Below are 57671 nucleotides of genomic sequence, written 5' to 3' on the forward strand. Positions count from 1 at the left end.
ACAATGTAGGTGCGGCGTTTTTCAAACTCTACACACATAGCCGCTACCGGCTCCTGAGGGCCGTTCAGTGCTTCAACCGATGCTTTCTGGGCAATGGAGGTGGCGTTACTGGTGGACTGGGACTGCATCTTGGTCATGGCCCCCATCAGCTCTTTAGGGCCGCAGGCATAGCCGATCCGCCAACCGGTCATGGCATAGGTCTTGGACACACCGTTAACGACGATAGTACGGGATTTAAGTGCCGGTACCACTTGGGCAATATTGTAGAAGCTCAGGCCATCATAGATCAGGCGCTCATAGATATCATCTGCAACAACCAGCACATGGTCATGCTTCAGCAGTACCTCACCCAGCGCAGCCAATTCCTCTTTGCTGTAGGTGGAGCCAGTGGGGTTACAGGGTGAGTTCAGGATCAGGTAACGGGTCTTGGGGGTGATCGTTTTGTCAAGTTGTTCCGGGGTAATCTTGAAGCCGGTGGACTCATCAGTCATGATGAACACCGGGGTACCGCCAGCCAGTACGATCTGGTCAGGGTAGGATACCCAGTAGGGGCCGGGGATGATGACTTCATCACCTTCCTGAATCAGTGCCTGGGAGATGTTGTAGAGGGTGTGTTTGGCGCCGCAGGCTACGGAAATCTCATCACGGGTGTATTCCAGGTTATGGTCACGCTTCATCTTGGCAATGATGGCATCCTTCAGATCATCAGCGCCACCAACCGGCATGTAACGGGTAAAACCGGCATCAATCGCCTTTTTGCCAGCTTCACGAATATGTGCCGGGGTATCGAAGTCAGGCTCGCCGGCACCGAAGCCGACTACATCAACACCTTGGGCTTTTAGTGCCTTTGCCTTGGCATCGATGGCAAGGGTAGGGGATGGTTGAATTTTGTTGACGCGATCTGCGAGTTTCATGCTGCCTCCTTGGTTGTATGTAACTGATGTGTGAAGCACAAGCTATCGTTTTAATCCATATTTTTGTTGCATTGCGATTTTAACTTCAGGTGGTACAAAGCTGTCAACAGGTCCTCCCAAAGAACAGACCTCTCTGACAATTGAGGAGGAAAGGTAGCCATACTGAACCGAGGTCATCATAAACAGGGTTTCAACGTCGTGACCGATGGTGCTGTTCATCTGGGCTATCTGGAATTCATACTCAAAATCAGAAATGGCCCGCAGTCCACGGATGACCACATGGGCTTCTTTTGAAGCTACATAATCTATCAGAAGGCCAGTGAAGGTGTCAACGGAGACCCGAGGTTCATCCTTTAAGACGGTCTTAATTAGTTCAACCCGCTCATCTATGTTGAATAGGGCATTTTTTTGAGAGTTGCGGGCAACCGCCACAATCACATGTTTGAAGATTTTGAGGCCACGCTGGATAATGTCAAGATGTCCATAGGTAATCGGATCAAATGAACCGGGGTAGATGGCTATGCGGCTATGGGGCATGGTTTTGCTCCATGGTGTAGAGTTCAAGGGCGGTATCGCCGTAGATTCGTCGGTCAGTTTGGATACAGGGGCCGATCCGTTCAGGTAACGGCATGCGAGCCGCAGTTTCGGCAACCAGCAGGCCGTCTGCAGCAAGCAGTGTTGCTCCTACCAATTCAATTACTTTTTGATGTAAGCCCGCCTGATAAGGAGGGTCCAGTAACACCAGATCAAATTGTGTCTTATGTCGAGCAAGACGTTCAAGGGCCTGCAGGCAGTCAAAAGGGTGTACCTCAGCGCGATTGTTAAATCGGGTATGCAGCAGATTCTGTTGTAGCGATACAAGGGCATGTCGGTTCTTTTCTATAAAAACAACATGTTCTGCACCCCTGGAAAGTGCTTCAATACCCAAGGCGCCGCTACCGGCAAATAGATCAAGCACACGAGCTCCATCCAGCCAGTGGGCACTATCCAGCAGGCTGAAAAGAGCCTCCTTGACACGGTCAGTGGTGGGGCGTGTTGTTGTCCCGCGAGGCGCTGATAGTCGCATCCCCCTAGCTTCTCCGGCAATAACCCGCACATGCAACCTTTCCTGAATAGTCGTGCCTGTTTATGCAGCAAAAACAGGTTAAATTCCACTTTTTTAATCAATGGCACCCTACGCGACGGAGTAGTGGCTGTCAAGGAGCGAAACTAACCTTTTCAATACCTGTATCAGTCTGCTATAGTACATCAATTAAATAAAATTTACTCGGTTTCAGGAGTTATAAAAATATGTCCGTATCCCCGCTTGCTACTGCACAAACTATCATGAAGACCTTTAAGGTCCTTCCTACTGTTCCGGCCGCAGCCTCACGCGCTATACAGCTCCTGAATGAGTCAGATGTTGATATGGGAGAGGTGGCGGATATCCTCTTGTCTGATCAGGTAATGGCTGCGCGTGTCATCCGAATTGTTAATTCACCCCTCTATAAGTTGTTGCAGGAGATTGATTCAGTGCGTCAGGCCCTTATTTACCTGGGGCCGCAACGGGTGTTTGAGATTATTCTGACTTCCTGCTTTCTCGAGCTTACTGACTCTCAAAGTCGCAGCCCGCTTAACATGCAGCACTGTTGGGAACATGCCTTTGGCGTTGGTCTGGTCGCAAAAAAACTGGCGTCTTTCAGTGATACTATTCCCCTGGATCAGGCCTATATTGCCGGTATTCTACATGATATTGGTGAGGTGATACTCAGTCAACAGCGCAGGGATGAGTTTACCCGTGTACTAGTTCTGGCGCGTGAGCGGGAGCTTGATCTTCATCAGGCTGAAATGGAGGTGTTTGGCACCAGCCATGCCGAGGTAGGTGGGTTACTGGCAGAGCAATGGCGCTTTCCTGAGGTATATATTGATGTAATTAAGCATCATCACGGGCATCAGCCTGAAACCATGTCCCCCTTGACTCACCTGATTCATATTTCTGACCAAATATGTCTAAATGTTGGTTTTTGTTGTAAATATGAGAGTGCAGAACAGCGTGAAGGCGAGGTGTATGGTGTGGACATGCTTGAACTAGAACGGCAACTAGCCGGGCTAGGCGTAAAACGTCTATCAGATTTCCGTTCTTCACTGGCAGAACTGGTTCAGCAGGTGAAGCAGACGGTTGATTCAATTTATGGCTAACTCTCGCGTGAGAGGCTAGAGTCAGGTCTATTGGGGGGACAGGATGCTGTTAATTTCTTGATCCAACTCATCAAGGTGATCAACAAACGGAGTCGTCCAGTCTTCACTATGTAATGAAAGTGCGGAAACAACATCATCTGAAAGTGGTTGCTCATTTTTTGCAAGTTGGTCTGACAGGTAGATTATTTGTACCAGATTTTTGTAGCTTTGCGCTCTGTCTGGGCGGTGGTGGCACTTTATAACTTCTTGAATTTCTTCTGTGAAATTCCATTTTTTAGCAACTAGCGCCCCCAGGGTTTCATGATGCTCATGCATGAGCAGGTCTCGTTTCTCCCTATCAAGATCATATTTGGAAAGCATTTCCAGCATAACAATCCAGCCAATATCATGCAAGAGTCCGCAAACAAATGCTTGATCGTGGTTTCCTCCCATATCCCGTGTAAGCTGTTTTGCAATCATCCCCACCATCATGGAGTGGTGTAGAATCTGTTCAATCTGCTCGGCATGGCGGGGTGCAAAACCGCTGAGCGCATTGACCGTAACAATACTCATCAATGACTTGAGCCCCATATACACCACAGCATCCCGCAGGGTATCAACTTTACCTCGTCTGCCATAAAAAGAAGAGTTACAGACTCTTAGGATTTTTGAAACCAGCAATGGGTCTGTCAGGCATTCAATAATCTGGTCAATCGTCAGACCCGGGTTATTGATCTTGTCCATGAGTAACTGCATTTCGGTCGGTAAGGGTGGGATATCAATAGCTCCTTTACGGATCAACTCGTAGACTTCATTCAGGACCGGGTCAAGGTTGGACTGCTCGGTAAGGCGGGCTTCATCAATCTGGACGGTAGAATCCAGCAGGACCTGCGTTGGTTTTATATTTACCGGGCCACAGAGGACTGCTGCTGGAAGAAAATCATTGAAACGGAAGTGTCCTGCTCGCCAGGCCAGTGAGGTAGTTAACGATTTTTCTGCCAAGGTGGTGATAAGTCCCCCCAGGCGTTCAAGTGGAATACCTTCTTCACTTGATAAAAGACCTACAAATGATATTCCAAGCTGTTCTGCCTGTTTAAGGGCATCTAATATCCGCTCCATTGGAAGTCCGAACTGGTCACGGATCGCTTCATAGAGACGTTCTCCCTCTCGATCACACCAGACAAAGATCAGTCGTCCATTTTGAAAGAAAAAGCGACGTATGCAATCTTCGTGTGATGCTATTAAGGTACCTGATTTTTTAGAAGTTTCAATCCATTGAATAAGATCGGCAAGCGGCATCAGGCTTAAAGACCCCTCAATTGAGCGGGTAAGTCTTTCGTCATTCTGATCGCTAAAGATTGTTTGCATTCAATGGCCTCGTTTGTTGTGTAGAGATATGAGGTCTGCATAAAAAGTATAGCTGGCCTCTAAACTTATGCAAGGAGCTAAATGACTTTTGCAGATATTCAGCTTCGGCATTAAACACACCGTTTGGGGATTCACTTGCGGGCAAAAAAAGTTGCCTTTTGACAACCTATCCACTATGTTGACAATCCCAAATTCTACATACTGCCGGTTTCGGAAGAGTTCCCATGTCAAAGACCCAGAGCCTTGAACAGTTACGTGGCGAAATAGATCAGATTGATAGTAATCTGGTTAAGCTATTGAATCAGCGTGCCAAAGTGGCTTCAGATGTAGGTAGGCTGAAAGCAGGCCAGGATCGTGATTTTCATGTGCCCAGCCGTGAACGGGAGGTTCATGAGCGGGTTGCCCGTTTGAATCAGGGGCCCTTGCCTGAGGAAGCCTTTCGCAGCATCTTTCGTGAGATCATGTCTGCCTGTCTGGCACTGGAATCTCCAGTCAAGGTGGCTTTTCTTGGGCCGATGGCAACCTTTACCCATATGGCGGCCATGCAGCAGTTCGGTTTATCAGCCCAGTTGGTTCCTCAGAAATCAATTCCGACGGTTTTTGAAGAGGTTGAAAAGGGCAGGGCGCTGTATGGCGTGGTGCCGGTTGAAAATTCCACCGAGGGGATGGTATCCCATACCCTTGATATGTTTGTTGAAAGTGACCTCAAGATCACCGCTGAAGTTCTGCTTGAGGTCTCCCATGATCTGCTCTCCCGCACCGGCCGTATGGAGGATGTCCGTAAGGTCTATTCCCACCCGCAGGCATTGGCACAGTGCCGCCACTGGCTTGAGGAGAACCTTCCAAACGTGCCACTGGTGGACGTAGCCTCAACTGCCCTTGCAGCCCAGATTGTGTCTGAAGATTTAAGCGCTGCCGCCATTGCTGGTTGTTCCGCTGCTGAACATTACGGCCTGAAGGTGGTTCGTTCCCGCATAGAAGATCAGGTTAACAACTTTACCCGTTTTATTGTGGTATCGCGCAAGCTGGCAGAGCCTTCCGGTAATGACAAGACCTCAATCTTATTTTCGGTCAAGGATGAACCGGGTATCCTCTACCGGATGCTTGAACCGTTTGCTCGGCGCGGGGTCAACCTTTCCAAGATTGAGTCCCGTCCGGTCAAGACCAAGGCCTGGGAATATATCTTCTTTCTGGATATGTCGGGCCATGTATCGGAGGCACCGGTTGGTGAGGCCATTGAAGAGTTACGGAGTTTCTGTCAGTTTTTAAAGATTCTCGGCTCCTATCCAAAGGCACGTTGATGATCAAGACGCTTGCTGTCATTGGAGTAGGGCTGATCGGTGGTTCCTTTAGCAGGGCTTTGAAGGCTGCAGGGGCTGTACAGCGGGTGATCGGTTTCGATCTTGATTCTGAAAACCTGACTGAAGCGCTGCAACTGGGGGTTGTTGACGAGATTGCAGCTGATTATGCTTCGGCTGTCAGTTCTGCTGATTTGGTGTTTCTGGCGGTACCGGTCCGGGCAATGACTGCAGCTGTAGCCGCCTGTGCCCCGTATCTGCCTGCTGGTTGTGTGGTAACTGATGGTGGCAGTGTTAAGGAAGAGCTGGTAGCAGCCTGCGAACCGTTGATGCCTGAAGGTTGTCACTTTGTTGGTGGACATCCGATTGCCGGTACAGAGCATTCCGGTGCAAAGGCCTCCTTCGCCACCCTGTTTCAGGGACGGCGCTGTATTTTGACCCCTACCAGTCGTACCGATCAACAGGCCCTTGAACTGGTGCAACGTCTTTGGGAAGCAGCAGGCAGTCGGGTAGAGTGCATGGAACCGTTGACCCATGATCGGGTCTTTGCTGCGGTGTCCCATCTGCCCCACATGGTTGCCTATGCGCTGGTGCATGCGGTTGATCGATCAGCTGAAGAAGAGGAGAATATCCTGGCCTTTTCTGCTGGCGGATTTCGTGATTTTACCCGGATAGCCTCCTCTGATCCTTCCATGTGGCGCGACATCGCATTGATGAACCGGCTCCCTCTTTTGGCAGTTCTTGATCGCTACCAGCAGGAATTTGCTGCCTTAAAGGAAAAAGTTGCAGTTGGTGATGGTGCCTGGCTTGAGAACTATTTCACCACATCCAAACGTCTGAGAGATGAAATAATCTGATTATTAGCGGGGGATGGTGCCCCTTGAGGTGACTATGCACGAACATGCACAACCGTTAACCGTTGCACCTGTCCAGAAACTGCAGGGAGAACTTGCTGTACCTGGTGATAAGTCGATCTCCCACCGTTCAATCATGTTGGGTTCTCTGGCCCAGGGGATAACCCGCATCAGTAATTTTTTGCGGGGTGAGGATAACTTCTCAACCATGAAGGCCTTTCGTAGCATGGGTGTGCCGATTGAAGATGATGGACAGACTGTCACCGTGCATGGAGTTGGCCTGCATGGGTTGAAAGAACCGGGTGATCTGCTGGACTGCGGTAATTCCGGCACAACCATCCGTTTGATGACCGGTCTGCTGTCTGGTCAGAGCTTCTTCTCAGTACTTACCGGTGATCAGTATCTGCGCAAGCGTCCCATGAAGCGGGTGGTTGAACCGTTAGCCAGGATGGGAGCACAGATTGCCGGGCGTGGAGGCGGTACCCTCGCTCCTTTGGCCATTACCGGCGCCAGCTTGTCCGGCATTGATTACAAGTCACCGATTGCCAGCGCCCAGGTGAAATCAGCCCTGATGCTGGCTGGCCTGTATGCTGCTGGAGAGACAAAAGTAACAGAGCCATCACTTTCCCGTGATCATTCCGAGCGGATGTTCCGTTTCTTCGGTGCTGATCTTGACGCCTTTAGTAATGGTGTTGCCGTGCGTGGCGGCAGGGAGTTGAAGGGGCAGGAGATTGTGGTGCCGGGTGATATCTCCTCTGCTGCCTTCTTTCTTGTGGCTGCCCTGATTGTGCCTGGCTCGGAACTGCTGATCCGCAATGTTGGGGTCAATCCAACCCGTACCGGCGTGATTGATATTCTGAAGGCAATGGGCGGAGACATCACCTTGCAGGATCAACGTGAGGTTTCAGGTGAACCGGTGGCTGATCTGCTGGTCCGTTCATCGCGTCTGAAAGGGATTGAGATCGGTGGTGATTTGGTGCCCCGTGCCATTGATGAATTTCCTGCCATCTGTGTGGCAGCAGCAGTGGCAGAAGGTACTACTACCATCAAAGATGCCAAAGAGTTGCGGGTGAAAGAGACAGACCGGATTGCAGCCATGGCCAGCAATCTGCGTACTGTCGGGGCAGGGCAGATTGATGAGACGGACGATGGCATGATCATCCAGGGTGTTGAGTCGTTGTCAGGTGGTACGGTGACCAGTTGTGGTGATCACCGGATCGCCATGTCACTTTCGGTGGCAGCACTGGTCTGCAAGAACGAAGTGCAGATTGATGATGTTTCCTGTGTTGCCACTTCCTTTCCTGGGTTTTACGAACTGTTAGCTAAGGTGGCAGTACGATGACCCGTGAACGTGGCGTTGTCATTGCAGTGGATGGGCCTTCCGGTGCCGGTAAAAGTACGATCAGCAGGGCACTGTCAAAACGGCTTGGATATCTTGAGATCGATACCGGCGCCATGTACCGGGCAATGGCCTGGCTGGCCCGTGAGGCGGGCCTTGATTTTGACAACCATCAGGCCGTTAAAGCGTTCAGTGACCATGCCGAGGTTGAACTGCAGCTTCACAATGGTTCTACGCGAGTGCTGGCCAATGGCCAGGATGTAACCAGCGAGATCCGTACCCCTGAAATTTCCATGCTTACCTCAAGGATTTCAACCCTTGCGCCGGTGCGTGAGGCGATGATGAGCCTGCAGCGGAAAATGGGGGCCAGAGGTGGTGTTGTGCTGGATGGTCGCGACATTGGCACCGTGGTATTCCCTGATGCGGAAATTAAATTTTTTCTGTCAGCATCTGCTGAAGAGCGGGGGCGTCGCCGGTTTCTTGAACTGCAAGCTAAAGGTGTTCAGACCACCCTGCAGGAGACGATTGATAACGTTGCCCAGCGTGATCAGCAGGATTCAGAGCGGGAGCTTGCTCCCCTGCGTCAAGCCGATGATGCGATCCCGATTGATTCTACCGGGCTGTCCATTGAGCAGGTAATTGCCCTGATGGAACAGGTCTATCGTGAACGAACAGCAGGAAAGGATAAAGAGCAATGAAGGTGATGCTGGCAAAACGGGCCGGATTTTGTTTTGGTGTCAAGCGTGCCACCCAGATGGCCTTTGAGGCTGCAGGTAAAGATCAAAAAACCTTTACCTTGGGGCCGATTATCCATTCTCCGCAGGTTGTCAATAAACTGGAGGAGATGGGAGTCGGGGTGGTTAAGGATCTCTCTGGCGTCAGTAACGGCACTGTTATCATCCGATCCCATGGTGTTTTAGCCAGTGAAATGGATGAGGCCCACCAGAAACAGCTGGAGGTGGTGGATGCCACCTGCCCCTTTGTGAAAAAGGCCCAGGAACATGTGCAGTACCTGTCTGAGGCAGGCTATGATGTGCTGGTGGTGGGGGATGCAGACCATCCAGAAGTGCAGGGGATCGTCTCCTACGGGAAAGAAAAAGTCTATGTGGTTGCCTCGGGAGATCAGGTCAAACAACTCCCCAAAATGGGTAAAATGGGGGTTGTTGCTCAGACTACCCAGTCCTTTGACAACCTGAAGAGTGTCGTTACTGCATGTTTGCGCCGTGGTGGAGAGGTGCGGGTCTACAACACCATCTGTGATGCAACTGCCGTGCGTCAGCAGGAGGCCACAGAACTGGCCCAGCAGGTTGATTGCATGATTGTGATTGGTGGCTTTAACAGCGCAAATACCCGACGTCTTGCAGAGATCTGCACCGAAATTCAGCCCAGAACCTACCATATTGAAACTGCTGCTGAGATAGATTGTTCGTGGTTTCAGGGGGTTGAAACTGTAGGCGTCACTGCTGGCGCATCAACCCCGAAATGGATCATTGACGAAGTGATGGATCGACTTGATCAGGTAAACAATTCACATTGAATTAAATACAAAAGTGTGTAAAAGTAGCCAACTCGCGTCTGCTATCGGTCGGCGGTAGTCGGCGGCGAAAATTAACCAGGGGGTATTGGTCACATGACTGAAGTTAAACGACTCAACGTAGATATGGATGATATGGACGTTGAGCACCAAAGTAACGAATTTGCAGAACTGTTCAGCGCCAGCTTGAAAGAGCAGGAGCGGCCTGAGCGGGATAAAATACTTGAGGGGACAGTTGTTCGTGTTGATCCTGACACGGTACTGGTTGACGTGGGCCGTAAGTCTGAAGGTTTTGTTCCCATCAGTGAGTTCAGGGATGCTGAAGGCAATGTGTCTGTCAGTGTTGGCGATAAAGTTAAAGTTGTATCCAGCCGTGATGGTGGTAACAAGTTTTCCAAAAAGCGTGCAGACCAGATGGCAGCCTGGGAAACGATCCATGAGGCTGGTGGCGAAGGTGCTGTTCTTGAAGGTACCATCATTGCCAAAACCAATGGAGGTTTCACCGTTGCCATTGGCGGCATCAATGCATTCCTGCCTGCTTCGCAGGTTGATACCCGTCCTTCCGGCAATGGCGATGCCTACATCGGCGTAGCTGGTCAGTTCAAGGTCATCAGTCTGAACCAGAAGCGTGGCAATATTGTTCTGTCCCGTCGTGCGCTGCTTGAGGAAGAGCGTGCTGAATCCCGCAAAGCAACCCTTGAGCAGCTGACCGAAGGTCAGATCATGCAGGGTGTGGTTAAAAACCTGACGGAATACGGTGCCTTTGTTGACCTGGGCGGTGTTGACGGTCTGCTGCATGTAACTGATATCTCTTGGGGCCGTGTAGGCAAGCCTGCTGATGTACTGAAGCCGGGCCAGGAAGTAAATGTCAAAATCCTTAAGTTTGACCGTGAAAAAGGCAAGGTTTCTGTTGGTATCAAGCAGACCCTGCCTGATCCATGGCAGGACATTGCTAACCGCTTCCCGGAAGGCACTCGTGTTTCCGGCAAAGTTGTCAGCCTGATGGATTACGGCGCATTCATTGAGCTTGAGTCAGGTATTGAAGGTCTGGTACACGTTTCAGAAATGTCCTGGACCAAGCGGGTTCGCAAGGCTGCTGACATGCTGAATGTTGGCGATCAGGTGGACGTCGTTGTACTGGGTGTTGATCTGCAGAACCGCAAGATTTCCCTGGGCCTCAAGCAGGTTAATGATAACCCATGGCAGTCCATCTCTGACCGTTATCCGGTTGGCACCAAGCTGGAAGGCCAAATCAAGAACATGACTGATTTTGGTATGTTCATCGGTATTGAAGAAGGTATCGACGGTCTGGTACACGTCTCTGATATCTCCTGGACCAAGCGGGTCAAGCATCCTGGCGATGTTTATGCAAAAGGCGATCTGGTGCAGGCTGTTGTACTGAAGGTTGATCCCCAGAATGAGCGTGTTTCTCTGGGCATCAAGCAACTGCTGCCAGACCCTTGGTCGCTGGTACCCCAGAAGTATGCACCAGGCACCCGTCTGATCGGCAAGGTTGCTTCCACTACTGACTTCGGTGTTTTTGTTGAGATCGAAGAGGGTATTGAAGGCCTGATTCACGTTTCTGAGCTTTCCCGTGAAAAGGTTCCTTCTGCCAAAGACTTCGCTAATGTTGGTGATTCCATTGAGGCAGTTGTGCTGAATGCTGATTCACGTGAGCGTCGCATCTCCCTGTCAGTGAAATCTCTGGCAGCAGCTGCTGAGAAGGCAGAGTTTGAATCCTATCTTGGTGGTGGTCAGGGCGAAGCAACTTCAAACCTGGGCGACCTGCTGAAGAGTCAGATGGATAAAGCACGCTAGTTTAGTTGTCCTTTATACCTATCAGCAAGAGGGGCATGGTACCGAATGGTGCGATGCCCCTTTTTTATGGTACTGCTTTGGAGGTACTTGTGTCAGCCAGTTTGGAATTAACTAAAATATGCCAGGATAGTCCGTCAGGCCAACTGCTGTTGGGGATTCGCCAGTTTAATGCTGGCCAGTGGTATGAATGTCATGAAACCCTTGAACTACTCTGGATCCCGGCAACAGGTGACCTGCGTACTCTGTATCAGGGGATTATCCAGATTGCCATAGCCCTGCACCACTGGCGTAATGGCAATTTCAATGGTGCAATCAGTTTGCTTGATGGTGGTGTGGACTATTTGAGTAAGCTGCCTCAAATCTGTTTATGGATTGATGTTGCAGAACTTATTACGCAGGCAGAGTCTGTTAAAAAGCAGCTTGAAGGGTTGGGAAAAGCAAGGATGGCTGAATTGGACACACATTTTATTCCAAAGATTGTGACTGCATCAGTTTAGATGTCGGGTAATCAATTGCTACAAAAAAGGACAGGCATAAATGCCTGTCCTTTTTTGTGAATGGTGGTGGAAGCGGCTTATTGAGCTGCTTTTACCATCAGTTCACTGACCAGCTTGGTAAACTTGAGCGGGTCCTTGATCGGTGTGCCTTCAGTCAGCAGTGCCTGATCATAGAGCAGGTCAGCATAATCCAGCAGCCGTGCATCATCAGCACTCTGCTTGTACATGTTGCCCATCACCTTCACAATCGGGTGGTCAGGGTTCAGCTCCAGTACCCGCTTGGACTCAGGCACCGCCTGGTTCATGGCCTTCATGATCCGTTCCATATTGGCGTTCATGCCAAAATCATCAGCCACTAGGCAGCAGGCGCTGTCAGTCAGTCGGTTTGAGAAGCGAACCTCTTTGATCTTGCTCTCCAGGCGACCCTTGATCAGCTCCAGCAGCGAGCCGAACTCCTTCTTGGCCTCTTCCTGCTTCTTCTCTTTTTCCTTTTTCTCATCTTCGCTGTCCAGGTCAACATCGCCCCGGTCAACCGCCTTGAGGCTCTTTTCCTGATACTCGTGCAGGGACTGCACCACCCACTCATCAACCGGATCAGTCAGGAACAGTACTTCAAACCCTTTGGCATTGAACGCCTCCAACAGCGGTGACTGCTCCAGGCTGGACTTGTCCTCACCGGTGATGTAGTAGATCTCTTTCTGTGCCTCAGGCATCCGCTCTACATATTCCTTCAGAGATACATACTCCCCTTCAGCGGTGCGGGTGCTCTGGAACAGCATCAGCTCCTGCAGCTTTTCCTTGTTGGCATAGTCAAAGTGCAGACCCTCCTTCAAGACCGGGCCAAACTCCTTCCAGAAGGTCAGGTACTGGTCGTATTCCTTTTCCTTCAGGTCAGACAGGGTGGAGAGGATCTTGTTGACCAGGCTCTTCTGAATCCGCTTGATCTGGACATCCTCCTGCAGGATCTCACGGGAGACGTTCAGCGGCAGGTCGGATGAATCCACCACACCCCGCACAAAACGAAGGTAGTCGGGCAGCAGGGCATCACACTTCTCGGTGATGAAAACCCGCTTCACATACAGCTGGATGCCGCGCTTACGCTCAGCCATGAACAGGTCAAACGGCTTCTTGGCTGGCAGGTAGAGCAGCGCCTTGAATTCGCTGGTGCCTTCAGCCGCAAAGTGAACCGTCTTGAAAGGGTCTTCAAAGTCATGGGAGACATGCTTGTAGAACTCCTTGTACTCCTCCTCGGTCACTTCGCTCTTGGGACGGGCCCAGATCGCCTTCATGGAGTTAAGGGTCTGCTCCTCGATCTTCTCAATGGTGCCTGCCCCTTCGATCTCCTCGCCATCCACCCCTTTGGGGGTCTCGGTGCGGGTGATGTCCATGCAGACCGGATACTGGATGAAGTCAGAGTACTTCTTGACGATGGAGCGGATCTTCCACTCATCCAGATACTCCTTGAACTCCTCCTTCAGGTGCAGCACGATCTCGGTGCCGCGCTCTGCCTTGGTGCAGTCTTCAATGGTGTAGGAACCATCACCGATTGACTCCCAGCAGGTAGCGTGGGCTGCATCACCGGCCCGGCGGGTAGTCAGGACAACCTTGTCTGCCACCATGAACGAGGCGTAGAAACCGACCCCGAACTGGCCGATCAGCTCCGGCTGCTGGGCTGCTGCCGCATCCTTCATGGCCTGCACAAACGACTTGGTACCGGATTTGGCAATGGTGCCGATATTCTCTTCCACCTCTGCCATGGACATACCGATGCCGTTGTCACGGATGGTCAGGGTGCCGGCATCCTTATTGGGGATCAGTTTAACCTTCCAGTCGCTGTTCCCTTCCAGCAGTGACTCATTGGATTGGGCCTCAAAACGGGCCTTGTCAATGGCGTCGGAGGCGTTGGAGATCAGCTCCCGCAGGAAGATATCGCGGTTGGAGTAGAGTGAGTGGATAACCAGGTCAAGTAGTTGTTTTACTTCGGTCTGAAACTGCTTTGTTGCCTTGGACATGCCGGTTCTTCTCCTTCTAGGTTGATTGGGGTGACTGAAACGTAAGCATCAAGCTGCTTGATTTCAAGGGGTGATTACCTACTTACATCAAAATATTTTGCTTCCGGGTGATGGAACGCCAGGGCAGAGATTGAAGCTTCTGGGTCCATCATATCCCCTTCGGTTAGCTGGATGCCGATCTGCTCGGGCTTCAATAATGTAAACAGTTTTCGCTGGTCAGCCAGTTCCGGGCAGGCTGGGTAGCCGAAGGAAACCCGGATACCCTGATACTCAGCATTGAAGAGCTGCTTCATGGTCAGGGGCTGATTGTCCACAATTCCCCAGGAGGTACGGATCCGCTTGTGCAGGTATTCTGCGGTGGCCTCAGCCATTTCAAGGGCCAAAGCCTGCAGCAGGTGGGAGTTGAGGTAATCCCCTTCAGCCTTCCATTTTTCAGACAGTTCCCGGACACCCTGACCGCAGGTGACCGCAAACAGGGCCATGGTGTCTTTCTCTGCGCCAGCCAGCGGCCGGACAAAGTCTGCCACACAGAGTTGCTCACCGGTTTTCTGGCGGGGCAGACTGAAACGGGTTGCCTCGCTGCCATCCTGGTTGAACAGGATCAGGTCATTGCCATCTCCGTTGGCTTGGTAGAAACGATAGATGACCTGGGGTTTGATCAGCCCTTCCTGCAGTACCCGCTCCAGCATCGCCTCAACAGTCAGGTGCAGCTTGGTCGCCTTTTCATCCTGGCCTGCCAGCAGTTTGTCCACTGATCCAGTTAGTCCCAAATGCTTGGTGTAGAGCATCTGGCGGTTCAGGTAGGGGATGATCTGACCCACCGGGATATCCCGCAGGATGTGCTGTTCAAAATCAGGTGCAGCCAGGACGGGAGCGTTGCTGCTGATAGCTGATTTTGTTGAGCCGGTTGCAGGCGTTGGCTGGCCTGCTGCCTTGGCTGCTGCGATTTTGGCACTGGCCTCCTGTTGGCGGGCCAGGTCAAGCATCAACTGTTGACGCAGTGCTGGATCAACCAGTTGATTAGCCAGTTCCAGGCCAGCCATGGCATCCTTGGCATACAGGACCGGGCCGTTATACTCCGGTGTAATCCGGTTGTCGGCAAAGGCGCGGGACAGGGCAGCACCACCCACCAGCAACGGCGCATCTATACCGGCTGCCTTCAGGTCTGCGGCAGTGACAATCATCTGCAGGGCGCTCTTGACCAGCAGGCCGGACAAACCGATGAAGTCAGGTTTTTCTTTCTTTGCTGCGGCAATCAACTCTTCCGGCCCCACCTTGATCCCCAGGTTGATCACCTCAAAGCCGTTGTTGGAGAGGATGATCTCCACCAGGTTTTTACCGATGTCATGGACATCCCCCTTGACCGTGGCCAGCAGCATCTTGCCTTTGCTGGAGGTCTCATCCTTTGACAGGTGTGGCTCCAGATGGGAGACCGCTGTCTTCATCGCCTCGGCAGACTGCAGTACCTCAGCCACAATCAGCTGGTTGTCGTTAAACAGCCGCCCAACCTCAGCCATGCCAGCCATCAAGGGTCCGTTGATGATCTCCAGCGGCTTGTCGCCACGGGCCAGGGCAGCATCCAGATCAGCAGACAGGCCATCCTTGCTGCCTTCAATGATGTAGAGCGGCAAGCGCTGATCCAGTGGCAGTTCTGCTGCCGGGGCATGGGAGACCGGTTTTTTGTCGCGGAACGCAGCAGCAAAGGCAGCCACCGGATCTGTACCGCGCCAGAAGATCAGGTCTTCAGCCAGTGTGCGCTCTGCTTCAGGGATGGAGGCGTACCGCTCCAATTTTTCGGTATTAACAATGGCATAGCCCAGACCAGCCTTGACGCAGTGGTACAGGAATACCGCGTTCAGCACCTCCCGCCCTGCAGCAGGCAGGCCGAAGGAGACGTTGGAGATCCCCAGAATGGTGCTGCACTGGGGGAAGGTCTCAGTGATCAGGCGCACCCCTTCAATGGTTTCCACAGCCGAGCCGATGTAGTTGTCATCACCGCTACCCACCGGAAAAACCAGTGGATCAAAGATCAGATCTTCGGGCCGCAGGCCATACTTGTTGACCAGCAGGTCGTAGGATCGTTGAGCCACTTCCAGCTTGCGCTGGCGGGTTACGGCCATGCCGTTTTTGGGGTCTTCATCTATACAGCCAACCACCACAGCGCCGCCGTAACGTTTAAGCAGTGTGGCAACCTTGGCAAAGCGCTCTTCGCCATCCTCCAGGTTGATGGAGTTGATCACGCATTTGCCTTGCAGCCGCTGCAGAGCAAGTTCAGTGACTGCAGCATCGGTGGAGTCGATCATGATCGGCGCCCGCACCTTTTTGGGCAGATAGAGCAGCATCTGCTCCATATCTGCAGCCTCATCACGATCCGGGTTGGCTACACAGATGTCAATCACCTGGGCACCGGTCTTGACCTGGGCCCGCGCAATCTCTGAGGCTTCTTCAAACTGACCGGCCACAATCATGTTCTTGAACTTTCGGGAACCGATCACGTTGGTCCGCTCACCCACCAGGATCGGGCGGTTGTCCTCTTCAATAAACAGCGGTTCAATGCCGGAGACCAGCTTGCGGCGGCCTGTAATCGGTTTACGGGGTGGCCTGCCGTTAGCCATTTTGGCAATGGCAGCAATGTGGGCTGGTGAGGTGCCGCAGCAGCCGCCAATAATATTCAGCCAGCCTTGATCAACAAAGCGGGACAGCTTCTGGGCCAAAGAGTCGGGAGACTCTGCATAATGGCCGTTTTCATCCGGCAGACCAGCATTGGGATAGACCGAGATATGGCAGGTGGCCAGCTCTGACAGGGCCCGCAGGTGGTCGGTCATGAACTCAGGTCCGGTGGCGCAGTTCAGACCGATGCTGGTCAGGCCCAGGTTTTCTTCAAGGTGGGTCAGGGAGGCGTACAGCGCCTCTACGTTTTGGCCAGCCAGCATGGTGCCGGTCGGCTCAATGGTGCCGGAGACCATTACAGGCACCCGCTGTCCGGTCTGCTCAAAGGCCAGCCGGATACCTTCGGCACCTGCCTTGAGGTTGAGGGTGTCCTGGGCAGTTTCCAGCAGCAGCAGGTCCACGCCACCAGCCAACAGGCCGACCGTTTGATCCCTGAAGGCAGTGACCAGTTGTTCAAAGGTTACCCCGCCGGTCACGGAGATGGTGCGGGTGGTTGGTCCCATGGAGCCAGCCACAAAGCGGGGTTTATCAGGCGTGCTGAAAGCATCACAGGCACGGCGGGCAACAACTGCAGAGGCCTTGTTCAGCTCAAACACCTTGTCCGCCAAGCCATACTCAGCTAGTACGATGTCAGTTGAGCCAAAGGAACAGGTTTCTACAATATCAGCGCCAGCCTCAAGATAGGCCTTATGCACATCCTCAATCACATCAGGACGGGTCAAGACCAGCATTTCATTGCAGCCTTCATACGCTTCACCGCCAAAATCAGCAGCGGTCAGGTTGCGGGCCTGCAACTGGGTGCCCATGGCGCCGTCAAGGATCAGGATACGTTGAGATAGGGCGTGGAGTACGGGATTTGTAGTCATGGTAACAGTCCTTCAGTCAGTTCAAGTATGGCTTCGGCCTTGTTAAAGGTGTAGAGATGGACCCCTTGCACGCCAGCAGCCAGCAGTTCTTCGGCCTGTTTGCGGGCATGGGCTACCCCCACCTTGCGCACTTCGGCTGCGCCGCCGCGCTGGTCAGCTTCTTCAAGTGCAGCCATGAATGCAGGCGGAATAAAGGCGCCGGAGAGCTGCTTGATCCGCTCGATCATCTTCAGGTTCAGCACCGGCAGGATACCGGGGATAATTAACTTGGTAATGCCTCGCTCCTGGGCGCGCTTCACAAAATCAAAGTAGAGTTGGTTGTCAAAAAACAGCTGGGTCACTGCAAAGGCACCCCCCAGATCCATCTTCAGTTTGAGATAACCCAGGTCTGCATCAGCAGAGATCGCCTCAGGATGGACCTCAGGGTAGGCTGCCACGCTGATCCCCATCTCCGGGTGGGATTGCCCCACAAAGGAGACCAGATCAGAGGCGAAGTGAAAAGGTGATTCCGTTAACTGTTCAACCGGTGTCTCAAGTGGTGGATCACCCCGCAGAGCCAGTATGTTCTGGATACCGGCCTTTGACAGGTTATCCAGAAAGCGGTTCAAACGGTCAGCCTGGGCACCTACACAGGTCATGTGGGCCATGGTTTCAAGTCCTAACTGTTGCTGCATATGGGTTACAATTTCAAGGGTTGCGTCCTGATTGCTGCCCCCGGCACCGTAGGTAACCGAGGCAAACAACGGATTCAGGCTTGCCAGACGCTCCACCACCTTGAAAAAGGCGGGCCAATCCTGGCGTTCCTTGGGAGGGAAGTATTCAACTGAGATAAAATGGCAACCGGTTGCAAGTTTATCAGCTATCTTCATGGTACAGTTTCCTTGACATGCTTAAAATTATAAGTGGTGTACTATAGCAGGCCTGTGCTGGCTGCGCCACAAAAACTGTCGTTTATACCAGCTTTGTATTGACGGAATGCCCCAAAAACACTATAAAAAACGATTCTATGAACCAGAAAAAATTGTACATTGATACCGTTGGTTGTCAGATGAATGTCAACGATTCTGAACGGATTGTGACCATGCTGCAACCGCTTGGCTATACCCAAACCCAACGCAGGCATGAGGCCAGCCTGATCCTGTTCAATACCTGCACTGTGCGGGCCGGGGCAGAGGAGTGTCTGCTTCAGAATATTGCCAACCTGAAGAACCTGAAGCGTAAAAAGCCTGGTACCCTGATCGGAGTGGCTGGTTGTGTTGCCCAGCAGATGGGAACAGAGCTGCTGCAGAAGTATCCCTGGGTGGATCTGGTGTTTGGCACCCACAACCTGCATCTGGTACCGGAGATGGTGAAGGATGCCGAGCAGGGCAGGCGCAGGGCAGAGACTGATTTTCTGGACAGCAGCGAACGGCTTGACCTGTTTCCGCCGATTGAAGGGCGTAAACGGGTTTCCACTTTTGTAACCGTTATGCAGGGCTGCGATAACTTCTGCTCCTACTGCATTGTCCCCTATGTGCGGGGCAGGGAGATCAGTCGTCGTTTTGATGAGATTCTGCATGAGGTGCAGGGCTTGGCTGATCAGGGGCTGCGTGAAGTGGTGCTGCTGGGGCAGAACGTTAATTCCTATGGCCTTAAAGGTGAGGAACAACCTCCCTTTGCAGAGCTTGTCAGGGCGGTGGCCGTTGTAGCCGGTATTGATCGGGTCAGGTTTGTGACCTCTCACCCCAAGGATATGTCCGATGACCTGATCGCCTGTTTTACTGATCTGCCCAAGCTGTGCGGTGGTTTGCACCTGCCTGCCCAGGCTGGCGGCAACCGGATTCTGAAGGCGATGAACCGGGGCTACAGTCGTGAGCATTATCTGGAGACCATTGCCAAGCTGCGTCAGGCCCGGCCCGGCATTAAGATTACCGGCGACATGATTGTCGGCTTCCCGGGGGAGACTGAAGCCGAGTTTGAAGAGACTCTTTCCCTGATGGAAGAGGTGCGCTACTTTGACCTGTTCTCCTTTGTCTACTCGCCCCGGCCCGGCACCAAGGCTGCTGAACTGAGTGATGATCTAGCTAAAGAGGTTAAGCTGGCACGGCTGGACCGGCTGCAGAAGCTGCAGGCTGTCCATTCCCGTATCCACAATGAAGCCTATGTCGGCTCGACCCAGCAGGTGCTGGTGGAGGGACTGGCCAAGCGTCATGGACAGGTAAGTGGCCGCTGCGACAGCGGTCGGATTGTGAATCTGGCAGGCTCACCGACTCTGATCGGTAAACTGGTGGATGTGAAGATTCTGGAAGGATATGCCAACTCCCTGCTGGGTGAGTTGTTATAAGTATTGAGAGGTTATGCATGAGTACTGAAACCGTTACTCCAACAGCAAATTTTCTGCGTACCATTGTCAGTGAAGACCTTGCCAGTGGCAAACATCAGACCGTGGTGACCCGTTTCCCGCCTGAGCCCAACGGCTACCTGCATATCGGGCATGCCAAGTCGATCTGCCTTAACTTCGGCCTGGCCCGTGACTTTGGCGGCCAGTGCCACCTGCGTTTTGATGACACCAACCCGGTCAAGGAAGACAGGGAGTATATTGATTCAATTAAGGAGAGCGTGCGCTGGTTGGGATTTGATTGGGGCGAGCACCTCTACCACGCCTCAGAGTACTTTGAGCAGCTCTACCAGTGGGCTGAATATCTGATTCAGCAGGGTAAGGCCTATGTGGATGACCTGACCCCGGAGCAGATGAAAGAATACCGTGGTACCCTGACTGAACCGGGCAAAGAATCTCCTTTCCGCAGCCGTTCTGTGGAGGAAAACCTGGATCAGTTCCGTCGGATGCGGGCTGGTGAGTTTGCTGACGGCATGAAAGTGTTGCGGGCCAAAATCGACATGGCCTCCCCCAACATGAACCTGCGTGATCCGGTGCTGTACCGGATCCTGCATACCAGCCACCCCCATGTGGGGGATGCCTGGTGCATCTACCCGATGTACGACTTTACCCATGGCCAGTCTGACGCCATTGAGGGGATTACCCACTCCATCTGTACCCTGGAGTTTGAGTCCCACCGCCCGCTGTACGAGTGGTTCCTGGAGAATCTGCCGGTACCTGCCAAGCCGCGCCAGTACGAGTTTGCCCGCCTGAATCTCTCCTACACGGTGATGAGCAAGCGCAAACTGCAGGAGCTGGTACAGACCGGTCTGGTCAATGGCTGGGATGACCCCCGCATGCCCACCATCATGGGCTTGAAACGTCGTGGTTTTACCCCGGCAGCGATCCGCACCTTCTGTGACCGGATCGGGGTGGGGCGCAGCGATGCCTGGATCGGCTATGAGCTGCTGGAAGATTGTGTCAGGAATGACCTGAATGAGAACGCCCAGCGGGCCATGGCAGTGCTGCATCCGATCAAGCTGATCATTGATAACTATCCTGAAGATCAGGTGGATCAGTTTGAGGTGGCAAACCATCCATCAAAGCCTGAACTAGGTACACGTAAACTTCCGTTTTCAAAAGAAATTATTATTGATGCAGATGACTTTATGGAGAACCCGTCCAAAGGGTTCCATCGCCTGACAGTTGGTGGGGAAGTTAAGCTGAAATACGCCTACGTGGTCAAGTGCACTGGTATGATCAAGGATGAGCAGGGCAGGGTGGTTGAGCTGCATGCCGACTATGACCCCGGCTCAACCAATGGGCCGATGACCTCCGATGGTCGTAAGATCAAAGGGGTGATTCACTGGCTTTCTGCCGCCCATGCTGCAACGGTGGAGGCCCGTCTGTTTGATCGACTGTTCAGTGATGCCAATCCTGACCGTGGTGGGGCTGATTACAAGCAGTTCCTGAACCCTGAATCTCTGCAGACCCTGCCCCAGTGCCGGGTTGAAGCATCCCTGCTGGATGTAGTACCTGGCCAAAGTTTCCAGTTTGAACGCCTGGGCTACTTCTGCGCAGACCAGAAGGATTCGCAGCCGGGTAAACCGGTCTTTAACCGAGTTGTGACCCTGCGGGATACCTGGGGCGGAAAGAACTAACGTATATGAGTGATACAACGTATAAAGCAGGATTTGTCTCAATTATCGGGCGCCCCAATGTGGGCAAGTCCACCCTGCTGAACCGGATCCTGGGTGAGAAGATCGTGGCGGTATCGGACAAGCCCCAGACCACCCGCAACGTGATTCGTGGCATTTTGTCCGATGAGACCAGCCAGATCGTGTTTGTGGACACCCCTGGTATCCATACCGCCCGTACCCGGATCAACCGTGCCATGGTGGATGCTGCCATGACAGTGGTAACCGGGATTGATCTGATGTTGCTGGTGGTGGATGCCACCCAGAAGATTGAAGAAGCATTCATCAAGGATATCTGCTCCAAGGCCGGAGCGCCAATCTATCTGGTCTTGAACAAGATAGATCAGGTCACCCCCAAAGAGAAACTGTTTACGGTGATTGAAGGCTATACACGCCTCTATGATTTTCCGGAAATCATCCCAATCTCTGCCCAAAGTGGCAGTAATATTGAGCGTCTGGTGGATCTGGTGCGGGAACAGCTGCCGGAAGGAGAAGCACTCTTCCCGGATGATATCCTGACTGATCTGCCGGAGAAGTTTATTGTGGCAGAGCTGATCCGTGAAAAGGTCTTTCGCCTGACCAACCGCGAGGTACCCTACGGTACTGCTGTGGTGGTGGAGGCGTTTGCTGAGCGTGAAAACGGACTGGTGGCGATCAATGCCACCATCATGGTGGAGCGGGATTCCCATAAAGGGATCATTATTGGTAAACGAGGGACCATGCTCAAAAAGATCGGTGAGCAGGCCCGTCGCGATATTGAGCGGTTGTTGGGAACCAAGGTGTATCTGGAGTTGTTTGTGCAAGTGCAGGAACGCTGGACTGAGCGGACCGCTATGCTGAGAGAGTTAGGATACGAGTGAGCAAAACTACTGCGGAGGCCGTCTACTGCGTTGCGCGGTGCTCGCTCCTTCGCCTACCTAGCATTGGTATGTCTCAGTCGCTGCGCAACCTACGCCTTGTATCCGGCCTTCCTCATCACGTTTTGAAAGAGATTCAAATATGAAATCAATAGTAGCCATAGTAGGACGTCCCAATGTGGGCAAATCAACCCTGTTTAACCGGATTGTGGGTGAGCGCAGGGCAATTGTGGATGATATGCCCGGTGTGACCCGTGACCGTAATTACGCGGTGGTGGAGCGTTATGACAAGCCGTTTATCCTGGTGGATACCGGCGGGTTTGAACCGGTAACGGAAGACCGGATGCTTCAGCAGATGCGGGAACAGTCGCTTTTGGCCATGGAAGAGGCGGATGTCATTATCTTTTTGATGGATGCCAAGCAGGGCCTGACCCCGGCAGATACTGAGGTCGCCTCCATGCTGCGGCGGGTGGATAAGCCGGTTTTCTATGTGGTCAACAAGGTAGATGGCGAGAAGATCGAGAACGAGGCAGCTGAGTTCTATGCCCTGGGTATTGACAACATGCACACCATCTCGGCAGCCCATAACCGGGGTATCAGGGATCTGCTGGATGAGATTCAGGAACTGTTGCCGGATAACGCATTACCGGGCGAAGATGAGGTGACCTCCATCGCGGTGGTGGGGCGCCCCAATGTGGGCAAGTCATCACTGGTTAACCGTCTGCTGGGGTTTGAGCGGGTGGTGGCCAATCCCGTTGCCGGGACAACCCGCGATTCAGTGGATACCTTCTTTTCCTGCAACAAACAACGCTACTGTCTGATTGATACTGCTGGTATCCGGCGTAAGGGCAAGACCAGCCAGAAGCTGGAAAAATACAGCGTGGTTGATGCGTTAAAGAGTATTGACCGTGCTGATGTGGTGCTGATTGTGCTGAATGCTGAAGATGGAATCACAGAGCAGGATAAACATATTGCCGGCTACGTCTATGAGGCTGGCCGTTCCTGTCTGTTTGTGGTCAATAAGTGGGATACGCTGGAAAAGGATAACAAGACGATTGGCAAGTTTGTGGAGCAGATCCAGTACGAATTCAAGTTTCTGGCCTTTGCGCCAATTGTGTTTGTCTCAGCCAAGACCGGCCAGCGGATTCACAAGGTTATGGAAGAGGCTGCAGAGGTTGCTGAGCAGTATTCCCGAAGGGTTACCACGTCAGAGTTAAACCGTGTCTTCAAAGAAGCGGTGGAGGCACACCATGCCCCGCTGCACCATGCCTGTCGGGTTAAGTTTTACTTTGCCACCCAGGTGGCAGTTAAGCCACCCACCTTTGCCATCTTTACCAATCAGCCGGATGGCGTGTTGACGCCGTACCAACGCTATCTGGGCAACCGCTTCCGGGATGCCTTTGGTTTCAAGGGGACGCCGTTCAGGCTGCTGTTCCGTGGCAGGGAGCGCAAGCTGGCTGATGGCAGGGAAAGAAAAACCTCTAAACCGTGATATGGCTTTACTCAAGCTGCGCTGTGGTTTATCATTAACGCGCTAATTATCGTAGTTACAGCTAAGGAGAAATTGACATGCAGATGCAGAGTGGACTGCATGGAAAACTGGAAGAACTGGGACTTGACGAAATCCTTCAGATTGTCGGGGTGAGTCGTCGCACCGGTATCCTGACCCTTAAAAGCAGAGGGCGTGAGGCGGTGCTGCAGTTCCGTGACGGTCTGTTGGTCAGAGTCACCTCCACCGGCTTCCAGCAAAGTCTTGGAGAACTGCTGATTCGTAACGGAGCTGCCACACCTGAGATGGTGCAGCAGGCGTTGGCAATCCAGCAGCAGGAAAAGTTTCGTGAGCGGATCGGTACGATCCTGCATAATCGTTTTAATGTTGATCTGCAGGTAATTGAGCAGACCGTGCGGGAACAGATCAGCAACGTCCTGATGACCCTGTTTGCCTGGACAGAGGGTAGCTTTGATTGTTCTCCCCGTGAGGTAGAAACAGTAGATGCCGCCTATCTTGATCCGGTGCAGTTGATTCTGGAGTTGGGTGATAGTGCGCCGGATCAGCTGGTTGCCGAGGGAATGAAGCTGCAGCAGGCCTTAGGTGCTGACGAAGGGCATGATCTGGTTGAAGAAGTTGTAGAGCTGACGCCCTTGGCGCCAAAGCAGGCGACACTGCCTCCGCTGGTCATTGTTGATGATGATAGTGCCCTGACAGAGGCGGTGGCTGAAGCGTTTGGACAGTGGTTTGAGGTGTCACCGTTTACCCGTAGCGAAGAGGCATTGGTGAAGATTGATGCCCTGTTTCGCACAGGAGCCGATCCGGTGGTGCTGGTTGACTTGATCATGCCCAAAATGGATGGCACCGGTGTGCTGGGGGGGCTTGAACTGATTCAGTTGCTGCATCGTAACTTTAAAGGGCTTAATATTTTTGCTATTTCTGACTTTTATCATGCCGACGCCGTTCAGGAACTCTCCGACATGGGCTATGCGTGTATGAATAAGCCGAGGCGTGGTGATACCAAAGGCGATCAGTTTGGTTCGTTTGTGCAAAATCTGAAAGCTGCACTGCACCTGAACCATTAGCAGTTGTTTACGCAGGCTTTTTGGGAGGGAACCTGTAGTGATGAAGAGCTTCACTATCCTTATTGTTGATGATTCAGCTGCCATGCGCTCCCTGCTGGTCTCCACCCTGGAGACACTGGGGAACCTCTCGATTGTGCAGGCTCCGAACGGCTTTGAGGCGTTGCGGATGTTGCCCCGTGAACAGGTTGATCTGGTCCTGACCGATATTAATATGCCTGATATTAACGGACTTGAACTGCTGAGCTTTATTCGTAATAACCCTATCTACAAGGATGTTCCGGTGGTTGTTATCTCCACTGAAGGAAGCCGTAAAGATATTGAAAAGGGGCTTTCTCTTGGGGCCAATGAGTATCTTGTCAAACCGTTTCAACCTGAACAACTCCTCGAAATAGTCAAAAGGTTTCTATGAGTTCTTCCTCCGTCCCATCATCTGATGCTGCACGGGATTTTCTGGCAGAGGCTGAGGAGATTGTTGAGGAACTCAGCACTCAGTTGGCTGATCTGGCAGATATGGCTGAAAAAGGGGCCTGGGAACCTGATCTGCTGAATGCTATCTTCCGTGGAGCCCACTCGTTGAAGGGGTTGGCAGGCATGTTCGGCTTTGGTATGATCGCCGAAGTTGCCCACCATGCTGAAAACCTGCTTGATTGGCTGCGGATGGGCAAGGTCTCGCTTTCAACTGCAGTGCTTGAACTACTTTTTTCTTCTGCTGAACTGCTTACCACCCTGCTGCGGGCCTGTGTTGATGGTACCCTTGATCAGCATCAGGCAGCTGCCACAGCCCATGCCGCCACTATTAATGCATATCTCAATCCTGCCACTCCGGTTGCAGAGGCGCCGTTACTTGAACAGTTGGGCCTGTCAGAATCGCTGATGGGCGCACTGACCGAGTATGAAGAACATCGCTTGAAAGAAAACTGCAGTAAAGGCCGCCATATCTATGTGGTGCATGCCTCCTTTGAACTGACCACCTTTGATCAGGGCTTGTCGCAAGTAACGGATATCCTTAAAAGCTGCGGAGAAGTGATCAGCACCCTGCCCAGTGTTGGGGAGAACCTTGAGACCCATATAGATTTTGATCTGTTGGTGGGGAGTGACCGGAATGAACAGGAATTTACTGATCTTCTGAAAGATCTTGATGTCACCATTCTGGTCGCAGGTGCTACCGCTGCCGTAAGCCAATCTGAGCCGCTGCCTGTTTCAACAGCAGCGGTTGTTCCTGAAGCAAAGACGGAAGAGGCGTCCTCTGATAAAGCCGTCATACCGGTAGCAGTTCCTGTTTCTGAAGGTGTACCAGTCAGCCCGGATGAGCCGCTTACGGCCAAGAGCATGAGCCGTACCGTGCGGGTGGATATCGGTAAGCTTGATGAATTGATGAACATTGTGGGCGAGTTGGTGCTGGCCCACTCCTCCATTTCCTCCATTGCTAACCGGATGCGTGCTGAAGGCTTCTCCCGCATGGCAATCGACCTTGGCAAGGCAGCCAAAGGGCTTGAACGACGTCTGACTGACCTGCAAAAGGGGGTTATGGATATCCGTATGATTCCGGTGGGGCAGTTGTATGAGAAAATGTCCCGAATTGTGCGGAAGATCTCCCGTGAACAGGGTAAAAAGATTGAGTTGAAGATGTACGGTGCTGAGACCGAGCTGGATAAGCTGATTGTGGAGGATATTGCTGATCCGTTGATGCATATCATCCGTAATGCCATTGACCACGGGATTGAGTCGCCGGAGCGTCGACTGGCTGCCGGTAAGGATGAACGGGGCACGGTACGGCTTTCTTCCTTCCAAAAGGGGAACCATGTCGTTATAGAGGTTGAGGATGACGGCGGTGGTATCGATATTGAAAAGATCAAGCAAAAGGCCCTGTCTAAAGGGTTGCTGCAGGATGTAAGCAGCCTGTCTGATCGTGAAGCCCTTGATCTGATTTTTCTACCCGGTTTTTCCACTGCAGACAAGATTACAGACGTCTCTGGACGTGGTGTTGGCATGGATGTGGTGCGCAACAATATCGCCGCAGTTTCCGGCATGGTTGATATTGAAACCAGGTTGGGGCAGGGCTCCCGCTTTACCATTGTCCTGCCGATTACCCTGGCCATCATCAAGGCCTTGATTATCTTCTGTGCTGGTCGAACCTATGCAATACCGATTACTTCAGTGGTTGAATCGATTATTCTGGAACCCTCTGATATCAAAACCGTTGAGGGGAAAGAAGTCATCAACCTGCGTGAGCAGACCCTGGCGCTGTTGCGCCTTGAGCGGCTCTTTAAGATTGATCGGGTCGGCATTAACCCTGGTGACCAGTATGTGGTGATTGTCGGTTCTGCTGAAAAACGGCTGGGTATTGTGGTGGATGATCTGCTGGGGCAGCAGGATATTGTGATCAAGCCGCTGGGGGCTGCATTCAAGTCTTTGCGTGGCATTTCCGGTGCGGCGGATCTGGGGGATCAACGTACCATTCTGGTGATGGATGCAGGCGGCATTATTGCTGAAACCATGCGTGGCGGCGGGGCGTAAACAGTGTACAAAGAGTACTTTGGCCTGAAGGAAAAACCGTTTGGCAAGACGCCGGATCCCCGCTTCCTGTTTCTGTCCAAAGGACACGAAGAGGCGTTGGCCAGACTTGAGTATGCGGTTGAAGAACGGGAAATAGCGCTTTTAACCGGTGATGTGGGCTGCGGAAAAACCACCCTTTCCAGGGCACTGATGGATCGTTGCGGCGCTGGCTATCGTTTTATCATGATCTTTAACCCCCGTATGGGGGCGCTTGAATTTTTGCGTACCGTTGCCCATGGGCTTGAGATTGAGTTGCCGGCCCGCACCAAGGATGACCTGCTGCGCCAGATTACCGGCAGGCTCTATGATCTGTACCGGGACAACCTTTGCCCGGTGTTGGTGATTGATGAGGCCCAGACCATAACCGAGCTTGAGGTGTTTGACGAGATTCGCCTGCTTACTAACTTCCAGATGGATGATCACAACCTGATCAGTGTGCTGATCATGGGGCAGCCAGAGTTGCGTAGCTTGCTCAGATATCAGCCGATGGAGCCGCTCAGGCAGCGGATTTCCCTGCATTTTCATCTGCAGCCGCTATCCCTTGAGGAGACCATGGAATACCTTGATTTCAGAATAGTGGCAAGTGGCGGCGTTCCCGGCCTCTTTACCCCTGATGCGCTTCAGGCCATGTATGAGCTTTCAGAAGGGGTCCCTCGCAGAATCAATACCATTGCCACCAACGCACTGTTAGTGGCCTATGGCAGTGACGCTGCAGTGATTGATGCTTCAATTATTCAGGAAGTTCGTGATGAGGTAACGCTCTGATGGAACTGGCCAAGATTCGCAATAAGGCACAGCAGGCAGTTGCAACGGAGCCTGTTCAGGAAGCTGTAGCAATAGAGCCGGCAACTGCTCAACCTGATGAGCCGTCACCACCCGCTCTGTCACTGCCGGACAACTTGCTTGATATTCAGCCCACCATGCTCTCTTTTCCAGGCCCGGCACCGGTTCGTCCTGCCCCGGCTGAATCTCATTTTGATCCGCTGGCCAGGATTCTGGCTGGCAGGGAACAGGATTGCGCTGTCACCGGTTCTGCAGATGCTGCACTGGTGCATGAACAGCAGTCAACTGTACCTGAGGTTGCTTTTGAAGAGTTTCTCTGTTTCCGGCTGGGTGATGAGGAGTACGGCATCAACATCATGGAGATCAAGGAGATCATCAAGCCGAGGGAGTTAACCGAGGTACCGCGCACCCCTGGCTTTGTAGATGGTGTGCTTTCCTTGCGCGGGGTGATTGTACCGGTTTTTACCATGCGTAAGCGCCTTGGTATGTCGCTTGAGTACGATGGCAGCCAGGAGCGGATTGTGATTGTCCGTTGCGGTGATGGCCTGCATGGGCTGCGGGTTGATCGGGTGACCGACGTGGTCAAGATTTCCAAGACAGATCGGGAAGTCACGCCAGCAGTGCTTGAAGGGGTAGCCCGTGAATTTGTGTCAGGTATCGGCAGGTCTGGCAAGCGGATGCTGATTATCCTGGATATCTGCAAGGTGGTTGATACGGCCTTGGGAGAGGTTACCTGATATGGAAACCGGAATTCAGGAGCTGCAGCTGGCCGGTTTTCTGATGGGTGACAACCTGTTTGCCATTGATATCATGCGGATCAAGGAAATCGTCATCCCGCAGAAACTTGCCGGGTTCCCGCTACAAAATAGTACCCTTGACGGCATGATTAACCTGCGTGGACAGGTGATTCCGGTCATGAATCTGCGGGCTCGCTTTGGTCTGCCTCCCCGTGCCGGTGGTCCGGGCAAGCTGATGATTGTTTCTGTGGCAGGACGTCAGGTTGCGCTGGCTGTTGATGATCTTGATGAAGTAGTAACGGTACCGGTACGTGATCTGACCCCGCCGCCTGATATGGTTGAGGGGGTAGGGGCCGAGTTTCTGATTGCCGTCTGTCTTTGTAACGAACGACTCTATCTGGTACTTGATATTGATACCCTGTTTACGCCCTCTGGGCGGTATAGACAGGGGCTGATGCAGGAGGGTTTGCAGCATGGTGATATCTGATAGCCATTCAAGGGCTGCAGACCATGACGAGGAACTGCGCTACCGGACCGTACAGGAACAACGTCGTCTCCCGCTTGAAAAGAGCCGAACCGTTCTTTTTACGGCTCTTGGCGATGACAGTTGGCGTGTGCGCAAGCAGGCGGTAGAGGTATTGCTGGCTGCGCAGCCGGATCAGGACACACTTCACCAGTTAATAGATCTTCTGCGGGATGAGGACAATGCTGGGCTACGCAATGCAACGGCCGAACTGCTGGTCAGATGCGGGGTCAGAGTGGTGCCGATACTGCTGGACTATCTGGATGATGCAGATCATGACCTGCGCAAGCTGGTGGTTGATGCGCTGGGTGCCCTTGGTGGCGAGGATGCCCATGGCGGGCTGATTAAAGCCTTGTCTGATCCTGACAACAATGTGGCAGCCGCTGCAGCAGAAGGTCTGGGGGTGGCAGGTAATGCCCGCTCCATCCCGGAGTTGTTGAAACATCTTGAGCTGAACCAGGAGTCGTTCTTCCGTTTTAACGCCCTGGCAGCCCTGGGGCAGATCGGTGTTGCCGGTCCCTTGCCACCGGTTGTCAAGCAGCTTGCCGGTCAGGATATCCTGCGGCGGGCCGTGTACGAATGTCTGGGTAAGATTGGTGGCGATGTCGAGGCGGTGGAGCTGTTGCTTGAGGGTGCCTTGTCGCACCTTCCCAGTGTCCGTCAGGCTGCCATCAGTTCTCTGGCTCAGGTTCTGCAACACCTTGGCGTTTCAGAGCGTGCCAGCGTTAAAGAACGTTTGTGCCAGTTGGCTGATCAGGGGTTACTGGAGCAACTGGCTGCTTCTTTTGTTTCAGGTACTCTTGCCCAAAATCAGGCGGTAATCTCTATTCTGGGGCTGATGGCTGATCCGCGTGGCCTTGGTCTGCTGTTTGCCGCCCTGGCTGATGAGCGCCTTGCAGCAGATGCAGAGAATGCGCTGAAAGGGTTTGACGCAACGGTTGGTATGGCTGCGGTTACCCGCTTTGAGCAAGCCGAGTCGGCTGCAGAGCGGGCTGCGCTGTGCAGGTTTATTGGTAGCCAGGGGGCTGTTGAAGGGGGCGTTGCCATTCGTCGTGGCCTTGTTGATGCCTCTGCTCAGGTGCGCGCTGCTGCAGCCTATGCAGCAGCCAGGTTGAGTGATCCTGAACTGCCATCACTGGTTGCAGATCTGATGGATGATGACGATATCCTGGTTCGTGAGGCAGCGCTTGCTACGTTGCGCCGGTATGCGGGCATTGATCAGCAGCTGATCAGCTCAGCAGCAGAACAGCTTGCAGAGTCAACGGAGTCTGAACGGCGCAGGGGGGCGGCACTGCTTTTTGCCGCAGTACACAATGGTGAAGGGATTGCTCGTTTGCTCAAGGACGAGGATCCTTCGGTGCGTGAAGCAGCTGCCCGCGCTGCAGGTAAGTTGAAGCCGTCCGATGGTTGCACCCATCTGATGATGGCCCTGGTTGATGAAGAGCCTGATGTACGGATCGCGGCTGCCGAGGCATTAGGCGATTGTCAGGATACCGCTGCAATAGCACCGCTTCGTCTTTTACTGAATGATACTGATGCCTGGGTGCAGGCTGCAGCCCTGCGAAGTCTGGTACAGCTGGCGGGCGAAGCAGCCCTGCCTGACCTGATCCAGCTGTGGGATCAGGGGGATGAAGTTGTACAACTTGCCTGTCTTGAGGCGTTTGAGCAGGTCTCTGCGGCTGAAGGTATTAAGGCTGTATCTCGGGATCTGGGGCGGCATGATGGCGAGGTCCTGAAGGGAGCCATAGAGCTGCTGTATCGTCATGACCTGTCTTTGCTACTGCCCTGGTTCAATCATATTCTCTGCCATCAGGATTGGGATGTCCGGATCACGGCAGTCAGGGCCAGTGGCGCCTTGCCTGAAGAAGAACGAATGACACTGCTGCGGATGGCTCTGGATCGCGAAGATAATGATCTGGTCAGGGCCGAGATCAATTCTCAGCTGGGCGCGGCCTAACGTGAGTCCCTTTGAAGCAGAGATAAAAATGTCTGAAGAAGAGTTCCGGCTGTTGCGTGATCTCGTCTACAGTCACTGCGGTCTCTGGTTTGATGATCAGAACTCCTACCTGTTGGAAAAACGGCTCAGTCGACGGTTGGCGGTTCATCAGTTGAAGACCTTCCGTGAGTATTACCAGCTGTTGCGTTTTAACCGGAAACGTGATCAGGAGCTGGAAGAGATCATGGATCTGCTGACCACGAATGAAACCTACTTTTTTCGTGAGGAATATCAGCTTAAGGCGTTTACTGATGAAATTGTCCCTGAAATCTGTGCTGCACGCGGGATAAAGGAGTTTAATCGTCATATCCGGGTCTGGTCTGCCGGCTGTTCAACCGGCGAAGAACCGTACACCATCGCCATGCTGTTGCTTGAGATGGACTGTCTGCGTGGCTGGTCAATCGAGATTGTGGGTACCGATATCAGTCAACGGGTGCTGCAGCATGCACGTCGCGGCGTCTATGGTCCATCGGCGTTTCGCTCAACTGATGATTATTATAAAAACAAGTATTTTACCCTTCAGGATGAGGGAGGGTACCGGATCAAGGACGAGGTCAGAAAGCTGGTCACCATCAGCCATCTGAACCTGCTGGACAGTACCCGCATGAAGATGTTGGGCAGTTTTGACCTGATCTTCTGCCGTAATGTCATTATCTATTTTGATCAGCCAGCCAAGAAAAAGGTGGTGGAATCCTTCTATCAGGTCCTGCGGGATTCCGGTTATCTGCTGCTGGGACATTCGGAATCGCTGATGAATATAACCACCCTGTTCAACCTGCGACATTTCAAGAACGACATGGTTTACCAGAGACCAGCAACCTCATCCACTACAGGAGGCCTGCTATGAAGTCGTTGCGGGTACTGGTGGTGGATGACTCTGCCTACAGCCGTCGCAGTATTACCAAGATGCTGGAAGGGATTCCAGGGGTTGAGGTGGTCGGCTATGCGGTGGATGGCGAAGAGGGGATTCGCCAGGCAATTTCTCTTAAACCTGATCTGGTGACCCTTGATCTTGAGATGCCGCGGATGGACGGATTTACCCTCTTGCGGATACTTACCAACCGCTTCAGCCTGCCGGTGCTGGTGATCAGTGCCCTGTCTGATGCGGATAAGGTGTTTCGTGCCCTTGAGATGGGGGCGCTTGATTTTGTGGCCAAGCCGATGCAAGGCCATGCCCGCGAGCTAAGCAGTATTGAGCAGGATCTGAAGTGGAAGGTGAAGCAGGTCATGGTAAGCCTGCTCAGCAAAAAGGCTCGCCAGTCAGTGCCGGTTGCTGAGCTTGATACCTTGCGGAAATCAACACGATCAGTCACTAAACGTACTGTTGAGCTGGTGGCTATCGCCTCATCAACCGGTGGGCCACCGGCCCTGCAGTCCATCTTCAGCTCGTTTGATAGCAGCTATCCCTTTGCGGTAGTGGTTGCCCAGCATATGCCGGCTGGTTTTACCAAGGCCTTTGCTGATCGTCTGAACCGGACCTCGCCTTTTACCGTCCGTGAGGCCCGTGATGGTGATCTGGTTGAGCCGGGGCTGGCGTTAATCGCCCCAGGTGGATGTAACCTGCTGCTTGAAGAGGCCGGTACTGAAATTCGTGCCAGGGTAAAACCGCCTGAAGCCAGTGATCGCTACGTCCCCTCGGCGGATGTTCTGTTTGCATCCTGTGCGCCGCTCTACGGTAACCGGATGCTGGCAGTGGTACTGACCGGCATGGGCAATGACGGTAGCAAAGGGGTGGTTGCGGTAAAGGAACGGGGTGGTCAGGTCTTGGCAGAATCTGAGGACAGTGCCGTGGTTTATGGCATGCCCCGCGAAGCCGTTGCAACCGGGGCTGTTGACCGGGTAGTGCCGTTACCGGGCATCAGTCAGGCAATACTTGCCTCTGGCGGATTTGGAAGTCTGTAATTGATACTTTGAGAAAGAGGAGTAACCGATGTCAGCAGATCTGAAGTACACACCGGCTGAAGTTGAGGCCAAATGGCAAAAACAGTGGGAGGATCAGAAGACCTTTAAGGCCACTGAAGACCCGACCAGACAAAAATATTACCTGCTGGAGATGTTTCCCTATCCCTCCGGTCGTATCCATATGGGCCATGTCCGCAACTATTCCATCGGCGATGTAATCGGTCGTTTCAAGCGGATGCGGGGCTTTAACGTGCTGCATCCCATGGGCTGGGATGCCTTTGGCATGCCTGCCGAGAACGCCGCCATCAAGAACAACTGTCACCCGGCTGCCTGGACCTATGAAAACATGGCCTACATGCGGGACCAGCTTAAGCAGATGGGCCTTTCCTATGATTGGGATCGCGAACTTGCTACCTGTGATGTCAGCTACTATCGCTGGGAACAGAAGCTGTTCCTGGAGATGTATAAGCGTGGTCTTGCCTACAAGAAGCAATCCTTTGTGAACTGGTGCCCTTCCTGCGAAACCGTGCTGGCCAACGAGCAGGTTGAGGATGGCGGCTGCTGGCGTTGCGATACCGAGGTGGTGCAGAAGGAGCTGGAGCAGTGGTTCTTTAAAATCACCGATTATGCTGAAGAACTGCTTGAGTGTACCAACAAGCTGCCGGGCTGGCCTGAGCGGGTCTTGACCATGCAGCGGAACTGGATCGGCAAGAGTATTGGTTGTGAAATCGATTTTCAGCTGGATGGCCGTGATGGTGCGATCCGCGTCTTCACCACCCGCCCTGACACCCTGTTTGGTGCCACCTTCATGTCTCTGGCACCTGAGCATCCCAAGGCGCTGGAGCTGACCACTGCTGATCGTCGTGCAGAGATTGAGGCGTTCATTGACAAGGTCAAGAAGACCGACCGGATCGCCCGCACTGCCGATGATCAGGAAAAAGAAGGGGTTTTTACCGGCTCTTACTGCATCAACCCGGCCACCGGCTGCAAGATGCCGATCTATCTGGCCAACTTTGTACTGGTGGAATACGGCACCGGTGCGGTCATGGCAGTGCCGACTCATGACCAGCGTGACTTTGAATTTGCCAAAAAATATGAACTGCCGTTGGTGGTGGTGATTCAGCCTGAAGCAGAGCAGCTTGATCCGGCCACCATGGCTGCAGCCTATACCGAGTCTGGGGTCATGACCAACTCAGGCCAGTTTGATGGCCAGAAGAGCGAGAGCGCCAAGGAGTCCATTGCGGTCTGGTTGGAACAACAGGGCAAGGGTAAGAAAACTGTCAACTTCCGCTTGAGGGATTGGGGTGTATCACGTCAAAGATACTGGGGTTCTCCGATTCCGATCATCTACTGCGACTGCTGTGGCGCAGTGCCGGTACCGGATAAAGATCTGCCGGTGGTACTGCCCCGTGATGTGCAGTTTACCGGTGAAGGTGGCTCTCCTCTGGCCACTCTTGACAGCTTCATCAAGGTGGATTGTCCGCTCTGCGGCAAGCCGGCCCGCCGTGAAACCGACACCATGGACACCTTTGTGGAGTCCTCCTGGTATTTCCTGCGCTACTGCTGCCCTGATTTTGAAGGGGGGATGCTGGATAAGACCCGCGCCCAGTACTGGATGTCGGTTGACCAGTATATCGGCGGCATTGAACATGCGGTGCTGCACCTGCTCTATGCCCGCTTCTTCACAAAGGTCATGCGTGATCTGGGCTATGTGAATGTGGATGAGCCGTTTACCAACCTGCTGACCCAGGGGATGGTGATCAAGGACGGCGCCAAGATGAGCAAGTCCAAGGGTAACGTAGTTGATCCTGATGCCCTGATCAAACGCTATGGCGCTGATACTGCCCGTCTGTTCTCCCTGTTTGCGGCACCACCGGAAAAGGATCTGGACTGGAATGAGCAGGGGGTTGATGGTTGCTTCCGTTTCTTAAACCGGGTCTGGAAACTGGTGCAGGAACATCTGCAGGTTGTGCAGGGGGCTGCAGCACTGGATGCTGCCGGTCTGAATGATGAAGAGCGCACCCTGCGTCGCGCTGTACACAAGACCCTTAAAAAGGTGACCGAGGATATTGATGAGCGGTTCCACTTCAATACTGCCATTGCTGCGGTAATGGAGCTGATGAACACGCTGCAGGGGGCCCGTCTTGCAACCCCTCAGGCAGCTGCAGTTATGAAAGAGGCACTGGAGCTGGTGGTGACCATGCTGGCACCGTTTGTGCCCCATGTTACGGAAGAACTCTGGCAAACCCTTGGCCATACCACGCCTCTGTCAGCAACCGCCTGGCCTGTCTGGGATGCTGAAGCAGCCGTGGATGAAGAGCTGCTGGTGGTGGTACAGGTGAACGGCAAGCTGCGCTCAAAGCTATCGGTGGCCGTTGGTATGGATGAAGAGGCGATCAAGCAGCTGGCCCTTGCTGATGACAAGGTCAAGGTCTTTACTGATGGCATGCAGATCCGCAAGGTGATCTATGTGCCAGGAAAGCTGGTGAACATTGTTGTCGGCTAATATACGCAGATACTGGCTGGGGGCTTTCCTGCTGCTGTCGTTTATGCTGGCAGCAGGGTGCGGCTATCGCTTTACCGCAGACAGTGGCACCAGACTGCCAGCAGGCCAGACTGTCTGGGTGCCGTTTTTCAAAAACGCCACGGTCTATGCCAATGGCTCAGTCGCTCTGAAACGTGCCATCTTTGACCAGTTTGCCGAGCAGCGTAACATTCTGCCAGCTGCAACAGCTGAACAGGCAGATCTGATTCTTGAGGGAACCCTGTCCGGCTATGGTGCTAGTGTGGTCAGCTACTCTGCCGCTGATACGGCCAAAGAGTACCGTCTGACCATTACTGCTGATATTACCGTGCGTAAACGTGGCGCTGCCAAAGACAGCAAACCGCTCTGGAAGGGAAGCCTGTCAGCCTGGCAGGACTATCCAGTGGCAACCACGGTAGAGCTGCAGCGCAGCAGTGAAGACGCTGCCTTAACCGCAGCCAGCCGCAAGCTGGCGCAACAACTGATCTGGAATCTGGAACAACAGTACTGATGACTGAACAGGAACTGGAAAAGCAGTTACAGACCGGCAGCTTTTCACCGGTCTATTTCTTTTATGGTGAAGAGCCGTTTCTGGTGGAGCGGGCCGGGCGTCGGGTCATGGAACAAGCTGTTGATCCAACCATGAAAGACTTTAACCTGAACATCTACTACGGCGCTGACTGTAAAGGTACCGAGATTCTGGATACCTCCCAGACCTTGCCGATGTTTGCTGAACGAAGGGTGGTCGTGGTCAGGCAGGCTGATAAACTGCCGGCAGCAGCCCAGGAAGGGTTGTTGCCCTATCTGGCTAATCCCTGTCCAGAGACCTGCCTGCTGTTTATGGCTGCCAAGCCGGACCTGCGTCGTAAATTCTTTATGGAATTGAAAAAACAGCCGGGCACGCTGGAGTTTAAAAAGCTGTACGACAATAAGCTGGGGCCGTTTATTGCCAGCGAAGCTCAGGTGCATGGCAAAAAGATTGATGGAGCAGGGGCAGAGATGCTGGGCTTCATGGTGGGTAATAACCTGCAGGAACTGGTTTCCCAGATAGAAAAGGCTGCTCTGTATATCGGCAGCCGTCCAACCATCGGGGTGGAGGATGTTAAGGCGATTGTCAGCCAGAGCAAGTCCTTTACCGCCTTTGAGCTGGCTCGTTTTATGGGGGAGAAAAACCTACCCAAGGCACTGGCAACCCTGCAATCCATGCTGCAAAACGGCGAAGAGGCGATCATGATTCTGGGGGCGCTGGCCAGTCATTTTCGCAGGATCTGGCGGATCAGGGAGCTGCTGGATCAGAAGATGACACCGGCAGATATCGGTAAACAACTTAAAATAAATGCCTATTTTCTGGGAGAACAAGTCACCCAGGCAAAGAAATATACCGTGGCTGAACTGGATGCCCTGTTTGAGCGGCTATACCAAGGGGATGTGGGGGTCAAAACCGGTGCGTCGTCAGCCACCGTGCTACAGGGGCTGGTCTATGATGGCTGCGCGGGAAACCTGAAATAGATTAATCCTGGGTTCCTTGAATGACAAAAAGGGCCTCAGCTTTTCAGCCGAGGCCCTTTAAATGTTTATGCAAGAACTGTTTAACCCAGTGTGTTAACCAGTTTGGTCAAACGGGATACGCTACGGGAAGCGTTTGACTTGTGGATAACGCCTTTGGTGGCGGTCTTGTCAATGACTGGGATGGCAAGCTGCAGTGCAGCTACAGCAGCTTCTTTATCTTTTTTCTCAACCGCTTCACGGACCCGCTTGATGTAGGTCTTGAGGGTTGATTTTTGATGACGGTTACGGGCATTGCGCTTTTCATTCTGCTTGATACGCTTGATTGCCGATTTGTGATGAGCCACGTGCTACCTCCGAATGGTGTACAGCAGTCATATGCTGATTGTAATCTAATTGAAGCGAAATTTTTAGCATGCTGCCTTGAGGCTGTCAAGGGGAAAGTGCTCTTATTCGCTGATAATAACCTTGCGGCCTTCAACTTTTAACCTGCCTGCACAGAAAAGGCGGACCGCCTCAACATAGGTGCGATGTTCTTCTCCATGGATACGTTGCGTCAGGCTTTCCACGGTGTCGCTGCCGAGAATTGGTACCACGGATTGCAGAATGATCGGGCCGGTGTCAGTGCCTTTATCAACAAAGTGTACGGTGCAGCCGGTGTAGCGGGCTCCGTAGTCAAAGGCCTGTTGCTGGGCATCAAGACCGGGGAAGGCTGGTAGCAGGGCAGGGTGGATGTTCATGATGGCATTGGGGAAGGCATCAATCATGGTTGGCGACAATAGACGCATGAATCCGGCCAGTATGACCAGATCAACTTCGTGTTGTCGCAGCAGCTCAACCAGTGCAGCATCATAGGCCTGACGGTTTGGATAGCCCTTGTGATCAAGTACAATTGAGCTGATGTTATGCTTTTTTGCCCGTTCAAGGGCAAAGGCATCGGCCTTGTTGCTGATCAGGCAGACAATACTGGCGTTGATGATTCGCCCGGCCTCAATGGCATCCACAATGGCCTGGAAATTTGAGCCGTTACCGGATACCAGCACTGCCAGTTTAAGCGGTGTTGTTCCCATTAAAGCAGAACCACCTGATCTGTCTGGCTTTTGGTCATATTTTTCACTTCGCCGATCAGCCAGGCCTGTTCACCCAGTCCGTTCAGGCGGGACAAAATGTCATCAACATCGGTTGCAGCAACGGCCAACACCATGCCGATACCCATGTTAAAGGTGCGATACATTTCGTTTTGCTCCACATTGCCAGCTTCCTGCATGACGGTAAAGATTGACGGCATGGTCCATGAACCAAGTTTGACGTTGGCTGCACATCCCTTTGGCAGGACGCGGGGAACGTTTTCCAGCAAGCCGCCGCCGGTGATGTGGGCAATGCCGTTAATACGGAAGTCTTTGAGCAGGTTCAGTATTGCACGGACATAGATCCTGGTGGGGGTCAGCAGTTCATCAGCTACGGTCTTGCTGCTGTCCGGCAGCTGGCTGTTGATGGTAAGGCCCATATGGTCAAAGATGATGCGACGTGCCAGAGAATAGCCGTTGCTATGCAGGCCGCTGGAACCGATGCCGATCAGTTTATTGCCAACGGTGATGGATGAACCATCAATGATCTGTTCTTTTTCGACTACCCCAACCGTGAAACCAGCAATGTCATACTCGCCATCTGCATAGAAGCCGGGCATTTCTGCGGTTTCGCCACCAATCAGGGCACAGCCTGCCTGACGACATCCTTCGGCAATGCCTGCCACAATCTGGGCAGCCTTGTCAGGGTCCAGCTTGCCGGTGGCAAGGTAATCCAGAAAGAAGAGCGGCTCTGCCCCCTGCACCACAATGTCGTTAACGCACATGGCCACCAGGTCAATCCCGACGGTGTCATGACGGTCAGCCAGAAAGGCCAGCTTCAGCTTGGTGCCTACCCCGTCGGTGCCTGAAACCAGAACCGGGTTTTTGTATTTGGAGGCGTTCAGGGAGAAGAGTCCGCCAAAACCGCCAATTTCTGTCATAACTTCAGGACGGAAGGTGGATTTGACCAACGGCTTGATTTTCTGGACAAAACTGTTGCCTGCCTCAATATCAACACCAGCCTCTTTGTAGGTTGCGCGGGGTTTGCTCACGGATTACGACTCCTTGTCTTGCAGGAAAGGTCATCTTCAACAGATAGATTGATGAAGATATTTCTTCTAGCCAATCGAGGGGGAAAAGTCAATCAACTGTATGTTTTAATGCTGTACGCAGGCAGTTTAAACTTGACAAATCGGGCACTTTTGCCGTTATGTTAACAGTATGAACCGGCTTGCCGACCACATCTCTGACAGAGTTTCATGCTGCTCCAGCGTATTATTCCTGCTTGGTTTGCTGTTTTTGTCTGCCGTCGTCTTTCCTGCCCCCTCCTGTGCAGATATTTATCGTTATGAAGATGAAGAAGGGGTGGTGCATTTTACTGATGCACCGACTGATAAAAAATTTAAGATCTTTATGCGGGATCTGCGTAAAGATCGCCAGCTGCGGACCCATTTCCGCCTTACATCCGGAAATCCTCAGGAATTTGAACATCTGATTACTGCGGCATCTGCCAAGTACGGGGTCAGTGCCTCGTTGATCAGGGCGGTTATTCAGGCAGAATCAGGCTATAATCCCCAGGCCGTCTCCCGTGCCGGTGCTGGTGGTTTGATGCAGTTGATGCCTGGCACAGCCAAACACCTGAAAGTTGCTGATCGCTTTAATCCCAGCCAGAATGTGGACGGCGGTGTACGGTATCTGAAATTTCTGCTGGATACCTTTAAAGGGGATGTTTCCCTGGCCCTTGCCGCCTACAATGCCGGACTTTCCAAAGTTGCCAAATATGGCGGCATTCCACCTTACGAAGAGACGCGAACCTATGTCAGCAGGGTTCTGTCATACATGAGATAAGCCAATGTCCCAGCATCATCCTATTCTTAACCCCCCTAATATTCTAACGTTGTTCAGGGTGGCCTGTATCCCTTTGATGATTGTTCTGTTGTTTTCTGACTCGCGGGAGTCCTGTTTTTGGGCTGCCTGGGTTTTTGCCATCGCCTCAGCCACAGACTGGATTGACGGTCACCTGGCCCGCAGAATGGGGATTGAGACCGTATTCGGCAAGTTTCTGGACCCGATAGCTGATAAGTTGATTGTCACCGCAGCCCTGATTATGATTCTGCCCTTTAACCGGGTGCCGGCCTGGATGGTGTTTGTGATCCTGGCACGGGAGATTGTGATTACCGGCCTGCGTAGTATCGCTTCAAGCGAAGGGATTGTGATCCAGGCCTCTGATCTGGGTAAATACAAGACCATTTTTCAGCTGACTGCCATCATCGGTCTGTTGTTGCACTATGAGTATAACTGGTTGTTCGGAATCGCCCATCCGCTGTTGACGGTGAATATGCACAACGCCGGGATGTTCTTCTTCTGGATCGCCTTTGTCCTGACTGTCTGGTCCGGGGTTGACTATCTGGCACGGTTTATCAAGGTGATAGCCCGTTGACCATGCTGCAAACGGTTTCCCTTGCTGAGTTGGCCCACCGCTTCAGATCTGATCTATCCCACCTGGAACAGGTTGCAGCTGTCTATCCTTGTCGCATCAGCAGTTACTATGCCGGTCTGATTACTGCGCCCCATGACCCGATCTGGAGGCAGTGTGTCCCCTCGGTTGAAGAACTGGATGATACCGTCCAACTGCCTGATCCTTTGGATGAAGAACGTCTAAGCCCGGTGCCTGGGTTGATCCATCGCTATCCTGACCGGGCGGTTTTGCTGGTGTCCAACCGATGTGCAACCTACTGTCGATTTTGTATGCGCAAGCGCAAAGTGGGCTGCTCTGGTGGTGAAAGCGATCTTCCGGCAGCCTATGCTTATATTGCGGCAACTCCGCAGTTACGGGATATCATCCTGTCCGGTGGTGATCCGCTGATGTTGCCGGATGACGAACTGCACCAGATTCTGTCAACCCTGCGCAGAATACCCCATGTTGAAATCATTAGAATCGGCAGCCGGATACCGGTCACTAATCCATCCCGCATTACACCTGCATTGTGCCGTATGCTGGCAGAGCATCATCCACTTTACCTGAATACCCATTTTAATCACCCAATGGAGTTAACCCCTGAGGCGGACCAGGCCTGTAGCCTGTTGGCTGACGCAGGGATTCAGCTGGGGAATCAGACCGTGCTGTTAAAAGGGGTGAATGATGACAGCCTGACCATGCAAAAACTGCTGACCGGGCTGTTGCGGTTGCGAGTGCGGCCATACTATCTGCATCAGATGGATCTGGTGCGGGGCACTGCCCACTTTCGTACCCCGCTTGAGCAGGGTAGAGATTTGATCGGGTCACTGAGGGGCAAGATCTCAGGTATGGCAATCCCCCATTTTGTGATTGATCTGCCCGGCGGGAAAGGGAAGGTGCCGGTCCTGCCAGACAGCCTGCATAGAGATGACAATGGCTGGCAGGTCCAGACCTGTAGCGGCGAATGGGTTAGGTACACCGATCCTGTCTGAAAGAGGTCAACGAAATTGCTTGCGCATCTCCAACACATTGCCACCTTCAACCGGGTAATACTCAACCGAGTCCATCAATGATCGCATGATGTACAAGCCCCGGCCATGGTCCTCCAGCTCATGCTGAGAATCCTCAGCCGTAGCTGAAATGCTTTCCAGATTAAATCCCCTGCCATGGTCAAAGACCTGTAACAACAGCTCTTCATCAGTAACCGTAATCCGAATTTCCACCTCTTCATCAGGATCGTTGGCATTGGCATGTCGGATTGCGTTGACCAGGGCCTCGGTCAGCACCACGTTAATATGGTTGGCCAAGGCCTCCCGATCACCAGTATAGTTTTGTAGCTGTTTGGCAAGCTCTTCGCTGATCCGTCCTATCAGGCTCAGGTAGCGGGTCTGATTGGGTACCTTGATCTGCAGCTCGATCTGAGTGTTTTTCATTGCTGCTCTCCGCGTATCCTGATCAGAACGCCTCAATTGCCTCATCAACAGTGGTGTAAATATCAAACACTCTATGCAGCCTGGTCAGTTCAAACATTGATTTTACCTGGCTTTGAAGGCTTGAGAGTTTCAGGCCGGCCTGACGGGATGAGGCGTTTTTAAAGCCTGACACCAGTGCGCCCAGGCCAGAGCTGTCAATAAAACGGACTTCTTTAAGATCAACGACCACTCTGGTCTTGCCTTCTTCAAATAACCTGCCCAGTTCCTGCTTCAAATGCTCGGAATTATGGGCATCCAGCCGCTCTTCCTTGACCTGCACCAGTACCACCTGTCCATTGTCTTCAAGTTTAAGATTCATTGCTGTCACTCCTTTCAGTTAGGAAACTATTTTCATAACCACCATTGAAACATCATCCTGCAGGGTTGTGCTCTGACTGAACTCTTTGACAAGCTCAAAGAATGAGTCGGCAATCTCGTCTACCGTCAGGGTGCTTTGCTGGGCAAGGTGCTGACAGACCTGACCGGTTCCCATCAGTTCACCAGCCTGGTCAGTTGCCTCTGGAATGCCATCGGTATAGAACAGCAACGTGTCACCTGCCTGCAGGGTTATGGAACACTCTTCAAACACGATGGAGGGCTTGATGCCCAGAATTAAACCATCAGCATCAAGTTCAATGCAACTCTGTTGTCCCTGACGGTGTATCAGCGGCTTGTTATGACCGGCGTTGGCATAGGAAAGACGTCCGGTAGCTGCGCTGTAACGGGCATAAAACATGGTGATGAATAGCTCGGCCCGTGTCAGGTCATCATACAGCTGACTGTTGAGGGCACCCAGAATACTGCTGGGGCTGACCGCACGGCTGGACTGTGCCCGTAACAGGGTCCGTACCTCGGCCATGATTAAGGCGGCACCAACACTGTGACCAGAAACATCGGCAATCAAGAGGTCTATAGTATGGTCGTCACGCTTGAAATAATCATAGTAATCACCCCCCACATGGGCAGCAGGATAGCAACGTCCGGCAAGTTCAACCCCAAACAGTACCGGTGGTTTGTCCGGCAGCAACGAGAGCTGGATCTGTTCCGCAATCTCCATATCGCGCTTAACTCTGGCATTAGCCAGCAATGCCTGTTCCTTTTCCCGGCGTTCCCGCTCCTTGGCCTGCATCTCACTGGCTAATCGTGCTGCCTGGGCCAGCTGTCCGGTCAGGCTGGTCAGCAGGTTAATAAATTCTTCAGTAAACAGCCCAATGATGGATTTTGAGTAAACCGACAAAACCCCCAGGCTTTCTTCGCCCTCACGATAGATCGGGATATGGGCAAATGAGACAAATCTTTCTGCCTCAGTTTTTGGTAAAGTTATGATTTCCTGAAGATTTTTGATGTCATTGACGAAGTGGGTCGTCTGATCAATCATTGCCATTTTAACATAGGGGTCGCTTTCCTGAAACCAGTGTTCAGGGGAGATCGGACGGCGGTCGCAGCCCTGATAGCTCTGGACAGTCAGAGGCATATCGCTGCTGCTGCGGATCTGGATCAGGGCGACATCGAGTCTGAATTCCTTCAGAAGCAACTGCAGCAGTTCATCCATAATAGTTTGAAGGTCAAGGGTACGGTTGATGACTTCTGATGCCTTGAGGCGGACATACAGCGCTTCACGGCTCTGGTCAAGGGATGCCCTGACGGTGCTGAAGATGTCGTAGACCGACTCCATCCGGCTACCCATATCAGAGAGGTAGCTGTCCATGATAGCACCAGCTGCGGCAGCCCCCACAGAACCTGCCAGGGTCCGTTCAACAAAGCGCTTCATGGCGGGCAGCTCAAACTCGGGAACCGAGGTCTCGGAATCAATCATTCGTCCCTTGAGGTAGTCGTTCATGGCCTGAATTGCCTCATCAGGGCCGATGAATTTACCCATTAAGGCGACAAACTGGGGGGGAGTAACCGGCTTTGAAAGGCGCTTTGCAGCACTTTTTACCTGACGTCGTTCGGTTTCAAACTTGCCAATAAAGCGTCGAACCTGCTCTTTTTCAATGTCACTCTGGGTGAGCATCAGAGAGCAGATCAGGTAGGCCCCTACATTAAATAGCATGCTCCAGAAGAGCGAGTGACTCCACATATCCATGCCGGTAAGGCCGAACAGGGCAGTGGGTTTCAGCAGAGCCTGTCCGAACAGGCCGTGCAGCATAATAGTGCTGTCCGGCGTTGCTGCATGGAAAGAAGGGATCAGCAGGGTATAGCACCAGACCAGAAAGCCAAGAGCCATGCCGGAGATGGCACCAATTTTATTGCCTCTGGGCCAGTACAAACCACCCAACAGGGCTGGCAGAAACTGCAGGGCTGCCAGAAATGAGATCAGCCCCATGTTAACCAGCATGAATGAGTCGCCCACCGCCTGATAGTAGAAGTAGCCCAGAAAGACCACAAAAAAGATGGCAAGCCGTTTCAGGTTGATCAGCAGGATTGGAAACCATTGTTTGGGGGTAATCCTGACAATGATCGGCATAAACAGGTTGTTGAGCAGCATGGTTGAAATAGCAACCGACTCCACCATCACCATGCCGGCAGCAGCAGAAAGTCCTCCCAGAAAAGCTAAAAGTGCCATGGCACTGCTTCCGGCGGCTAAAGGCAGGCTGATCACAAAGTAATCTGCTCCGGCATTACCGCCGTGCTGCAGGATACCGGCCAGAGCAATCGGCATGATAAACAGGTTGATCAGGAACAGATAGGTGGGGAAAAGCCACATCGCCTTGCTGATATGGCGCAGATCAGCATTTTCTATGACCATCACATGGAACTGGCGGGGCAGCAGGATGATGGCCCCCATGGAGAGAAACAGCATGGTTGAAGATGGTATGAACCCCTGGCCTTCAGTGGGATGCAGGGTGAACAAGCGGTTAAATAGTTCGGGGAACTGGTGGTTAAAGCGGGTCAGAATGTCTCCAAAACCGTCAAACATGACCCAGGTAACAAAGACTCCCACGCTGATCAGGCTTATCAGTTTAATCACGGATTCAAAGGCCACCGCAGCAATCAGCCCTTCATGGCGCTCTGCCGAGGGCAGGCGGCGGGCGCCAAAGATAACACCGAATATGGACAGGATCAGGGCTAGACTAAAGCTGGTGGGAAATGATACGGCTGCGTCGGCTCCGGGCAGGGTGATGGTGCGGTGAGTAACGCCGCTGATCAGGGCAAAGGAGGTGACCACCGCCTTAATCTGCAGGGCAATGTACGGCATGATCCCCAGCACGGCAATCAGGGTCACCAAAGATCCGAGTAACTGGGAGTTGCCGTAACGCAGGCTGATAAAATCAGCTATGGAGGAGACGTTGTTTTCTTTGCTGATTCTGATGATCCTGCGCAGGATGTAGAACCAGGAAAAGGCCACCAGTGACGGTCCCAGGTAGATCATTAAAAAATCAATGCCGCTGGTGGCCGCCTTACCCACACTGCCGTAAAAGGTCCATGAGGTACAGTAAACTGCTATGGAAAGGCTGTAGACATACGGGTTGTTGACCAGGCTGCGTCCTTGTTCTGAACGACGGCGTGCATACCAGGCCACCAGAAACAACAATCCGGCATAGCCTACAGCAATCGCAGTAACATAATAAATATTCAGAGTCACCGGGGCGCCTGTTCTTCAGAGTGATATTCAGTTTGATCCGGTTCGGCAGAGCTGGCAAAAAGGTAGATAACGCCGATAGAAATGGCCCAGCCAAGGGTAAAGTAAAGGTACATCAGCGGAAACCCCAGGATGGTGGTTGGCTGGTTGAAGATCTTTAAAAATGGGAAATTCAGCATGACGTTTCCCAGCACAAAGAAAATTACCCATGATTCCCGCAGGTGCAGTCGTTTGAGAAATCGTTGTAGGTGTGAGCGCCACATGGGGTATGTAGCCCCTTTCTTTGTTTCAGGTTGGCTGATCAACTTTTACCATTGATCCCTACACTCTGCAACCAATGGGCAGATAATTATTACGCCAGCGGAATCGTTTGACGCTTGCCAGCTTGTATGGTAGCGTTTGTAAACTGTATATTTCCGCAACCTGTTGAATTTCGGATGGTGTCCCATGTTACGCTATTTAGTTTGTTGTATCGGCCTGTGTCTGCTTGCAGCCTGTAGCTCTGTGCGTCCGGCAGATGAACCGGTTGCTGGACCGGTTTTTTCACACACTGGTCTTGGTGCCTATGCACAGGCTCGTATTGCCTGGAATGAAGGTGATGTAGACCGGGCACTTGCCTTGGCACGTCAGGCCCAGACAGCCGACGCAACTACCCCGTATCCAATCATGCTTGAAGCAGAAATTCTGCTTAAGTCAGGCAGGATTCAGGAAGCACTCTCTGCTATTGATCGGGCCATTAAGGTGGCCCCTGATTATCGTCCGCCCTATCTGTTAGGGGGCAGTATCATGTCTTCTTTGGGCAAGACCAAAGAAGCGGTTTTTTACCTGCGTCATGCGGTCAGGCTTGAGCCGGGCAGGGAGGATGCCGTGCTGCATCTGGCTACCAACCTGATGCAGCTTTTTGAATATGAAGAGTCGGTTACTGTTCTTAAGGGGCTGATTAAAGAAAAGCCTGAGTCAGCCGTGGGTAACTACTATCTTGCCAAGGTTTACAGCCAGATGAAGCTGTATCGTGAGGCGATCAGCTACTATCAGCGGGCACTTGAACTGCGTCCTGAACTTGTCCAGGCTATCGTTGATATGGCTATCTCCCATGAAGCACTGGGGGAATATGACAAGGCGATTGCCGCCTACAAAAAAGCACTGGATGATGCTGAAAACCGTGCTCCGCTGATCCAGCACCTGATTCAACTTTTTATCCAGAACCGACGCTATGAAGATGCCCTGGTCTATCTGAAAAAGCTGGATGAAATGGGGCTGGCAACGGTTGAGACCAATCGGAAAATCGGTCTGATTTACCTGGAACTTGAGCGCTACGATGAGGCGATCCAGGTTTTCTCCAAAATGCTTGAATCTGACCCGGATGCTCATCAGATGCGGCTGTATCTGGGCAGTGCCTATGAAGAAAAAAATGATCTTGCCCAGGCTGTTGTTGAGTTTCAGAAAATACCAACAGATGCTGCTGTCTATCCTGAAGCGGTAGGCCATCTGGCATTTATTTACAAAGAGCAGGGTAAGGGAAAAGAAGCCGTGGCTGTGTTGGAGCAGGCCATTGCTGCCAATCAGGACAAGCTTGATCTGTATCTTTCCCTGGCAACGCTTCACGATTCTCTGCATCAGCCTGCTGGGGGCCTTAAATTATTGCAGGGGGTTGAAGCCCGTTTCTCAACTGATCCAAAGTTTCAGTTCAGGATGGGGATACTGTTTGACAAGCTGGGCAAACGTCCTGAATCCATTGAGCGGATGAAAAAGGTGGTTGAGCTGAACCCCAAGGATGCCCAGGCCCACAACTTTCTTGGCTATACCTATGCAGAAATGGGAATCAACCTTAACGATGCCTTAAACCATATCAAGAAGGCGCTGGAAATCAGGCCGGATGACGGCTTCTTTATCGACAGTCTGGGGTGGGTCTACTACCAGATGAAACGCTACGATGACGCAGTGCGTTATTTAGAGCAGGCAACGGAACTGGTCCCTGATGATCCCACCATTCTTGAACATCTTGGCGATGCCCACCATGCGCGTAAGGAAAACAAACAGGCGCTGAAGTACTACAAAAAAGCCAAGGCACTCGATCCCAAGAAAAAAGAGCTGGATGAAAAAATCCGGCGGATTATTCGGGGAGAGCTGGAAGAAAAATGAGTGTCCAGCACGGCATTCTGCGCTGGCGACGTTACGGCATGGCCGGGCTGATCTGCCTGTTCTGTGCTGCCTGCAGTGCTGGAGAAGCCCCGACACCCCGTAGCAGTTCATCTACTGCCCCACCAGCCTACGGTGATACCCTGGTGGAAGGTACCATCGGTGAGGCATCCACCCTCATTCCTATTCTGGCCTCTGACAGTGCCTCCCACAGTGTGGCCGGTCTTGTCTATAATGGCCTGATTAAATACGACAAAAACCTCACTATTGTTGGTGATCTGGCTGAATCCTATCAGGTGTCTCCTGATGGCCTGACCATTACCTTTAAACTGCGTAAAAATGTAACCTGGCATGATGGCAAGCCGTTTACCTCCCGTGATGTACTCTATACCTATCGTGTCATCATTGATCCCAAGACCCCCACTGCCTATTCTGAAGACTTCAAACAGGTCGCCGCGGTTACTGCACCGGATGCCTACACTATAGTGGTACGCTACGCAAAGCCCTATGCACCAGCCCTTGCATCTTGGGGGGTAGCCATATTGCCCAGTCATCTGCTGGAAGGGCAGGATATCACCAAAAGTCCCCTGGCCCGTAAACCGGTCGGCACCGGCCCGTTCCGTTTCAAAGAGTGGGTAGCAGGCCAGAAGGTGGTGCTAGAGGCTAACAAGAATTACTTTGAGGGACGTCCCTACCTGGATCGATACGTCTTCCGCCTGATCCCTGACACCTCAACTATGTACATGGAGCTGAAGGCGGGAGGTGTTGATCAGATGGGCTTGACCCCGGTACAGTTTGCCCGTCAGACTGATACCCCTCGCTTTAAGGCGGCCTTTAATAAATATCGCTACCCCTCCAACGGCTATCTCTACCTTGGCTATAATCTGCGGCATCCTTTGTTTAAGGATGTCCGTGTCCGTCGCGCCATGACCGCTGCCATCAACAAGGATGAACTGATCCAGGGGGTGCTGTTCGGTATGGGGCAAAAGGCTAATGGGCCGATGATTCCTGGCCGATGGGCCCACAATCCCAACGTAAAGGATATTCCGTTTAACCCAGCCTATGCCAAACAGTTGTTGGCCGAAGCAGGCTGGAAGCCGGGGGATGATGGTTTTCTGCAGAAGGATGGAAGACCTTTACGCTTCACTATCTTGACCAATCAGGGTAACCAGCAGCGTCTGATGACTGCCCAGATTATCCAGCAGCGGCTGAAACAGGTTGGGGTGGATGTGCGGATCAGGATTGTGGAATGGGCTGCTTTCCTGAAGGAGTTTATTGATAAGGGGAATTTTGAGGTAGTGCTGCTGGCCTGGATGACTTCTCAGGATCCTGATATGTATGATATCTGGCACTCCAGTAAGACTAAACCGGGGGAGCTGAACTTTATCGGCTACAATAATCAGGAGGTGGATCGACTGCTTGAAGAGGGGCGGAGTACATTTGACATTGATAAGCGTAAAAAGGCCTACTATCGGATTCAGGATATCCTTGCTGAAGAACAGCCCTACACCTTTCTCTATGTGCCGGATGCCCTGCCGGTTGTCTCCTCACGGATACATGGTATAGAGACTGCCCCGGCAGGCATAGGCCACAACCTGATTAAGTGGTATGTACCCAAGCTGGAGCAGCGTTACTGAAGTTGTCCTGTCTGTCTGAGAGCCTCATACAGTACCACTGCTGCAGCGTTGGACAGGTTCAGGCTGCGCACCTGGCCCGGCATCGGGATGGTCAGGCAGCGTTCAGGGTTGGCAGCCAGCAGCTCTGCCGGTAGACCGGCAGTTTCCTTGCCAAAGACCAAAAAATCACCTGCTTGGTAGATATCTGCCCCATAACAGTTTCTGGCCACTTTGGTACTCAGATACCAGAAACGTCCGTCCAGGTACTGCTGCTGCAACTGTTCCAGGCTGTCCCACTGCTTTAAATCAACCTTATCCCAGTAATCAAGTCCGGCCCGTTTCAGGTAGCGGTCATCAATGGAAAATCCCAGTTTGCCGACTAAATGCAGAGCTGCACCAGTGGCTGCACAAAGACGTGCTATGTTGCCGGTGTTAGGTGGAATTTCTGGTTCTATCAGTACAATGTTGAGTGTTTGCATCAGTTATGTATACCTCAAGACAGTTTCAGTCCGCTTGCATTTTTTGCTGGTCAGGTCTAGGATGCACATTCTTGAATACAACAAACACGGGGACTATGACCATGAAAATTATTGTTACTGATGAGGTTGCTGATCAAGGGCTTGCACTACTGAAGCAGGACCCGCGGATTGAGATGGATGTTCGCCTGGGGTTGAAAAAGGAAGAACTGCTTGCCTTGATCGGTGACTATGAAGTGATCATTACCCGCAGTGGTACCACGGTTGATAAGGATCTGCTGGATGCAGCCAAGAATCTGAAGATGGTTGCCCGGGCCGGTGTTGGTATTGATAACGTTGATGTGGACTATGCCAGTTCAAAAGGGGTGATTGTGGTGAATGCCCCCTTTGGCAATACCAACAGTGCTGCCGAACATACCATGGCGCTGCTGATGGCAGCCTGTCGTAACGTGACCGTGGCCAATGCCTCGCTTAAGGCTGGTGAATGGAAACGCGCTCCTTTTACCGGTGTTGAGCTGAAAGGCAAGACCGCCGGTGTGATCGGTCTGGGCAAGGTTGGTGGTCGCGTGGCAACCCGTTTGAAGGCCTTTGAGTGCGACGTACTGGCCTGTGACCCGTACATTGCCGTCAAGCGTGCCCATGATCTGGGGGTTAAGCTGGTTTCCCATGATGAAATTTACAAGAATTGCGACATCATTACCGTTCATACCCCGCTGACTGACGAGACCAAGGGGATGATCGGGGGGCGTGAACTGGCCATGATGAAGGATGGCGTGATAGTCATGAACGTGGCCCGCGGCGGGATCATTGATGAACCTGCCCTGCTGGATGCCATGAACAGCGGCAAGATTGCCATTGCCGGGGTTGATGTCTGGAGCGAGGAACCACCCAATACGGAGATTCTTAAGGCGTTGATTGCCCACCCAAAGGTAACGGTTACCCCGCACCTAGGTGCAAATACGGCTGAAGCCCAGATTAATGTGGCTGTGGATGTATCAAAAGAGATCCTGAACTATCTGGATGAAAAGCCGCTGGAAAATGCGGTTAATATTCCCCGTTTTGATATGGCTTTGATGGATCAGATGCGGCCATTCCTGAATCTGGTCAACGTGATGGCTGATTTTGGTATCCAGCTGCTGGATGGGCATCCTGAAAAGATCACCTTCAGCTATGCCGGCGCCATTGCCCACTATGACTGTTCGCCACTGACGGTGTGTGGTCTGGCAGCTCTGTTGGGACGGGTGGTTGAGCAGGATGTCAACATGGTTAATGCCTCCCTGATCGCTGAGCAGATGGGGATTGTGGTGGAAGAGACCAAGACCACCTCGGCTGATGCCTTTTCCAACCTGATTACCCTGATCGCTGAAGGTGACGGCAAGCGCCGCACCATTGCCGGTGCGCTGTTTGAAGGGGCACCGAGGATTGTCCGGTTGCGTGACTATGCCATGGACTTTACCCCGGAAGAACATATGCTGCTGCTGCACTATGCTGATCGTCCTGGCATGATCGGCAAGATTGGCACCATCATGGGCAAGCATGAGATCAATATCGGCTCTATGAACCTGGGCCGCAGTGAGAAGAAGGGTGAGGCAATGGTCATTCTCTCTGTTGACTCTGCGGTTCCTCAAGCGGTAATTGAGGAAATCAAGCAGGCAACTGAGGCCACCTTTATCAGGGCGATTCATATGGCCTCGGTCAAAACTTCTCCTTGACCCTCTGCGGGTGGGGGTGGTAAAGTGCCTCACTTCTTTTCATATCTGCCTTTTAATCTAACCCCGTGAGGTTAACAAAGGTGCAACAGTTTCAGCCACATATTCAAGAGGGTCTTTCCGCGCACGGGCGGAGAGACCCTTTTCTATTTTAGAAGGGAGTGGATTATGGCAACTGATTCAACCCAAACAGTTATTCTTGACAACAGCGGCATCCGGCGGGCACTGACCCGAATTTCCCATGAGATCCTTGAGAAAAACAAGGGGTTGGCCGATGTTGTGCTGGTTGGTATCCAGTCTGGCGGTGCTTATATCGCCAGGGAAATCTCACTTTGCATGGAGATAATTGAAGGGGAGCGGGTACCGGTCGGGTCAATTGATATTACCCTCTACCGTGATGACTTCAAGCAGCAGGCACCCCATAAATCAGTTGGTAAAACTGATATCTCCTTTTCTCTGGAAGGCAAGCGGGTGGTGCTGGTGGATGATGTACTGTTTACCGGCCGCACCATCCGGGCTGCCCTGGATGCCTTGATGGATCATGGCCGTCCTTGCTGCATACAGCTGGCCGTGTTGATTGATCGTGGCCATCGCGAACTGCCGATCCGGGCTGATTTTGTGGGGCGTAACGTTCCCACCAGCCTGAAGGAAAATGTAGCCGTTAGCTTTGATGATCAACAGCAGCCGGTTGAAGTGGTTCTTGAAAAATAAACAGGGGAGGGGCCATGGAATTCAAGCATAAGGATATTATTGCACTGCGGGACCTGAGCAAGGCAGAGATTGAACTTTTGATCTCCACTGCTGAAAACATGCGAGAGGTGAACAGCCGCGACATCAAGAAGGTGCCTACCCTGCGGGGTAAGACCATCATCAACCTGTTCTACGAATCATCCACCCGTACCCGTACCTCGTTTGAGATTGCCGGCAAGCGGCTTTCTGCGGATACGGTTAATATTGCCCCTTCTAACAGCTCTGCCACCAAAGGGGAGACCCTGGCTGACACAGCCCTGAACCTGCTGGCCATGAAACCGGACATCATTGTGATGCGCCATGCGGTCTCTGGTTCCCACTATTTTCTGTCTAAAAAGGTTGGCTGCTCCATCATCAATGCCGGTGATGGCGCCCATGAGCATCCCTCCCAGGGGTTGCTGGACATGCTGACCATCAAGGACAAGTTTGGCAGGCTGGATGGTCTCAAGGTGGCAATGGTGGGTGATATCACCCACAGTCGGGTTGCCCGCTCTGATATCCAGGGCCTGACCAAGATGGGGTCATCCATCTACTTGGCTGGTCCGCCTACCATGATGCCTCCGGGTGTTGAGCGGCTGGGTAATGTCACGGTTTGTGGCACCATGAAAGAGGCGATTCAGGATGCTGACGTGGTGATCATGCTGCGGATTCAACAGGAACGCCAGGGCAAGACCCTGATGCCCAATACCCGCGAATACTCCCGCTATTTTGGTCTGAACCCGGAGAACCTGAAGCTGGCCAAGCCGGATGCCATGGTCATGCACCCTGGCCCAATCAACCGCGGGGTTGAGATGTCCTCCTATGTGGTGGATGGCAACCAGTCCCATATCCTGAAGCAGGTGGAGAACGGCGTCGCTGTCCGTATGTCCATGCTGTATCACGTTTGTGGCGGCGGTTCTGTAGAGTAAAATGAACGCACACTTTTGCGCAATCTTGTTGTCAGATTTCACGTTTTCTTGTGCGGCGTAGCGTTTACTACGCCTCCGCGCAAACGCTCATCTTCCTAGACCTTGCACAAAATTGAGCGTTCTATCAGAGCTATTTAACAAACTTAATTTTTGAGGTGATTTATATGAACCTTTTGATCAAAGGCGGCAGAGTGATTGATCCCAGTCAGGGGATTGATGATACCCTTGATGTTGTGGTGGAAAACGGCCTGGTGAAGGAAATCGGTAAAGATCTGGCAGCTCCGGCTGGTGCAGAGACCATTGACGCCACCGGTAAGTATGTGGTGCCTGGCCTGATTGATATGCATGTGCATCTGCGCGACCCAGGTCTGGAGTATAAAGAGGATATTATTTCCGGTACCAGGGCAGCGGTAGCCGGCGGTTTTACCTCTGTCTGTTGCATGCCCAATACCAAGCCTGCCATTGATAACAAGGCAATCGCCTCATATATCATCAACAAGGCTAAAACCGATGGTTTCTGCAATGTCTTCCCGGTGGGAACCATTACCCAGGGGATGCACGGTGACCGTCTGGCTGAGATGGGCGAGCTGAAAGAGTCCGGCTGCGTGGCGGTGTCTGATGATGGCAAACCGGTCAAAAACAGCGAACTGATGCGGCGCGCCCTGCAGTACGCTGCCGGTATCGGCATCATGGTCATCTCCCATGCAGAAGAGCTGGAACTGGTGGGTGAAGGGGTGATGAATGAGGGCTTTACCTCAACCGAGCTGGGTCTGAAGGGAATTCCCCGTGTAGCCGAGGATATTGCCACTGCCCGTGAAATCATGCTGGCTGAGTATGTTGGTGCGTCGATCCATATTGCCCATGTCTCCACCAAAGGTTCTGTGCGGATTATCCGGGAGGCAAAGGCCCGCGGTGTCAAGGTAACCTGCGAGACCGCTCCCCATTATTTTACCCTGACCGATGATGCGGTACGGGGTTATAACACCAATGCCAAGATGAACCCGCCTCTGCGTGAGGCTGATGACGTGGCAGCAATCAAGGCTGGCCTGAAAGATGGCACCATTGACTGTATTGCAACTGACCATGCCCCCCACCATCTGGATGAAAAGGATGTTGAATTCAACGAGGCCATGAACGGTATTGTTGGTCTGGAAACCTCGCTGCCGCTCTCCCTTAAACTGGTGGATGAAGGGCTGCTGACTCTTTCGCAGTTGGTTGAAAAAATGAGCTGCAAGCCATCAGAACTATTGGGTCTTGGTCGTGGATCGCTTAAGGCAGGCAGTGTGGCTGACATTAGCGTGATTGATCCCCAAAAACAGTGGACCGTGACCGAAGCAGCTCTGGCCAGCAAGTCCAAGAACTCACCCTGGCTGGGGGAATCCATGACCGGTGCAGCAGCTTGTACGGTTGTTGGTGGTAAGGTAGTATTTTCAGGTAGATAATCAAGAATTCAGGAGTACTAACGCATGAAAGCAATCCTTGCGCTGGCTGATGGGCGCATCTTTGAAGGCAAATCATTTGGAGCCGGTGGCGAAGTGACTGGTGAGGTGGTGTTCAACACCGCCATGACCGGTTATCAGGAGGTGCTGACTGACCCCTCCTACAAGGGACAAATGGTCACCATGACCTATACCCAGATCGGCAACACCGGCATTAACCCTGAGGATATCGAGAGCCGTGGCCTGTTCCTGTCCGGCTTTATTGTGCGGGAGTATCTGGACTTTCCTTCCAACTTCCGTTCCACCATGACACTGGATGCCTATCTGAAGGAGAATGGTGTAGTTGGTATCCATGGTCTGGATACCCGTGCCCTGACCCGTCACCTGCGGGATAAGGGGGCGCAGAACGGGATCATCTCCACCGTGGATTTTGACCATGCCTCGCTGGTGGCCAAGGCCAAAGCACTTCACAGTATGGCTGGTCTTGACCTGGCCTCAGGTGTCTCCTGTGACAAGCCATACCACTGGACTGAAGGGGCCTGGAAACTGGGGGAGGGCTATCCCCAAATTGATCCCGCAACAATGAAATACAAGGTGGTGGCCTACGACTTTGGCATCAAGTACAACATCCTGCGTTGTTTGGTGGATGCTGGCTGTGATGTCACGGTAGTGCCTGCAACGTTCCCGGCCGAAGAGGCGCTGGCCATGAATCCTGATGGTATCTTCCTTTCTAACGGCCCGGGTGACCCGGAACCGCTGGTGGCTGTGCAACAGGAGATTCGTAAGTTTATCGGCAAAAAGCCGATCTTCGGTATCTGTCTGGGACACCAGCTGCTGGGGCTGGCATTGGGTGGCAAGACTGTTAAGCTGCCATTCGGCAACCACGGTTCAAACCTGCCGGTCATGGATATGTCTACCCGTACGGTTGAAATTACCTCCCAGAACCATGGTTTTGCCGTAGATCTCGAGTCGCTGGGTGATGTTGCCTGTTTGGGGCATGAAAACCTGAACGACCAGACCGTTGAAGGTATCAGGCATTGCAGTCTGCCGATCTTCTCGGTACAGCATCACCCAGAGGCGTCACCCGGTCCCCATGATTCGCAGTATCTGTTTGGGCGGTTTGTGGAGCTTATGGAGAAGGAGAAACAGGTTCAGGCTTAGACTGAGGTTAAGTGCAGCTTTTCCTTAACCTGAACCTCAATCTTGACCTGATGCATTATCACGCTCTTTATCAATCAGGTGAACTGTTACAACGGGTTCGCGAGGGATACCGCAGGCTGTTGGCCTGCGATCTCTGTCCTCATAGCTGCGGAATAAACCGGATCAAGGGAGAGCAAGGCAGGTGTCGGAGCGGGCTCAAACCCCGTATAGCCTCAGCCAATCTGCACCACGGGGAAGAACCTCCGATTAGCGGCAGCAGGGGATCAGGCACGATCTTTTTTTCAGGCTGCACCCTAAGCTGTCTGTTCTGCCAGAATTTTCCAATCAGCCAGCAGAACAATGGTGAGAGCATCAGCACCGCTGAGCTGGCAAAACGGATGCTGGGGCTGCAGAAACGGGGGGCTCACAACCTTAATCTGGTTACCCCCACCCACTGGCTGCCACAGTTTCTGGCAGCGCTCTGGCAGGCCATACCACAAGGCTTTACTCTGCCGATAGTATGGAACTCCAGTGGTTATGAAACAATAGAGGTGTTGCAGCTGCTGGATGGGGTCGTGAGCATCTATCTGCCGGATATGAAGTATGCTGATGATACCCAGGCTAAGGAACTGTCCGGCGCTCCTGGCTACACAGCGTTCAACCATGCTGCTGTCCAGGAGATGTTACATCAGGTAGGTCATCTTCAGGTGGATGATCAGGGTATTGCCCTGCAGGGTTTGATTATCCGGCATCTGGTGTTACCCCAAGGCAGGGCAGGTTCTTGTGAAACCCTGCCATGGATCGCTGATCACCTTGGCGAGCAGACTCATATCGCCTTGATGAGCCAGTATTTTCCTGCCTGGCAGGCAACCACCACAGCAGGGATTAATCGTGGGGTGGTTCATGACGAATATGACGCCGCAGTAGAGGCACTAGAAGCAGCTGGCCTTGAAAACGGTTGGGTGCAGGAGCTGGGAACAGAGTGACCGGAGATGATGATTTAATGCAAGAACCAACTACACGATCTGATGATACCCAAATTTTAGAAAAATGTCGTGAGATCGAGCTGCTTTCTAGGAAATTGTATCTATTTTTTGCAGATCTTTATGCTGATGACGCAGATATCAAATCAATATGGACAAAGACTGCAGATGAAGAACAGCATCATGCTGATCAGTTTACCCTTGCGTTGAAGATGAAAAAAAGTCTGGGAGTTACCTTAAACATTGATATGCAAAAGGCTGTTTTTGTTGTGGGTGAATTGGAAAAATTGATTAAAAGATGTGAAGCAAATCCACCAAAACTTGTGGACGCGTTATCAACAGCCATAAAACTAGAACATTATCTTTCAGATTTGCATCTTGTGTGTGTTGCCTCATTTGAAGACCAAAGCTTCAAAAACATGTTTAATGCAATGATGGCAGCTGATCAACAGCATATCGAACGTTTGCAAGCTGCGCTCGATTCTATGATCAGTACAGCGTAGAGCAGGTATGAAAACTGTCGTTTTGCTGTTTATATCAAATATTTTCATGACCTTTGCCTGGTATGCCCACTTAAAGAACCTGAGTAGTTG

At 52.5% G+C, this 57671-nt stretch carries 52 protein-coding genes (2 of these 52 cut by a window edge); 37 read left to right on the top strand and 15 right to left on the bottom strand.

Annotated elements, in window-relative coordinates:
* The 3 genes in view from B5D39_RS10525 to rsmD are tightly spaced (at most 42 nt apart) and all read right to left on the bottom strand, a layout consistent with a single transcriptional unit that may run on beyond the window.
* A protein-coding gene (locus B5D39_RS10525) for a pyridoxal phosphate-dependent aminotransferase (RefSeq protein ID WP_078790429.1) crosses the window boundary here: on the bottom strand, positions 1-914 show its 5' portion. The gene continues 286 nt to the left of window position 1, outside the view; 914 of the gene's 1200 nt are visible here — the first part of the coding sequence; the start codon lies at positions 912-914; its stop codon lies beyond the left edge, outside the window.
* A 42-nt stretch (positions 915-956) separates the two neighbouring features.
* Positions 957-1451 (bottom strand): pantetheine-phosphate adenylyltransferase, encoded by a 495-nt coding sequence (gene coaD, locus B5D39_RS10530; RefSeq protein WP_078790430.1) that lies wholly within the window; start codon positions 1449-1451, stop codon positions 957-959.
* Positions 1441-2010 carry a 16S rRNA (guanine(966)-N(2))-methyltransferase RsmD gene (gene rsmD, locus B5D39_RS10535; RefSeq protein WP_078790431.1) on the bottom strand — a complete coding sequence of 190 codons (570 nt, stop codon included), beginning with the start codon at positions 2008-2010 and terminating at the stop codon, positions 1441-1443. The genes coaD and rsmD overlap by 11 nt, the downstream gene beginning before the upstream one ends.
* Before the next feature lie 230 nt (positions 2011-2240).
* Here rsmD and B5D39_RS10540 point away from each other — a divergent pair, with 230 nt between their 5' ends.
* Complete coding sequence (locus B5D39_RS10540; RefSeq protein WP_161947483.1) at positions 2241-3092, top strand: HDOD domain-containing protein; 852 nt, start codon at positions 2241-2243, stop codon at positions 3090-3092.
* 27 nt (positions 3093-3119) lie between these two features.
* Here the strand turns inward: B5D39_RS10540 and B5D39_RS10545 are convergent, their stop codons facing one another.
* The gene (locus B5D39_RS10545; RefSeq protein ID WP_078790433.1) at positions 3120-4439 is read right to left on the bottom strand and encodes an HDOD domain-containing protein; all 1320 of its coding nucleotides are present in this window, start codon (positions 4437-4439) and stop codon (positions 3120-3122) included.
* A gap of 224 nt (positions 4440-4663) precedes the next feature.
* On the opposite strand from B5D39_RS10545, the gene pheA reads away from it, so the two are divergent.
* From pheA to B5D39_RS10580, 7 genes are all read left to right on the top strand, one after another.
* Positions 4664-5740: a prephenate dehydratase gene (gene pheA, locus B5D39_RS10550; protein WP_078790434.1), complete on the top strand. Its 1077-nt coding sequence runs from the start codon at positions 4664-4666 to the stop codon at positions 5738-5740.
* Positions 5740-6594 (top strand): prephenate dehydrogenase, encoded by an 855-nt coding sequence (locus B5D39_RS10555; protein WP_078790435.1) that lies wholly within the window; start codon positions 5740-5742, stop codon positions 6592-6594. Before pheA ends, B5D39_RS10555 begins: the two co-directional genes overlap by 1 nt.
* A 34-nt stretch (positions 6595-6628) precedes the next feature.
* Complete coding sequence (gene aroA / locus B5D39_RS10560) at positions 6629-7933, top strand: 3-phosphoshikimate 1-carboxyvinyltransferase (protein WP_078790436.1); 1305 nt, start codon at positions 6629-6631, stop codon at positions 7931-7933.
* A complete protein-coding gene (cmk, locus tag B5D39_RS10565) occupies positions 7930-8628 on the top strand; it encodes a (d)CMP kinase (protein ID WP_078790437.1) in 699 nt (232 codons plus the stop codon). The genes aroA and cmk overlap by 4 nt, the downstream gene beginning before the upstream one ends.
* Positions 8625-9467, top strand: coding sequence for a 4-hydroxy-3-methylbut-2-enyl diphosphate reductase (ispH, locus tag B5D39_RS10570; protein WP_078790438.1), 843 nt, complete (start codon positions 8625-8627; stop codon positions 9465-9467). The genes cmk and ispH overlap by 4 nt, the downstream gene beginning before the upstream one ends.
* A 93-nt stretch (positions 9468-9560) precedes the next feature.
* A complete protein-coding gene (locus tag B5D39_RS10575; RefSeq protein WP_078790439.1) occupies positions 9561-11282 on the top strand; it encodes a 30S ribosomal protein S1 in 1722 nt (573 codons plus the stop codon).
* A gap of 89 nt (positions 11283-11371) precedes the next feature.
* Positions 11372-11779: a DUF309 domain-containing protein gene (locus tag B5D39_RS10580; protein WP_244161392.1), complete on the top strand. Its 408-nt coding sequence runs from the start codon at positions 11372-11374 to the stop codon at positions 11777-11779.
* A 77-nt stretch (positions 11780-11856) separates the two neighbouring features.
* Here B5D39_RS10580 and htpG read toward each other — a convergent pair whose 3' ends face one another.
* The 3 genes from htpG to B5D39_RS10595 form a co-directional block, all read right to left on the bottom strand.
* Positions 11857-13791 (bottom strand): molecular chaperone HtpG, encoded by a 1935-nt coding sequence (htpG, locus tag B5D39_RS10585; protein WP_078790440.1) that lies wholly within the window; start codon positions 13789-13791, stop codon positions 11857-11859.
* Positions 13792-13865: 74 nt separating this feature from the next.
* Complete coding sequence (metH, locus tag B5D39_RS10590) at positions 13866-17327, bottom strand: methionine synthase (protein ID WP_078790441.1); 3462 nt, start codon at positions 17325-17327, stop codon at positions 13866-13868.
* Positions 17324-18196: a methylenetetrahydrofolate reductase gene (locus B5D39_RS10595; RefSeq protein ID WP_078790442.1), complete on the bottom strand. Its 873-nt coding sequence runs from the start codon at positions 18194-18196 to the stop codon at positions 17324-17326. The genes metH and B5D39_RS10595 overlap by 4 nt, the downstream gene beginning before the upstream one ends.
* Positions 18197-18333: 137 nt before the next feature.
* On the opposite strand from B5D39_RS10595, the gene miaB reads away from it, so the two are divergent.
* The 16 genes from miaB (at position 18334) to holA (ending at position 37341) form a co-directional block, all read left to right on the top strand.
* Positions 18334-19650 carry a tRNA (N6-isopentenyl adenosine(37)-C2)-methylthiotransferase MiaB gene (gene miaB / locus B5D39_RS10600; RefSeq protein ID WP_078790443.1) on the top strand — a complete coding sequence of 439 codons (1317 nt, stop codon included), beginning with the start codon at positions 18334-18336 and terminating at the stop codon, positions 19648-19650.
* A gap of 17 nt (positions 19651-19667) precedes the next feature.
* Positions 19668-21344, top strand: coding sequence for a glutamine--tRNA ligase/YqeY domain fusion protein (locus B5D39_RS10605; RefSeq protein ID WP_078790444.1), 1677 nt, complete (start codon positions 19668-19670; stop codon positions 21342-21344).
* A gap of 5 nt (positions 21345-21349) precedes the next feature.
* Positions 21350-22240, top strand: coding sequence for a GTPase Era (era, locus tag B5D39_RS10610; RefSeq protein WP_078790445.1), 891 nt, complete (start codon positions 21350-21352; stop codon positions 22238-22240).
* A gap of 139 nt (positions 22241-22379) precedes the next feature.
* A complete protein-coding gene (der, locus tag B5D39_RS10615; RefSeq protein ID WP_078790446.1) occupies positions 22380-23729 on the top strand; it encodes a ribosome biogenesis GTPase Der in 1350 nt (449 codons plus the stop codon).
* Positions 23730-23806: 77 nt separating this feature from the next.
* Positions 23807-24811, top strand: coding sequence for a response regulator (locus B5D39_RS10620; RefSeq protein ID WP_078790447.1), 1005 nt, complete (start codon positions 23807-23809; stop codon positions 24809-24811).
* Positions 24812-24851: 40 nt separating this feature from the next.
* On the top strand, positions 24852-25220 hold the full coding sequence (locus tag B5D39_RS10625) for a response regulator (RefSeq protein ID WP_078790448.1): 369 nt from the start codon (positions 24852-24854) through the stop codon (positions 25218-25220).
* Complete coding sequence (locus B5D39_RS10630) at positions 25217-27328, top strand: chemotaxis protein CheA (protein ID WP_078790449.1); 2112 nt, start codon at positions 25217-25219, stop codon at positions 27326-27328. The genes B5D39_RS10625 and B5D39_RS10630 overlap by 4 nt, the downstream gene beginning before the upstream one ends.
* A 3-nt stretch (positions 27329-27331) precedes the next feature.
* The gene (locus B5D39_RS10635; protein ID WP_078790450.1) at positions 27332-28132 is read left to right on the top strand and encodes an ExeA family protein; all 801 of its coding nucleotides are present in this window, start codon (positions 27332-27334) and stop codon (positions 28130-28132) included.
* On the top strand, positions 28132-28887 hold the full coding sequence (locus tag B5D39_RS10640) for a chemotaxis protein CheW (RefSeq protein WP_139366752.1): 756 nt from the start codon (positions 28132-28134) through the stop codon (positions 28885-28887). The genes B5D39_RS10635 and B5D39_RS10640 overlap by 1 nt, the downstream gene beginning before the upstream one ends.
* Before the next feature lies 1 nt (position 28888).
* Positions 28889-29374: a chemotaxis protein CheW gene (locus B5D39_RS10645; protein WP_078790452.1), complete on the top strand. Its 486-nt coding sequence runs from the start codon at positions 28889-28891 to the stop codon at positions 29372-29374.
* Entirely contained in the window at positions 29361-31367 is a 2007-nt protein-coding gene (locus tag B5D39_RS10650) for a HEAT repeat domain-containing protein (protein WP_078790453.1), read from the top strand. The genes B5D39_RS10645 and B5D39_RS10650 overlap by 14 nt, the downstream gene beginning before the upstream one ends.
* A 28-nt stretch (positions 31368-31395) precedes the next feature.
* A complete protein-coding gene (locus B5D39_RS10655) occupies positions 31396-32253 on the top strand; it encodes a CheR family methyltransferase (RefSeq protein WP_078790454.1) in 858 nt (285 codons plus the stop codon).
* Positions 32250-33308, top strand: a complete 1059-nt coding sequence (cheB, locus tag B5D39_RS10660; RefSeq protein ID WP_078790455.1) for a chemotaxis-specific protein-glutamate methyltransferase CheB — start codon at positions 32250-32252, stop codon at positions 33306-33308. Before B5D39_RS10655 ends, cheB begins: the two co-directional genes overlap by 4 nt.
* A gap of 28 nt (positions 33309-33336) precedes the next feature.
* The gene (gene leuS, locus B5D39_RS10665) at positions 33337-35814 is read left to right on the top strand and encodes a leucine--tRNA ligase (protein ID WP_078790456.1); all 2478 of its coding nucleotides are present in this window, start codon (positions 33337-33339) and stop codon (positions 35812-35814) included.
* Complete coding sequence (gene lptE, locus B5D39_RS10670) at positions 35804-36343, top strand: LPS assembly lipoprotein LptE (RefSeq protein WP_078790457.1); 540 nt, start codon at positions 35804-35806, stop codon at positions 36341-36343. The genes leuS and lptE overlap by 11 nt, the downstream gene beginning before the upstream one ends.
* Entirely contained in the window at positions 36343-37341 is a 999-nt protein-coding gene (gene holA, locus B5D39_RS10675) for a DNA polymerase III subunit delta (RefSeq protein ID WP_078790458.1), read from the top strand. Before lptE ends, holA begins: the two co-directional genes overlap by 1 nt.
* Positions 37342-37421: 80 nt before the next feature.
* Here the strand turns inward: holA and rpsT are convergent, their stop codons facing one another.
* From rpsT to purM, 3 genes are all read right to left on the bottom strand, one after another.
* Positions 37422-37685, bottom strand: a complete 264-nt coding sequence (gene rpsT / locus B5D39_RS10680; RefSeq protein WP_078790459.1) for a 30S ribosomal protein S20 — start codon at positions 37683-37685, stop codon at positions 37422-37424.
* A gap of 102 nt (positions 37686-37787) precedes the next feature.
* The gene (purN, locus tag B5D39_RS10685; protein WP_078790460.1) at positions 37788-38408 is read right to left on the bottom strand and encodes a phosphoribosylglycinamide formyltransferase; all 621 of its coding nucleotides are present in this window, start codon (positions 38406-38408) and stop codon (positions 37788-37790) included.
* Positions 38408-39457, bottom strand: a complete 1050-nt coding sequence (gene purM / locus B5D39_RS10690) for a phosphoribosylformylglycinamidine cyclo-ligase (RefSeq protein ID WP_078790461.1) — start codon at positions 39455-39457, stop codon at positions 38408-38410. Before purM ends, purN begins: the two co-directional genes overlap by 1 nt.
* A 169-nt stretch (positions 39458-39626) precedes the next feature.
* On the opposite strand from purM, the gene B5D39_RS10695 reads away from it, so the two are divergent.
* Genes B5D39_RS10695 through B5D39_RS10705 form a run of 3 tightly spaced genes read left to right on the top strand, consistent with a single transcriptional unit; the run spans position 39627 to position 41855 of the window.
* On the top strand, positions 39627-40253 hold the full coding sequence (locus B5D39_RS10695; RefSeq protein ID WP_078790462.1) for a lytic transglycosylase domain-containing protein: 627 nt from the start codon (positions 39627-39629) through the stop codon (positions 40251-40253).
* Positions 40254-40257: 4 nt separating this feature from the next.
* The gene (gene pgsA, locus B5D39_RS10700) at positions 40258-40845 is read left to right on the top strand and encodes a CDP-diacylglycerol--glycerol-3-phosphate 3-phosphatidyltransferase (protein ID WP_078790463.1); all 588 of its coding nucleotides are present in this window, start codon (positions 40258-40260) and stop codon (positions 40843-40845) included.
* Positions 40846-40847: 2 nt separating this feature from the next.
* The gene (locus B5D39_RS10705) at positions 40848-41855 is read left to right on the top strand and encodes a KamA family radical SAM protein (protein ID WP_078790464.1); all 1008 of its coding nucleotides are present in this window, start codon (positions 40848-40850) and stop codon (positions 41853-41855) included.
* 6 nt (positions 41856-41861) lie between these two features.
* Here the strand turns inward: B5D39_RS10705 and B5D39_RS10710 are convergent, their stop codons facing one another.
* Genes B5D39_RS10710 through B5D39_RS10725 form a run of 4 tightly spaced genes read right to left on the bottom strand, consistent with a single transcriptional unit; the run spans position 41862 to position 46181 of the window.
* Positions 41862-42296 carry an ATP-binding protein gene (locus tag B5D39_RS10710; RefSeq protein WP_078790465.1) on the bottom strand — a complete coding sequence of 145 codons (435 nt, stop codon included), beginning with the start codon at positions 42294-42296 and terminating at the stop codon, positions 41862-41864.
* 22 nt (positions 42297-42318) lie between these two features.
* Positions 42319-42654, bottom strand: coding sequence for an STAS domain-containing protein (locus B5D39_RS10715; protein WP_078790466.1), 336 nt, complete (start codon positions 42652-42654; stop codon positions 42319-42321).
* 18 nt (positions 42655-42672) lie between these two features.
* Positions 42673-45921: a SpoIIE family protein phosphatase gene (locus tag B5D39_RS10720; protein WP_078790467.1), complete on the bottom strand. Its 3249-nt coding sequence runs from the start codon at positions 45919-45921 to the stop codon at positions 42673-42675.
* Positions 45918-46181, bottom strand: coding sequence for a hypothetical protein (locus B5D39_RS10725; RefSeq protein ID WP_078790468.1), 264 nt, complete (start codon positions 46179-46181; stop codon positions 45918-45920). Before B5D39_RS10725 ends, B5D39_RS10720 begins: the two co-directional genes overlap by 4 nt.
* A gap of 184 nt (positions 46182-46365) precedes the next feature.
* Between B5D39_RS10725 and B5D39_RS10730 the strand changes: the two genes are divergently transcribed.
* Both B5D39_RS10730 and B5D39_RS10735 read left to right on the top strand, forming a co-directional pair.
* Complete coding sequence (locus tag B5D39_RS10730; protein ID WP_078790469.1) at positions 46366-48060, top strand: tetratricopeptide repeat protein; 1695 nt, start codon at positions 46366-46368, stop codon at positions 48058-48060.
* Positions 48057-49694 carry a peptide-binding protein gene (locus tag B5D39_RS10735; RefSeq protein ID WP_139366753.1) on the top strand — a complete coding sequence of 546 codons (1638 nt, stop codon included), beginning with the start codon at positions 48057-48059 and terminating at the stop codon, positions 49692-49694. The genes B5D39_RS10730 and B5D39_RS10735 overlap by 4 nt, the downstream gene beginning before the upstream one ends.
* On the opposite strand, the gene B5D39_RS10740 is transcribed toward B5D39_RS10735, so the two are convergent.
* On the bottom strand, positions 49688-50152 hold the full coding sequence (locus B5D39_RS10740; RefSeq protein WP_078790470.1) for a tRNA (cytidine(34)-2'-O)-methyltransferase: 465 nt from the start codon (positions 50150-50152) through the stop codon (positions 49688-49690). The two genes, B5D39_RS10735 and B5D39_RS10740, sit on opposite strands and share 7 nt — an antisense overlap.
* 101 nt (positions 50153-50253) lie before the next feature.
* Between B5D39_RS10740 and serA the strand changes: the two genes are divergently transcribed.
* From serA to B5D39_RS10780, 8 genes are all read left to right on the top strand, one after another.
* The gene (gene serA, locus B5D39_RS10745) at positions 50254-51861 is read left to right on the top strand and encodes a phosphoglycerate dehydrogenase (RefSeq protein ID WP_078790471.1); all 1608 of its coding nucleotides are present in this window, start codon (positions 50254-50256) and stop codon (positions 51859-51861) included.
* 165 nt (positions 51862-52026) lie between these two features.
* Positions 52027-52569, top strand: a complete 543-nt coding sequence (gene pyrR / locus B5D39_RS10750; protein WP_078790472.1) for a bifunctional pyr operon transcriptional regulator/uracil phosphoribosyltransferase PyrR — start codon at positions 52027-52029, stop codon at positions 52567-52569.
* Between the two features lie 14 nt (positions 52570-52583).
* A complete protein-coding gene (locus B5D39_RS10755) occupies positions 52584-53516 on the top strand; it encodes an aspartate carbamoyltransferase catalytic subunit (protein ID WP_078790473.1) in 933 nt (310 codons plus the stop codon).
* 164 nt (positions 53517-53680) lie between these two features.
* Positions 53681-54958, top strand: coding sequence for a dihydroorotase (locus tag B5D39_RS10760; protein WP_078790474.1), 1278 nt, complete (start codon positions 53681-53683; stop codon positions 54956-54958).
* 24 nt (positions 54959-54982) lie between these two features.
* Positions 54983-56116, top strand: a complete 1134-nt coding sequence (gene carA / locus B5D39_RS10765; RefSeq protein ID WP_078790475.1) for a glutamine-hydrolyzing carbamoyl-phosphate synthase small subunit — start codon at positions 54983-54985, stop codon at positions 56114-56116.
* A 50-nt stretch (positions 56117-56166) separates the two neighbouring features.
* The gene (locus B5D39_RS10770; protein ID WP_078790487.1) at positions 56167-57081 is read left to right on the top strand and encodes a radical SAM protein; all 915 of its coding nucleotides are present in this window, start codon (positions 56167-56169) and stop codon (positions 57079-57081) included.
* Complete coding sequence (locus B5D39_RS10775; protein WP_078790476.1) at positions 57078-57581, top strand: ferritin-like domain-containing protein; 504 nt, start codon at positions 57078-57080, stop codon at positions 57579-57581. The genes B5D39_RS10770 and B5D39_RS10775 overlap by 4 nt, the downstream gene beginning before the upstream one ends.
* Before the next feature lie 7 nt (positions 57582-57588).
* Positions 57589-57671, top strand: the beginning of a protein-coding gene (locus B5D39_RS10780; RefSeq protein ID WP_078790477.1) for a DMT family protein. It continues 247 nt past the right edge of the window; the window shows 83 of its 330 coding nt (coding positions 1-83); it begins with the start codon at positions 57589-57591; its stop codon lies beyond the right edge, outside the window.

It is taken from the genome of Trichlorobacter thiogenes (genome assembly GCF_900167465.1).
In the GTDB taxonomy this organism is placed as follows: domain Bacteria; phylum Desulfobacterota; class Desulfuromonadia; order Geobacterales; family Pseudopelobacteraceae; genus Trichlorobacter; species Trichlorobacter thiogenes.

Coding starts and splice junctions, on each gene's coding strand:
- pheA (WP_078790434.1), top strand. CDS start 4,664: ATGTCAAAGACCCAGAGCCTTGAACAGTTACGTGGCGAAATAGATCAG.
- B5D39_RS10755 (WP_078790473.1), top strand. CDS start 52,584: ATGGAATTCAAGCATAAGGATATTATTGCACTGCGGGACCTGAGCAAG.
- htpG (WP_078790440.1), bottom strand. CDS start 13,791: ATGTCCAAGGCAACAAAGCAGTTTCAGACCGAAGTAAAACAACTACTT.
- leuS (WP_078790456.1), top strand. CDS start 33,337: ATGTCAGCAGATCTGAAGTACACACCGGCTGAAGTTGAGGCCAAATGG.
- B5D39_RS10540 (WP_161947483.1), top strand. CDS start 2,241: ATGAAGACCTTTAAGGTCCTTCCTACTGTTCCGGCCGCAGCCTCACGC.
- B5D39_RS10605 (WP_078790444.1), top strand. CDS start 19,668: ATGAGTACTGAAACCGTTACTCCAACAGCAAATTTTCTGCGTACCATT.
- B5D39_RS10555 (WP_078790435.1), top strand. CDS start 5,740: ATGATCAAGACGCTTGCTGTCATTGGAGTAGGGCTGATCGGTGGTTCC.
- der (WP_078790446.1), top strand. CDS start 22,380: ATGAAATCAATAGTAGCCATAGTAGGACGTCCCAATGTGGGCAAATCA.
- B5D39_RS10575 (WP_078790439.1), top strand. CDS start 9,561: ATGACTGAAGTTAAACGACTCAACGTAGATATGGATGATATGGACGTT.
- B5D39_RS10770 (WP_078790487.1), top strand. CDS start 56,167: ATGCATTATCACGCTCTTTATCAATCAGGTGAACTGTTACAACGGGTT.
- purN (WP_078790460.1), bottom strand. CDS start 38,408: ATGGGAACAACACCGCTTAAACTGGCAGTGCTGGTATCCGGTAACGGC.
- miaB (WP_078790443.1), top strand. CDS start 18,334: ATGAACCAGAAAAAATTGTACATTGATACCGTTGGTTGTCAGATGAAT.
- B5D39_RS10620 (WP_078790447.1), top strand. CDS start 23,807: ATGCAGATGCAGAGTGGACTGCATGGAAAACTGGAAGAACTGGGACTT.
- cmk (WP_078790437.1), top strand. CDS start 7,930: ATGACCCGTGAACGTGGCGTTGTCATTGCAGTGGATGGGCCTTCCGGT.
- B5D39_RS10625 (WP_078790448.1), top strand. CDS start 24,852: ATGAAGAGCTTCACTATCCTTATTGTTGATGATTCAGCTGCCATGCGC.
- B5D39_RS10735 (WP_139366753.1), top strand. CDS start 48,057: ATGAGTGTCCAGCACGGCATTCTGCGCTGGCGACGTTACGGCATGGCC.
- pyrR (WP_078790472.1), top strand. CDS start 52,027: ATGGCAACTGATTCAACCCAAACAGTTATTCTTGACAACAGCGGCATC.
- metH (WP_078790441.1), bottom strand. CDS start 17,327: ATGACTACAAATCCCGTACTCCACGCCCTATCTCAACGTATCCTGATC.
- holA (WP_078790458.1), top strand. CDS start 36,343: ATGACTGAACAGGAACTGGAAAAGCAGTTACAGACCGGCAGCTTTTCA.
- B5D39_RS10655 (WP_078790454.1), top strand. CDS start 31,396: ATGTCTGAAGAAGAGTTCCGGCTGTTGCGTGATCTCGTCTACAGTCAC.
- B5D39_RS10705 (WP_078790464.1), top strand. CDS start 40,848: ATGCTGCAAACGGTTTCCCTTGCTGAGTTGGCCCACCGCTTCAGATCT.
- B5D39_RS10725 (WP_078790468.1), bottom strand. CDS start 46,181: ATGTGGCGCTCACACCTACAACGATTTCTCAAACGACTGCACCTGCGG.
- B5D39_RS10760 (WP_078790474.1), top strand. CDS start 53,681: ATGAACCTTTTGATCAAAGGCGGCAGAGTGATTGATCCCAGTCAGGGG.
- B5D39_RS10630 (WP_078790449.1), top strand. CDS start 25,217: ATGAGTTCTTCCTCCGTCCCATCATCTGATGCTGCACGGGATTTTCTG.
- B5D39_RS10715 (WP_078790466.1), bottom strand. CDS start 42,654: ATGAATCTTAAACTTGAAGACAATGGACAGGTGGTACTGGTGCAGGTC.
- B5D39_RS10650 (WP_078790453.1), top strand. CDS start 29,361: ATGGTGATATCTGATAGCCATTCAAGGGCTGCAGACCATGACGAGGAA.
- B5D39_RS10730 (WP_078790469.1), top strand. CDS start 46,366: ATGTTACGCTATTTAGTTTGTTGTATCGGCCTGTGTCTGCTTGCAGCC.
- pgsA (WP_078790463.1), top strand. CDS start 40,258: ATGTCCCAGCATCATCCTATTCTTAACCCCCCTAATATTCTAACGTTG.
- B5D39_RS10595 (WP_078790442.1), bottom strand. CDS start 18,196: ATGAAGATAGCTGATAAACTTGCAACCGGTTGCCATTTTATCTCAGTT.
- B5D39_RS10640 (WP_139366752.1), top strand. CDS start 28,132: ATGGAACTGGCCAAGATTCGCAATAAGGCACAGCAGGCAGTTGCAACG.
- B5D39_RS10645 (WP_078790452.1), top strand. CDS start 28,889: ATGGAAACCGGAATTCAGGAGCTGCAGCTGGCCGGTTTTCTGATGGGT.
- carA (WP_078790475.1), top strand. CDS start 54,983: ATGAAAGCAATCCTTGCGCTGGCTGATGGGCGCATCTTTGAAGGCAAA.
- coaD (WP_078790430.1), bottom strand. CDS start 1,451: ATGCCCCATAGCCGCATAGCCATCTACCCCGGTTCATTTGATCCGATT.
- B5D39_RS10710 (WP_078790465.1), bottom strand. CDS start 42,296: ATGAAAAACACTCAGATCGAGCTGCAGATCAAGGTACCCAATCAGACC.
- aroA (WP_078790436.1), top strand. CDS start 6,629: ATGCACGAACATGCACAACCGTTAACCGTTGCACCTGTCCAGAAACTG.
- B5D39_RS10695 (WP_078790462.1), top strand. CDS start 39,627: ATGAACCGGCTTGCCGACCACATCTCTGACAGAGTTTCATGCTGCTCC.
- ispH (WP_078790438.1), top strand. CDS start 8,625: ATGAAGGTGATGCTGGCAAAACGGGCCGGATTTTGTTTTGGTGTCAAG.
- serA (WP_078790471.1), top strand. CDS start 50,254: ATGAAAATTATTGTTACTGATGAGGTTGCTGATCAAGGGCTTGCACTA.
- cheB (WP_078790455.1), top strand. CDS start 32,250: ATGAAGTCGTTGCGGGTACTGGTGGTGGATGACTCTGCCTACAGCCGT.
- era (WP_078790445.1), top strand. CDS start 21,350: ATGAGTGATACAACGTATAAAGCAGGATTTGTCTCAATTATCGGGCGC.
- B5D39_RS10545 (WP_078790433.1), bottom strand. CDS start 4,439: ATGCAAACAATCTTTAGCGATCAGAATGACGAAAGACTTACCCGCTCA.
- B5D39_RS10740 (WP_078790470.1), bottom strand. CDS start 50,152: ATGCAAACACTCAACATTGTACTGATAGAACCAGAAATTCCACCTAAC.